Raw genomic sequence first — 57,671 nt, forward strand, 5'->3', positions numbered from 1 at the left:
ATCCGCGATCGGGCCCTAATACTGGCACTCCTTAGGACCGGCATGCGCATTGGCGAGCTGTTGAACACCCAGGTGGAGGATCTGAATCTGCGCGAGCAAAGGATCCAGATCATCGAGGCTCAGAAGAATCGGGTGGGCCGAGTGGTCTATCTCAGCACCGATGCCGTGGATGCTCTGGGAAAATGGATGCAAACAAGAACATATCCAAGCGAGTTTATCTTCTATGGCCGGGACATCCTATGTCATGGCCGGGGTACCCAAGCTAAGAACCCTGCCGGGGGTGGGGGGGTACGCCCCCCCTTCTCGATTTTCATCATAGGGTTCCGATGCGGTACAAGCTGCATAGCCGTTTGAGACGGCGGACTGGGGTTAGTGCGCTGGGTCCTTAAGAGGCTATATCCCCATCAAAAATTGTTTAGCCTGATATTCAAATTCCCTTGTTTCAACATCTACCATCCTGTTTTTTTCTTCATCATTAATGTAGATCGTTACATAACCGCCGTACCCTTCAAATGTTATGCGGCATGGAAAGCATGAATGCTGTTCATTTTCCTCCAAGTCCTGACCACCTTTGCCGAAGAAGATTGAGGCCTGACTCATGACTTCTTCAGGAGCCAACTTCGTTTGCTTGCCGATTGTTAACATAATTTTCCACCTCCTTTCCCAGTGGGTATTTTAACTGTAATCATTAAGCTGTCGGTATCGAGTGGCGGGTTTTGCCTGCTCCAACTAACGCCTCTTGAGAAAGGCGCAGAAACACCTCTATGGCTTCCGGAAAGCCCCGTGGTGAAGAGATTAGTTCAAAGGCTACCATGGGTAGCCATCTAATTTGACTCTAAGCCCCTACTTTCAGATATCCTGATCACATTTGCGTTATTATTTCTTTATTTGGGGTGCTGAATGTACGCGATATAACATCCCACCGGCTGTCAACGGGAAAAGATTGACGACGGAGTCAGATTGCCACCGGCGGCAGTCAGGCTGTCTCCCACTTCAAACATGGTCGGTCTCGCCGATCGCCAGATCGGTTTTGGGCGAAACGGCATAAAACAGTTGATTCAGCTTTTCGACCGTGGGGATCGATTGGCCCTGTTCATAACCTCCCAGATGTCGTGGGCTCAGAAAAAGCGTGGGACCTATAACCTTAGCTCGTATTTTTTGACATAATCGACCGGATGGTAGGAAAGTTTGGCTTTGCGCAATCCGTCATTGTCCAGATCCTGCTCGCGGTTGACCAGACCGGCTCCCGGGGTGAGGTTCTCCAGGAACAATTGATTGATTGCCTGATAGCTGCCCTTGAATGCGGGATTGCCTTTTTCAAAGTGGATAACCACGGTCTGGTCGGGCATCCTTTCGGCAATGGTGTAGGCCACCAGAATGTCGTCTACGCGAAGGGCGCCGCCGGTGAGACCCGTAAGGTGGCGCCATTGGTCGAGAATCCGGGCAATGGCGTTATTTTCCGCGGCCAGGGTTTCGTGGCTTTCGCAGTCACGCCAGGTACACCAGTCTTCCTGCATCGCCAGCGCCTGGCTGACCATCTCCGGTCCGAACGCCAAGTAGTCGAATGAATAGCTTTTCTTGAACTGGTTGACCAGGTTTTTCTTCTTGTGAAAACGGTTGCCTTTCAACTGCGCCAGGTCTTCGATGCGGTACAAATAATCCCACTGGCCGCGGGAATCCAGGAACTGGCACCCGTCGGACAGCGTTTTTTGCCAGATGTGGCGCAGCGCCTCCGGTATGCGGATGACGCGATCCGCCAGGGCGGTGACGGCTGAGATCCTGGAAGGCCAATTCACAGCCTCCCAGTCACCCACCGGCGCCCACAGCGCCGGGAAGGGGATGGCTTGCCGAATCCAGACCAGGTCATCGTGCCAGGCCCATTCCAGGCCGTATTCCGGCCCCCAGCCGAACAGGTTGGTGAAGCTGTAGTCCGATGCAATCTGGCGGCACTGGGCCAGTTTAAAGCGGTAATCATCTTGTTGTTCCATGCGGATGGGTTCGAAGGTCAGTTGCATGGCATTTCCTTTTTCATCCATGTAGGCTAATTATCTTTGGTTGCCAGCCGTTGCCGCTTCCATAATATTTTGAATTTTCAGGGAAAGCTTTGAAATATCAAACGGCTTTTGAATGAAACCATTGCAACCCCTTTGCAAAATTTCTACAGACTGTCCATCGACGGCATACCCGCTGGAAAGCAACACCGGCATCTGCGGATGTATTGCACGGATGCGATCGAAGGTTATTATGCCGTCCATCCCGGGCATGATCACGTCGAGGATCACCAAGTCAATTCCGGACCCCATCCGGAGAACAACTTCGGTGGCTTCTTCGCCACTTTTCGCTGCAATGACCTGGTAGCCCAATTTTTCCAATAAGGCCTGGCTGACATTAATAATCATCTCTTCATCATCAACCAGAAGGATGGTTCCCGACCCTTTAACCACTGCCTCGGCCGTGGCTATCTCCGGATGAATCTCTTTTTCCGATATTTTCAAGTAGATGTTGAACGTCGTTCCATGATTCCTTTTGCTGTTGACGGTAATTATGCCACCATGGTTCTTGATGATTCCATATGCTGAAGCCAGTCCCAGTCCGGTACCGCGGCGCTTTTCTTTGGTTGTGAAAAATGGGTCGAAAATTCGACGGCATGTGTTCTCATCCATGCCGATTCCGGTATCCGTGATTGACACGTTGGCATAACGTCCAGGCTTGGCATCGAATGGTTTACAGTCATTATCGTCCAGGGAAACGGCACTTGTTTCCAAATAAAGTTCTCCACCACCGGGCATGGCCTGCCATGCATTGATATACAAATTCAGAAGCACCTGCTCGATTTGACCTCGATCAGCGTCAACAAGTAATTGTGCCTGCGGCATTTTAGTATGAACGTTGATTTCTTTTCGGGTGCGGCTGAACATGGTTGCGCTGTTGAGCACCAGCGCATTGATGTTGATGGCCTTTACCTCATATTTGCCTCCACGAGCGAAACCCAAAAGCTGTTTTGTCAGGCCTGTCGCACTTTGGATACACGCATCAATGGATTTGATATGCTCCAAATTGGGGTGGGAAGGCATCAATTCCAACGACATCAGTGAAGTCCGGCCCTGAATTCCCATCAGTATATTATTGAAATTGTGGGCGATGCCACCAGCCAAGGTACCAATTGCTTCGAATTTCTGGGCCTGCAGAAGTTGCTGTTCCAACATTGATTTTTCAGTGATGTCCTCGTAGCTTACAAACTGGTCATGGTTTTCCATGGTAACCGGTCTGAAGTGAATTTTCTTTTGTTCTCCGTCTTTACAGGTCACAGTAAAAACTCTCGGCCTTGCTTGTCCAACGTTGATTTGTTTTTTATCTTCGACCCACTTTGTAATTGCCTTTTGTCGGTACGCCTTATCCGGAAAAGATTTTTTGAACCAAGCGTTTCCCGTGGGGATATCTTCAAGCGTATATCCAAAAATATTGGTAAATTGCGGGTTGATATATTTGTATGCGCCATCATCGGCTATCAAAGATATTCCCAGCGGAGATTTTTCCACAAGTGCCCGAAACCTTTCCTCGCTTTCTCTTAGGGCCGACTCCGCCCGCTTGCGATCCGTGACGTTTCGCACGAATTCAACGGCTCCGATTGAATTGCCGGAGTCATCAAGCATGGGAAAAGCGAACAGCTCCAATATTCCCATTTCTCTTTCTTGTACTTTAAGCGGGACTTCACTCATTTCAAGCTTGCCTGAACTGAGTGACCGGATGGTAGGGCAGACACTGCATGGTTTAGACCTGCCATGATATGCTTCATAGCATTTTTTACCCTCCAGAGGCTGCTCGTGTGCGTACAAATCTCTCATGGTTTGATTTACGCGGACGACATTCAACTGGGCATCAAGAACACTGATGCCATCTTGGATGGAATCGAAAATGGTGGAGAGAAATCGCTCGCTTGCATTCAAAGTCGCCTCTAACTGATTCCGTTCTGTAAGGTCAATCCCGAGACAGGTTACGTCCAGTATGTTTCCCTGTGCATCTTTGGTGAGTACATTGGACCAGGCCACATCGCGCAAACCACTGCACCTTGTTACGATCTGGTTTTCGTAGGTGGAAAAGCCAAGGGTATCCTGCTGGCTCATTACTGTGCTGAAAACGTTTCGAACCGCCTCCCTGACATTAACAGGGATAAACAAGTCGAACCAATCCTGGTCGATAACCTCGTTCGCTTTCCAGCCTGTAAGTTTCAAAAAGTGGTCATTGGCAAATATAATTCTTGCCTGAGGGTCTAAAGCGATTCCGATTTGGGGTATGTTTACCAGGATATCCCGCCATTTCTGCTCGGACGCGATCAGGGCCTTTTCAGTTTGTTCTAATCGCTTTATGCGCTTTTCAAGCGCTTCATAGGTTGGTTTTTCAGGCATGATGGTTACCTATCCTTTAGGCATATGCATGGCAATGGATCAGGTCCGCCAGGTTTTATACATAACCACTATGCGATTACCACAGAACGCACCCATTGCAAATCGATTCTCCGGCTTAGTGATCACATCGGTGTGGTATGTGTTGTGAACAGGCCGTTGAGTGGTTACTTATCTGATTGCGGGTTGAGGGCGATTCAATTTTTTATGGAGGCATGCATTGAAAACGGAGAACAACATGGACAGACCCAACCCGGCTTATGTGAATCAATTAATCAACGTGGTCAATACCAGTCCCTTTCCCGCGCACATGTTGATGGCGCTTAAAGCGATCGAATTCGACCATGCGCGGGTCGTTTTGAAATGTGACACCTGCCATCTTCAGCCATATGGTATTGTCCACGGTGGTGTGCTGGCGACACTCATTGATACAGCCACCTTCTGGGCCGCTTTTCTAAGACTGCCCGAACATGACGGCCTGGTGAATGTTGACCTGAAGCTCAATTACCTGATGCCCGTGTCGGCCGGAACACTTACCGCCAGCGGGCGTTGCATCCGAGCCGGACAATCAATCAGCTACGCCGAAGCAGGGGTGACCAATGCCGACGGGCAGCTGGTGGCCCATGGCACCTCAACACTGATGGCACTGCCCGGAAAAGGATTGGCTTTGGGGTTGAGCAAATTCCTTGAAGATTAATTTTTCGGCCAGACCCCATACAGGGCAATGGCGGCCTCGCCTTGACGCCGGAGAAGCCCCCGAAGCGTTAAAAAGACTTGATTGTTGGCGATTTTTGAGTTGAAATAGGCAGGTTTAGCAGACACTTGGAAAACCTGTTGATCCCTTGCGGGGGGCTAAGACCAGCATTTACGGATTGTCGGTTATGATCGTTTATTGTGAAGAGTGCGGATTTAAAAACATAATCGATGAGACCGTCATCAAAGGCCCGCGGCCTCAGATACCCTGCCAGAAGTGCGGGGATTTTCTGCGTTTTTACGGGCGCAAGGCAATCGTGCTGCAAACACCCCCGCCGGAGAAAATAGAGGCGCCGCGGTCCTCCCTGATACTGAAATACGGTAAGGTGGTGGTAATTGTTAACGCAACGAATGCCCGCGTGGAAATCGGGCGCCAGAAGAGCAATGACATCCAGGTGATCAATAACCGGGTTTCACGGACGCACGCAATAATCGAATACAAAAACGGGAAATACTATCTCTCCGACCAAAGCTCCAATGGCACCTATCTTCTCATGGAGGGTCGCCAAGGCGTCACGGTCAAAAAAAAAGACGTCCTGTTGACCGCCAAAGGCGTCATTGGTCCGGGGTACAAGGTCGACTTCAAATCCCCCGATGCCATTCACATCCTATTCGATCAGAACCCTTGACCCGCGCAATCCGATGCCTTGGATGCCGCCCCGTCAGCGCCGCGAAAATCCTGAAGGTGCAAAGGGCAATCTTATAAAGATGGATTCGGGGAAGTGGGTCGATCACCTATCTTTAAAAGGCTGTTCCAACGGTCTTGCTGGACACCCCGTTGGATTTTCCAGTCGGATGAGCTTTCGTTTGACCTCAAGTCCGCCGCCGAAACCGGTGAGATGGCCATGTTTGCCGATGACCCGGTGGCAGGGGATGATGATGGCAATGGGGTTGCGGCCGTTGGCTGTGCCCACGGCCCGTGCCGCTTCGGGGCTGCCAATTCGCCGGGCGACCCACTGGTAGGAGACCACCGTGCCGTAGGGAATCGTTAACAGTATCGACCACACCTTCATCTGAAATGGGGATCCCTGCGCAAATAGATTGACATCGAAGGTTTTGCGTTTTCCTGCAAAGTATTCAGACAGTTGGTTCTTTACCATCGTGAAACGGTCCGGGTCCCGCCGCCACGTGTTTTCGACGGTCAACGGGTGTTTCCCATCCAAGAAATTCAGGTGCCGCAAACCCTCTGCGTCTGCGGCCATGACCAATATACCGGCCAAATCGGTTTCAAGCGTGTCGTAAATCATTTCGCCTCCTCCACCAGCCACAGATAGACAGCTGCATATGCCCGCCAAGGGCGCCAGGCCTCGGCGCGCAGCCTCACCTGGTTGACCGTCGGCCGGGCACCTCCCTTTTGGAGTGCTTTCATGATGCCCAGATCCGATGCCGGGAAGGCGTCGGGCTCGCCAAGGGCGCGCATGGCCACATAGTGTGCCGTCCAGTCACCTATGCCTGCGATGGTTTTCAGGGTATCGACAAACTGGGACAATTGCCCGATTCCATCCAATTGCAGCACGCCCTTGACGATTAACTGTGCAATCTGGCGCAGGGTCTCCTTTCTTTTGCGGGGCATGCCGATCTCCGCCATATTGGCTGCCAAGAACTCATCGGCGCTGGGAAAAAACCGGTTCAAATGGATTTCGCCGTCCCCGTCATGGACCCGGCCAACCAGACCGGCAATGCGACCCAGTTGCGTGACGGCCCCCTTTACTGAAATCTGCTGACCCACTACTGCCCGTACGGTTGTTTCGAAGGGATCCCAGGATCCGGGCAGACGCAGTCCCGGTGCCTTGCGGATCCGTTCGGCCAGCAAGGGGTCCTGGATCAGGGTCTGTTGAATGGCCTGTGGATTGGCATCCAGGTCGAACATGCGCCGAACGCGTTCGACGACCGGCAGCAGCTCCCGACTGTCCGTCATGCATACATCGAGTTCAAGGGCATATCCCCTTTGCGCGTGACGTACAGCCAGGGTGCCGCGGGTGGCCGACAGGCGGATGGTCCGCCGATAGGTCCCGCCAGCCGCCCATTCGACACCGGGGATGGCCCTTTCCTGGAAAAAGGCCAGCATCCGGTCCCAATCGTATGGCGGCCGGTAAGATAACGTCAGGGTGCACCGGAACCCTGAATCGGATCGGGGACGTGTCTGCGGGCGCCTTCTGCGAAGCTGAGACGGGGTGCAGCCGACGTACCTGCGAAAGGCGGCATTACAGCGCCGCAGGCTGCCGTATCCGGCGGCAAGGGCCGCCTGGGTGATGGGCATGTCCGTCTCCACCATCAGCCGTTTGGCAAACAGCAGGCGGTGGTTGTCTGCAAGGGCCTTGGGCGTGGCTCCGATGTGCTGCCGAAACAGACGGCGCAAGTGCCGGGTTCCGACACCCAGTCGTGCGGCCAGATCGTTTACCGAACCGTCGTCAAGGGCTCCCTGGCGAATCAGAAACAAGGCCCTGGAGACGGTGGCAGACGTACCGTTCCAGGCGGGTGTACCCGGTGCTGTTTCGGGCCGGCAGCGCATGCATGGACGCAGGCCGGCCGCTGCGGCTGCGGCTGCCGAGGGATAGTAAACGATGTTTTCCGGCCGGGGTGACGGGGCCGGGCAGATGGGGCGGCAATAGATGCCCGTGGTTTTTACACCGATGAAAAATAGGCCGTCAAAGCGCGGGTCCCGGGCCAGTCGGGCGCGGTCGCAGACGTCACGGTCCATGAGCGTATTCATATTCAGCCTTTAGCCATGATGGCGGTCATCCAGCATTGTCATTGAAACGGTTTGCCTTTATGCGCTGCTCCATATTAGATGGTTTTTATCGGCTGACAAGTCGTTTTCGGACATGCTTAGTAAAGAAACGACTACTAAATTTACAAACCGTATGATTTGCGCTACACTTTTAGCATCTGCCGCAAAAATGGGTCGTTTGGACCCGTATTTTTAACGCCTCCACCGGAGTCATGCACCCTACCCGTTCATAGGATCACCAATGTCCCGATTCACCAGAAAGTCATCAAAGAAAGCCGGCAGCTCCCCCGGAACCCTGGTCCACGTGGGAGAGAGAAAAACGGATGATGTCCACTTGGCTTTGTTGCACTATGATGCAGAAACGGTCATAGAGCGGCCGTTGGCGCTTGTTGAAGAGGCCTTGCCGCTGCTAAAATCCAGCGCTACCACCTGGCTCAATATCGACGGTATTCACGACATCTCGCTGATGGAACACATCGGCAGACATTACGGCGTTCATCCGCTGACCCTGGAAGACGTGTTAAACACCACCCAGCGGCCAAAAACAGAGGCTTTCGACGATTACCTTTATGTCGTGGTGAAAATGCTTCATTATGATACCGAAAAGAACAGGATCTCTTCGGAGCAGGTCAGCCTGATACTGGGAAAAACGTTTCTCCTCACCTTTCAAGAGGATGTCGGCGATGTTTTTACGCCGGTGCGAGAGCGTATCCGCAAAGGCAAGGGACGGATCCGCACCGGTGGCTGCGACTACCTGGCATACGCGCTTATCGACGCCATTGTGGACAACTATTTCGTGATTCTAGAAAAGGTGGGTCAGCGGCTGGAAACCTTAGAAGAGACCATTGATGAAAATCCGGATGCCGGCATGCTGGAAGCGATTCATGCCATCCGTCGTGAGTTGATTTTCTTGAGAAAACAGGTCTGGCCCCTGCGGGAAGTCATCGCCCATCTACAAAAAGACGGCACCCCTATGGTTGGTGAGGCTGTCGGTCCGTTTTTGCGCGATGTATACGACCACACGATCCAGACTATCGATACCATCGAGTCCTTCCGGGATATCCTGTCCAGCATGCAGGATCTTTACCTGTCCATCCTCAGCAACCGTATGAACGAGGTCATGAAGGTCCTGACCATCATTGCCACTATCTTTATCCCCATCACCTTTGTCGCCGGCATTTATGGCATGAATTTTAGCAGCATGCCTGAACTGACCTGGCGCTGGGGCTATCTGTTTGTGTGGATGATCATCTTATCCGTTGTCTCGAGCATGCTTGTTTTTTTCAGACGCAAACGGTGGATTTGAAGCGGGGCGATGCGTTGCCGCACCGATGATGAGAATTCACAAAGCCGGGTCGGGTGGATTGCGGTCAGATAAAAAAAAGGGCATTCCGTCAATCTGGAATGCCCTTTTCAAAGCCAAAAACGAAGCCTTAGACCACGGTCACGTTGGCCGCGGCAGGACCCTTGGGACCCTGCTCAATCTCAAAACTGACCCGGTCCCCTTCGCTGAGAGATCTGAACCCACTGGAATTGATTGCCGAATGATGAACGAAGACATCCGGACCGTCTTCCTGCTCGATAAAACCAAACCCCTTGCTGTCATTAAACCATTTTACAATACCATTTGCCATGCTAACTTCCTCCTACAGAATAAAAAAAATTAAATCATTGCTTCAAACTTCAGGCGCCACTTTGACAAGACAAATGGATCGATCCCTTAGCAAGAAACCGGACTGCCAACACCGGCAATCCTTTATGACCTGTCTGCCATATCACATATATAAATAAATGCAAGTCAATTTATTTTTTGGTTCGTTTAGGCCGGTAATAATGCGTGGCTGTACCGTGAAAAATGTCGGCGGCCTCTTTGAATGTCTCGGACAGGGTCGGATGAGGATGGATGGTCAAAGCCACATCGGTGGCATTGGCCCCCATCTCCAGGGCCAGGGTGGCTTCGCTGATCAACTCCCCGGCGCCCGGTCCAACGATGCCCACACCCAGCAGGCGTTCGGAATCCGGATCGATGATAAGTTTGGTGAGACCGTCACTGCGGCCCAGGGTGACGGCGCGGCCTGACGCCGCCCAGGGAAACCGGGTCACTTCGACGGTGATGCCTTTTTCTTTGGCAGCGCTTTCAGTGAGGCCGGTCCAGGCAATCTCCGGGTCGGTGAAGACCACTGCCGGGATGGCCGCGGGATCGGCGATCACCTCTTTTCCGGCGATGTTTTCAACGGCGATGCGTGCTTCGTAGGCCGCCTTGTGGGCCAGCATGGGATGGCCGGCCACGTCGCCGATGGCGTAGATGCCTCCGGCCGTTGTCCGGCAGTGGGCATCGATTTGGATAAAACCCTCTCCATTCAGGGTTACACCGATCTTCGACAGGCCCAGACCATCCGTGGCGGGCCGGCGGCCGACGGCGACGAGGATCTGCTGGAACACCCGGGTCTGCGGTTTTTCATCCTGCTCCCGGAAGGTGACCTTGACACCGTTTTTCTGGATCTTGGCCTCCGTCAGGGTGGTGTTCAACAGGATCGATTCGAAGCGTTCCGCCAGGCCTTTGTGGAGAAAACGGACCAGGTCGCGGTCCACCCCGGTCAACAGGTGAGGCAGCTTCTCCACCACAGTCACTTTCGATCCGATGGCTGCATAGACACTGCCCAGCTCAAGACCGATATAGCCGCCGCCCACCACCAGCAGCGTCTTGGGAACGGTTTTCAGATCAAGGGCTTTTTGTGAATTCCAGATACGGTCCGAGTCGGGCGGAAACATCGGTATTTTTGAAGCCCGGGAGCCGGTGGCCACAATCGCGTGTTCGAATTTAAGGGTACTTTTTTTTCCCTCATTGTCGGTCAGCGTCACTGACCGGTCGTCCAGAAATTCGGCTGTGGCCCTGACGTGGTCGATCTTTCGCTGGGTCACCAGACGCCCCAGTCCGCTGGTGAGCGCACCGACCACGTCCGATTTCCAACGCCGCATCTTGCCGATGTCGATTTTGGGTTTACCGAAGGAGACGCCCCAGGCATCTGCGCCGGCGGCTTCCGTGATCAGCCGGGAAACATGCAGCAGGGCCTTGGAGGGAATGCAGCCGCGGTAAAGGCAAACACCGCCGGGGTTCTGCTCCGGATCGATGAGGGTGACGGCCATGCCCAAATCGGCCGCCAGAAAGGCAGCCGCGTAGCCGCCGGGACCTGCCCCGATGACAGCGACTTGTGTTTTCTTATCAGTCATGGAGGACACTTTCTATTCAGAGGGTTTAATATGTCGGCGGATTCATTTTCCGGCCGATCGGCGATTGTGGCAGACCATTCGAACACCTGCCGTTCAATCCAGGAAAAGGGTCAGGGGCTGTTCCAGACCCTCGCCGATCCAGCGCAGGAACCGCGCCGCATCGGCCCCATCGATAAGGCGATGGTCATAGGAGAGTGCAAGGGGCAGAATGGTTCGCGGTTCAAAGCTGCCGCGGACATAAACCGGTTTGACGGCGGATCGACTCACCCCGAGGATGGCCACCTGGGGCCACATTACAATCGGGGTGAAGCCCACCCCGCCGATGCCTCCCTGGTTGGAGATGGTGAACGTACCGCCCTCGAGTTCATCGGGTTTGATTTTTTTGCTGCGGGAGCGCTCGGCCAGGTCCCCAATGGCTTTGGCCAGGTCGACGATGTTTTTTTGATCTGCGTCGCGCAGCACTGGAACCAGGAGACCCCGGGAGGTGTCAACGGCAATGCCGATATGCACGTATCGTTTGAAGACGATGCGATTGGCGGCGACATCGATGCTGGCGTTGAACTGCCGAAAGCGCTTTAACGCGTGGGCACATATGTGTGTGATAATGGCCGTGATGGTGAGTTTGGCGCCGGCTTTTTCCACTTTTGGGCCATTTTTTTCGATGAATGCCGTCATCGTGGTGATGTCGGCCTCATCGAATTGGGTGACGTGGGGAATGGCCTCCCAGGAGGCTGCCGTGCTCCGGGCTGTCAGGCGTCGAACGGTTTGCATAGCTTCGGTTTCGACCGTTCCCCAGCGGCTGAAATCGGGAAGTTCGGTCGGATGGGGTGTCTGGTTGTCGCCCATGGCTCCTTCAGCAGCCGTGAGTTGTTTTCTTACCGCAGCCTTGACGTCAGCTTCGCTGATCCGGCCGCCGGGGCCGCTTCCGCCGACCGCGTTTATAGCCACCCCGAGTTCTCTGGCCAGCCTGCGGATGGAAGGGGCTGCAGGTGCGGTCGGTCGATCAGAATCCTTTTCATCAGGGGGTGATTGTTGATCAACCCGGTTTTCCCGGTCCGGCAATCCAGAGGCCTGATCATCCTTCTTTTCCGCGGTGGATGCCGATTCTTTGGAACCGTTATCGGCTGCCTTCTGCCCATCCTTTTCATGCCCTTTTGCGGCGTCCGCCTCCTTCTGCTTTTTGGGGGCGCTGGACGCGCCTTCGCCGCGTGCTTCGGCGGGCGCCGACCGATCCGATGATTCCGCATCTGCGTCCCCGGCTTCGGTCTCCACCCGGGCGATCACGTCGCCGACCTTGATCTGATCCCCCTCCTTGGCCAGAACTTCCTCGACCCGGCCTTCGAACGGGGATGGAATTTCCACCAGGGCTTTGTCCGTCTCAAGCTCCATTACGGTGTCGTCCACCGCCACCATGTCTCCGGCCGCGATGTGGACGGAGACGACGACACCCGATTCCACGTTCTCACCAATTTCCGGAACTTTGATCTCTTGTATCATAATGTCTCCTGCTTCTATGCGAACAAGGGGTTTGTGCGATCCGGGTCGATCTTGAATGCCTTGCGGGCCTTTTTCACCATTGCAACGGGTATTTTCTTCTCCCGGGCCAGGGCTGCCAGGGCGGCAAAGGCAATGTGCCGGGAATCCACCTCGAAAAAGTCCCTCAATGCAGAGCGGGTGTCGCTGCGCCCGTAGCCGTCCGTTCCCAGTACAACCACCGGTCCGGGCAGACGGCGGGCAATAATCTCCGGCAGGGCCTTGAGGTAGTCGCTGGCCGCAACGAACACACCGGACTCGCCGGCGGTCTGCTGCTCCAGAAAGGAGAGGCGGGATTTTTTTTCCGGGTTGAGGCGGTTGCTGCGCTCGGTCTCCTGTGCATCCCAGTATAGATTCTTGTAGCTGGTCACGCTCCAGACATCGGCGGCGACGCCATAGTCCGATTCCAGTATGTCCCGGGCCTTGAGACATTCGGTGAGAATGGCGCCGCTGCCCAGCAGGTGCGCCCTGGCCTTGGGCTTTTTGAGCAGGGAAGACCGAAACCGGTAGATGCCTTTGAGAATGCCTTCCTCCACCCCTTCCGGCATCTCGGGCATGGGGTAGAATTCGTTGGTGATGGTGAGATAATAAACCAGGTTTTCGCCCTCCTCCAGCATGCGGCGGAGTCCCTCGCGCACAATCACGGCGATCTCGAAGGCGAAGGCCGGATCGTAGGCCAGGATCGAAGGATTGGGCAGGGCCAGGATGTGGCTGTGGCCGTCCTGGTGCTGAAGCCCCTCTCCGGCCAGGGTGGTGCGTCCGGCTGTGGCCCCCAGCAAAAAGCCCCGGGCCTGGATGTCGCCGGCGGCCCAGATCAGGTCGCCGATGCGCTGGAAGCCGAACATGGAGTAGAAGAAGAAGAAAGGCACCATGTTGATGTCCAAGGTGGAGTAGGCCGTGCCGGCGCTGATGAACGACGCCATGGACCCGGCTTCGGTGATGCCCTCTTCCAAGAGCTGACCGTCAGTGGCCTCATTGTAATAGAGCAGGCTGCTCTTGTCCACCGGATCATAGTTCTGGCCGAGGTGGGAGTAGATGCCGATTTTGCGGAACAGGCTCTCCATACCGAAGGTGCGGGCTTCGTCGGGAACGATGGGTACGATGTAGCGGCCGATCTTCTCGTCACCCAGCAATTTGCCCAGCAAGGTTACCATGACCATGGTGGTGGCCACCTCGCGGTCTCCGGAGCCTTTCAGGAAGTCGGCATACAGGGTTTTGTCCGGTGGCCGGAATATGGGCACCGACACGCTGCGCGATGGCAGATATCCGCCCAATTTTCTACGCCGTTCCTTGAGATAACGCAGCTCTTCACTCTCCTCGTCGGGCCGGTAAAAGGGTGCGTCCTGGATTTGGTCGTCGGGGATGGGGATGCCGAAACGGCTTCTGAAATGGCGCAACTCCTGTTCGTTGAGTTTTTTCTGCTGATGGGTGACATTGCGGCCTTCGCCCGCTTCCCCCAGTCCGTAGCCTTTTATGGTTTTGGCCAGGATTACCGTGGGCGACCCCTTGTGCTCGACCGCCGCCTGGTAGGCCGCGTAAACCTTCTGGGGGTCATGGCCACCCCGACGCAGCTTCTGGAGCTGCTCGTCGGAGTAATTTTCGACCATTTTGGCAAGCTCCGGGTAGCGGCCGAAGAAATCCTTGCGAATGTAGTCCCCGCCGGCCACCGAGTATTTCTGGTACTGGCCGTCGGGCACCTCCTCCATGCGCCTGGTCAGAAGGCCATGCTCATCCTGGGCCAGAAGCGGGTCCCAGTCGTCTCCCCAGATTACCTTGATGGCATTCCAGCCGGCCCCGCGGAAGGCGGCTTCCAGTTCCTGGATGATCTTGCCGTTGCCCCGCACCGGTCCGTCCAGGCGCTGAAGGTTGCAGTTGATGACGAAAATCAGGTTGTCCAGCTGTTCCCGGGCCGCCAGGGTGATGGCTCCCAGGGATTCCGGTTCGTCGGTTTCCCCATCGCCGATAAAGGCCCACACCCGCCGGTCGTCGGGTGGTTTGATGCCCCGGTCCTCCATGTAGCGGTTAAAGCGGGCCTGATAGATGGCCATGATCGGTGACAGGCCCATGGATACGGTGGGGAACTGCCAGAATTCGGGCATGAGATACGGATGGGGGTACGAACTCAGTCCGCCGCCCTCGGCCAGTTCCCGACGGAAATTTTCCATCCGTGTCTCGCTGATCCGACCCTCCAAAAAGGCCCGGGCGTAGATGCCCGGAGCCGCGTGACCCTGGAAGTAGACGATGTCCCCGGGGTGACCGGCACTTTTGGCCCGGAAAAAATGGTTGAATCCGACTTCGTAGAGGGTGGCGCTGGAGGCGAAAGTGGAGATATGCCCGCCAATGCCGGAATTCTGGCGGTTGGCCCGCACCACCATGGCCATGGCGTTCCAGCGGATGATGCTTTTGATGCGGCGTTCAATTTCCCGGCTGCCGGGAAACACCGGCTGGCGGTGGGTCGGGATGGTGTTGATGTAGGGTGTGTTGGCGGAGAAATGAACCTGCACACCGCGTTGCTGGGCCCGCACCTGCAGGAGGCGCAAAAGCGCCAATACGCGCTGGGGGCCCTGGTTTTCGTAAACATAGTCCAGGCTCTCGATCCACTCCCGGTTCTCCAAGGCGATCTCTCGGGCCATGGCGTCGGCTTCTTTTTCGGGCATGGGCAACTATCCTTTCCCTGGCTGTGAATGAACCGCGATAGCGAGCGCATTCCCCTCGCTGGCGGCGGGGAATCTTCACGCTGGAGGGTGGCCACACGGCCGTTGTCCATCCATCCGGCAAGAAACCGCCGGCAGGACGGCATCAATACACGTATTGCAGTTGACCGATTTCGGACGTCTGGGGTGTCTGTTATTATTGGGTCAATACCAAACACCTGTCAATAGTCATGACGTGTAAATTCCAAGTCTACAACATTTGGATGCATCTCTTATCTTGCTTGCTTGCGCGGTTGTTGTTACTACTTTTCCAATTGCAGGGTATAATGACTCCTCACGGAGATCGATTATGGAACTCAAATCCGCACCCACCCGGGGTCGAACGTTGGATCATGCCGCGTTTGTCTATGATACGCTTGAACCGCTGCTGCTTCTGGGGAAACAGGCCGAATACGATCGGCATCTGCTTGCCCTGCTGAATCTCGGCGATTCGGATCGTGTTCTCGACCTTGGCTGTGGCACCGGCGTGCTCACACGGATGATCGGGGATCGCTTGGACGCTGCGGCGGGAGGAGAGAGCGTGGGCATCGATGCGGCGGCCAAGATGATCGCTGTGGCCCGGAAAAAACGGGCTTCGGGCAACTGCCGATTCGAGGTGATGGCGGCTGAAAGCCTTGCCTTCGAGGATGCCAGCTTCGATGCCGTGGTCTCGAGTCTCTTTTTTCACCATGTCCAGATGGACCTCAAGGAAAAATCCCTCGCGGAAGCCTTCCGGGTATTAAAGCCGGGAGGTCGGCTGGTCGTCGCGGACATGCACGTCCCTTCCACCTGGATGGGCGCCCTGGTGTCGCATATATCCCGTTGGTTCTTCATGCAGCCCCAGATTGGAGAAAACATCCGTGGGGTCTTGCCCGATGTTATCGAAGGCGCCGGATTCCCGCGCCCTGAGATTGTGGCCACCTATTTCGGATACGTGGCGTTGTTCAACACCCATAAAGCGGAAGCGTGAACATGGGCATCGACGACAACCTGTCCGACCCCATTGCCCAGATGGAACAGGTACCTCACTTGCAAAAATTGATGGCGGAGCTGAACTCCGGGCTTTCCCTATACTGGGAGGCCGCGGACCGGATCCTGCGTCAATGCGGCGTTACCCTCAAACCACCTGAGCAAGCCACATTTTCATTGCGGATGAACTTTTTTTCTCTGCTGTTTCTTTACTCCTATCAACGGGCGGGAATCCCCCGTTACCGCCGCATCCTTTATGCTGCCACGCTGCAGTGCTTAAGGGGAATGGTCACCGGCTGCGATAACTTGTTGGATGACGAATACAAACAGACCCTCGACACCGATATTCCCGCCGCGGGTCACCGTTTCCGCTCGGTCGTGGACATCATGGTTTCCGACCGCGTGCTTTTCCAGATACTCATGGATGCCGCCTCTAGACATGAACTGGCCCTGGACCAGGTTCTGAACGCTTCGGCCGCTTCCATGAAGACGATGACCCGCAGCGGCATTCAGGAAGCGGCCGAAGAGAAGGGCATCACGGCCATCTTGAAGCCGAAGGAGATCCTTCAATCGATCCATCACTTTAAAACCGGCATTCTTTTCCAATGCCCCTGGGACATTCCCCTGACCATCGAAAAAGTGCCCGAAAAAAAACGGGTGCGGCTGCTGGAGGGGCTTTATCGAATCGGCCTTGGCTGCCAGATCATGGACGACATGGTGGACATGGCCGGCGATATCCAGTCAAGGAAACACAACTACCTGGTCTCTCTGATCCGCCACGGGGCAAACCCGGTTGAAAAAGAACGGCTTGAAAAATCGATGAAGCCTTCCAGCCGGACCGACGCCGCGGCTATTCGCTGCGACCGGTATCCGGAGGCCCTCGGACAGGCATCGGGAACATCCCACCAGCTGCTTGACGACGGTCTCCACGCACTCTTTGCGGTGGAACACCGGTTTTTGGTGACACCCGCCATCCGTTTTCTGGAAAACAGAATCGGGGTTCTTCACCTTGTCAGGCAGGCGGGATCATGAAACCCGGTGATTCCGGGATTTGGATTCGGATCGCTTTTCTATTTCTCGTCCGGTCCGGCCGTGCCACGGCGGCACTGTCCGTCATGGTGGTCACTGCAGTGGCGGCGCTGATTTTCCTCTCCGCCCTGGCCGTGGGCGTCAAGGACGCCATGCTGCGCAATACCGTGGCCTTGTTCACCGGGCACGTCACAGGCCGTGACCTGCCGCAATCATTTCAACCGCAAGATCTGATTGGCGAGGGGGTCGACGCCGTCTTGAAGCGGGTCTTCCTGCCGGGGGTGCTATCCGGGGGTGGACCCTCCCAGCCACTGGTGCTTTGCGGGATCGACCCTGTCCAGGAAGCCCGTCACACGACCCTGAAAATGAAAATCAGCCAGGGGCGGTATCCCCTGACAGGTCAAAGAGAGATCTTGATCAACCGTGATATGGCACAGACCCTCAACGTCCGGACAGGAGATGTTGTGCGCTTCTCGCAGCAGCCTTCCGACAGTCCCACTGCTTATATCGTGTCGGGGATTTACCAGACCGGCCTGGATGCGCTGGACCGCGGTATTGCCTTGAGTCCACTGGAGATGTTGCCTTCAAAAAAAGGTTCCTGGTCGGCGGCCGTTTTCCTGAAACCCGGTGTTGCGTCCGGCACGATCATGGACACCTACCGGCAGCGCTTCCCTGAACCGGTCCGCTTCGAATCCTGGGAGACCCAGATGCCGGACCTGCGACAGCTTATCGATCTGGAGGCCATCTCCATGGCGATCGTGATCCTCCTGGTTTTTTTCGTGGTTGCCATTGGCATCGCCTGCTCCTTCGTGATCTTTATTATCCGCAATCTTCGAGAATACGGAATATTGAAGGCCATGGGGGTGACCGCCACCGAAATGTTTACGCTCATCGTGGCCAAGGTGGTCCTGATGAATGCGATCGCCTGTGGCGCGGGTCTTTGTATCGGGGTCATTGTCGTGGCTGCCGTCGCGCATACAGGTGGCATCGATATCAGTGCATGGACTTCCCACAACCGATATTTTTCCGTTTCCGGAGTGATCTATCCGCGCTTGACGGCGTTTTCGCTGTGGGCGCCGCCACTTACGTCGCTGCTGTTCGGCCTGGTTGCGGCCGTCTGGCCGGCGGCACTGGTCGCACGGAAAAAACCCGCCCGCATTCTGAGACTGGTTTAATTCCATGATTGAGCTATCCCACGTCAAAAAAACCTTTCAATCCGGGCGCGGCCAGGTGAACGCCATTGCCGACGTCTCCCTGTCGGTATCGGGGGGCTGCTTTGCGGCAATCATCGGCAAATCCGGCTCCGGAAAGTCGACGCTGCTCAACTGCATGGGCGGGCTCGAATCGGTGGACCGGGGGGAGATAGTCTGTTTTGGCATGCCGATTCACCGGCTCGCGGCCAGCGCGCTGAGCCGGTTCCAGCGCAGCCGCCTGGGGTTTGTCTTCCAGCGGGGAAACCTGCTCTCATACCTCACGGTGGCCGAAAATATTGGCTTGCCGTTGACCCTGAACGGCATTGTGGGTCAGATCCGCACCAAAAGAATCGAGGCCCTGCTGGCGGACATCGATCTCCAATCCGCGGCAAAGGCCCTTCCCCATGAACTGTCCGGCGGTGAAACCCAACGGGTTAGCGTGGCCCGGGCCATTGCCCATCGGCCGATGCTCCTGCTGGCTGATGAGCCCACCGCCAGCCTGGATACGGTTACCGGGCAGCGGATCGTTCAGCTTATGCGGGATCTGGGAAAAGAACACGGCTGCACCATTATCATGGCGACTCACGACAGGGAAATCACCGCCAGCGCGGACCCGGTTATCGGTTTAAAAGACGGAAAGGTTGTCAGGGAGGAAAAATGAAGACAGTCAAACGAACGCTAATTTACAGCCTGGTGCCGGCAGTGTTGGTCGGCTGCGCTTATGGACACTATGTGGGTCTGCACGGCCCTACCATCCGCAACTATCCGGACATCCACGAAGGGGTGGTCGAAGATGCCCAATGTCTTGCTTGCCACCATCCGGACCTGAAGCCTACGGGGCCGCCCACATCGCATCCGCAATTTACCGGTTGCCTGAAATGTCACAATGACCCACTGAAATAGACCCGCCTAGCAGAAACAGGGTGGCAAAAGAACCGTAAAGGCAGCGGAACTTTACACCAGAACGGCGGACACCGCCGCTTCCACTAAAACCGCAGATAGAAAAATTCGTATTCGCCGTTGTTGATATCGATTTTAAGGTTGTATCCTCTGGCTTCGGCAAAGACGATCCAGGGCGGCCGCCCGCTTCCGCCACATGCATCGCTGGGCCAGGATTCGCCGGTTTTCCCACTGTGGTAGGACAGCATCATGGCATTGCCGTCCATGTCGCGTGCCCTTGCCTTGGCCAAGGTTCTGGCTGCGGCCAGATCCAGATCAGGGTTGTCAACCTGCATCGATACCGTATCAAGGGTATATTCCGTTGATGCGCCTCGAAGTTCAGCCATTGATGCCTCCTTTTGTGCAAATCAGACGATGCTGTCAAAATAAGAAGCTTTCCACAATTGTAAAACAAAGTCGGTACGGTTGTCAGGAGAGTTTCTTTTTTCAGTGAATCGGCGTATGGTCAGCCGATAGACCAACTCAAATTGGCTTTCTATCATTCCCCTGACTGACCCAAATTTTGGGAAGGAAAACATGAGCAAGATAATGGATACAGCCAACCTGGCCGTGTTCTGCGACTTCGAAAATGTCGCTCTCGGGGTTCGAGATGCCCGATTCTCCCAGTTCGACATCAGCAAGGTGCTTGAGCGGCTGCTGCTCAAGGGCAGTATCGTGGTCAAGAAAGCGTATTGCGACTGGGAGCGCTATAAGGAGTTCAAGGCGGCCATGCACGAAGCGGCCTTCGAATTGATCGAAATACCCCACCTGCGCCAGTCGGGGAAGAACTCGGCCGACATCCGCATGGTCGTCGACGCGCTGGACCTTTGTTATACCAAAGCACACGTGGACACCTTCGTGATCATCAGCGGGGATTCTGACTTTTCGCCATTGGTCAGCAAACTGCGTGAAAACAACAAGGATGTCATCGGTGTGGGGGTAAAAAACTCCAGTTCCGACCTGCTGATTGCCAACTGCGATGAGTTCATCTATTACGACGATCTGGTCAGAACCAAGAAAAAAGCTAAAAAATCAGCCCGCAAATCACAACCCAAAGAGACTAAAACGCCGCTTGCGGAGGCCAGGAAGGAGGAGTCGGAAAACCTGACCCAGGAGGCCCTGGATCTGGTCATGGAAACCTTGGAGGCACTGGCGGAAGAACGCGGGTCGGAAGACAAAATCTGGGGTTCCATGGTCAAGCAGACCCTCAAGCGCCGCCGCCCGGGATTCAACGAGTCGTACTACGGGTTCCGCTCCTTCAAGCGACTTTTGGACGAAGCCGCCAGCCGCGGTCTAATGGAACTGGAGTCGGATGAAAAATCCGGCGGCTACATCATCCGCCGCTTCCATTCCGAGGAATAACCCGTCATCGGGCAAGGACCGGTGCGTTGCTACGCATTGATATTGAGAAGTGCCAGCAATCCTGCCTTTGAGCAGGCCTCTACAACCAGCTTGGCTTTTCTCTCGCGCGGACGGTGGAAGGCCCTTTCCTTAATTGGCGCGCGTTGAGGGGTTCATCTCATTGCTGGTCTATGGACGATCATACTTCCACTTCCGGTTGACTATATCCGTCAAGGCTTTTTTGCCCGCGTCCGACAGTCCCAGGCTGTCGATCTCATTTTCAAACTGATTTTTGCTGCCGTGCCCGCTCGCGTATCCGTTGAGGCGCGCCACGGCGGTGGAATCGACGAAATCCCGGTGAAGCGGATAGATGCGCGCCATTTCAGCGTTCAATTCGTAATGCTGTTTGATAATATACTTCTGGTGGTAGTCCTCGGCCATGGTAAAGGTGCGCAGCGGAACCACCTCGGTTTTGACCCGCTGGCCGATCTTTTTCTCCACGGCCGCCTTGGAGCCCATGGCCAGCTGCCGTTGACGGTCGTCGTGGTAGAACACCGCGTTCATGTACTGCCGGGACCATGACCGCCCTGTGGGTTTGTGGCTTTGCCAGAAAATATCCAGCAGTTCGTTGTAGGTGATGCGCTGCGGATCATAATCCACCTGCACGGTTTCCGTGTGATCACCGATATGGCCGTAATCCGGATTGGCCTGCCGGCCGCCGGCGTAGCCCACACGGGTGCGAATCACGCCTTCGATCATCCCGAACCGGGATTCGATTCCCCAGAATCAGCCCAGGCCGAAGGACGCGGTCTCGAAAACCGCCGGCGCCGCCGCATCGATGGGCGGAATTGCCAGTGAATCGGTTTCGGTTTTCAATGCCAGGTTCATGGCCGCCTCCTTGGTTGTCGATCCTTGACCTGCCTGTGCGCCCACCGCCGAGGAGCCGGCCCACAGCAGGGAGACCATACCCATTAATAATAAACACCCTTTGCCGGTTGCGCAGCATCTTTTTATCATCGCGGGGCGCCTCTCTTTCTGGCTATGCGTATTTACCCTTGAACAGGGTGAGTCCCGTCGGTTCGACACCGATACAGCCAAACAATAACCACGAACGCGCAGGCCTGCTGTAAAGATTCGGTAAAGATTGCCGAGCCGGGGCCTGCACTGCGATGCGGCTGCACGCAATCCGAAAACCCGCGCGCGCCTTGCCTTGTCGTCTGGCGGTTTGTTGTCTGGCGGGCGGATAGGCTCAAAAGCCACATTTGTGCTCGATGACCCTGATGATCCGCAGCATGGTTGCGTTGACGGGTGTGGGCGTATGATATGCTTCCCCAAGGGACACCACCTTGCCGGCAAAAATCTCCACCTCGGTTTTTCTTCCGGCTTCCACATCCTGGAGCATGGAGGTTTTGCCTGTCGACGAAAGCGAGTTCATGATGATGTCCCATTCATCGATGTCCGCTTCGGTCAGACCGATGCCGGCTTTCTCGGCCAGGACGACCACCTCCGCCATCAGCGACCGGATCAACGCCCGGGCGTCGGGCGACGATTGAAAGAGGCCATACGGCGCGCGAAGCACGGCCGAGGCCTGGTTGATGCCCACATTGATCATGAACTTCCACCACATGGCCCGCCGGATGTCCGTCGGCATTTCATTGGCAATGCCGGCCCGGTTCAATGCCTCCTGAATACGCGTCAGCCGGGGGCCGCGGCCGTTATCCGTTGTCGGTCCAAAAATAATCCTACCGGGGTTGGCAAAGGAGTACCGTCCGCTTTCGTGTATGGCATCGATTCCAACTGCGATGGCATAGACCAGTTTTTCCATGCCGCAGACCGCCCCGATGGTCTCCTCACTCTCCAGGCCGTTCATCACCGAAAGGATGGTCGTGTCCTTGTCCGCCAGTGCGGCGATGTCGGCAACGGCGCCGGCCAGGTGGTGGTGTTTCAAGGCCACAAGGACAAGGTCTGCTGGTTCAACGACCTGGTCCGGGTGTATGACTGCAATCTTATACAACCGATTGTTTACGTTGAAGATTTTGTTTTTCAAGCGCGCATGTCGCTCACCCCGTGCCACGAAGGATACGGAGAATCCGAGGGCATCGCTGAACATGGCTGCATAGGCCGCGCCCATGGCACCGGCCCCCACAATGGATATCTTTCGAATTACTGTCATGGTCTATGCTCCTTAAACCGCCATGGTGATTGCGGCGATGTCGTCGGCCGGAAAGGCGGCGTTTACATTAAGGGCCACTGATTATCCCATGGCCGGATCTTCTCATAGGCCCTGGCTGCCTGCAGGACCCGGTCGTCCCGGTGCCTGGGACCAATGATCTGAAGGCCGGCCGGCAATCCGCCTTGTGTCAGCCCGGCCGGCACCGATGCTGCCGGATGCCCCGAGAGGTTGAAGGGATAGGTAAAGGCAACGGCCCCCAATAGGGGAATGGGTTGACCGTCAATCTCATCAGGCGGCGGCCCGCCGGCGGCAAACGCCTCGGTGGGCATGGTGGGGGTGAGCAGAAGGTCGAATGCTTCGAAAAGCTCAGCCAGGTGGAGATTCAGTTGCGCCCTCAACTGCTGGATGGCGGTGAGGTTGGCAACCGTAAGACCCCGGGTCTGATCCACCGCTGCTGCCAGGGTTCTTCCGATCTCATCGCGGTTTTTCTCCAGCACATCGCTCAGCTGGGCATAAATATCCGTGCATATCAGCGGGGTCCAGACATCACCCGTATACGGCAGCTGTCCGGTCCACAGGTCTACCGCATGGCCCATTTCCTTGAAGGCATTTACCGCCTGCTCAACGCACGCCATCACATCCTTTTGAACCCGGGCATATCCAAGATCCGGGCTGAAGGCGATCTTCAGCCGCTCGGGAAGGTCATCAATCGAGGACAGGTAGGATCTTGGCGGTGCGGGCAGGGAATAGGGGTCTGCCGGATGGTACCCCGCCGTACAGTCCATATACAAGGCGGCATCCCGAACTGTCCGCGTCAGGGGCCCCATCACGATCATGGAACTGTAGCTTAAAAAGGGCGACGGCCCCACCGGAATCCGGCCGAAGGATGGCTTGAGCCCGAAGCAACCCGAATAGGATGCGGGGATGCGAATGGACCCCCCGGCATCGGAGCCTGTGCACAGTGGCACCAACCCGCCGGCAACGGCCGCTGCCGAACCGCCGCTGGAGCCGCCCGGGGTTCGCTCCGGATTCCACGGATTCCGGGAAGTGCCGTGGAGCCTGTTTTTGGTGAAGCCGGTAAATCCGAACTCCGGCGTATTGGTTTTGCCCACCACAATGGCCCCTGCTGCTTTGAGCCGGGCCACCTGAATCGAATCCGCATGGACCAAATTATCTCTGAAAGGAATGGATCCATAGCTGGTCACCATGCCGGCTGTGTCCTCGAGATCCTTGACCCCCAGGGGAAGCCCAGCTAAAGGCCCGATAATTTTTCCTGCTGCCAATTCCTCGGTCATCGTCCTCGCTTCGGCAATAGCAGCTTCTGGCCGCAGGGATACAAAGGCTTTAAGGACAGGATTGACGCTATCCATTCGATCGAGGGTTTCGCGCATCAATTCCAGCGGGGTAGTTTCCGCGCTAGCGATGAGTGCTGCCAGTTCCCAGGCCGGTTTGTGACTGAATCTCTCCATAAACACTCCTTTTGCAATATTGATGCTTAAATCACTTACCACGCACGTTTAAGAAACCGCTTAAACATGAAACTGAGAAAACAGGGGCAAAACCCCATGGCCCAATGCAATACAGGATCCGGTCTTGCCCGTCAATTAGCCCCCCGCACCATTAGGTGATGAAGACGCTTTCCAACGTGTCGATCTGTTTGTCCATCATCGCCGTTACCTGCTTGATTTGAAAATCCAGTGAGATGCATTATGTTTGCCTATATTTTGTCAAACGTCCTTCTAGGGTGCATTTGTTAAGGGCGATGATCCGCCCTGTGATTACGTATAAGCCCGATGCGCACCTTCACGGGCTTTTCAAATCTTGAAAGACACAACCGCCATGGCTCTGCTGGAAGCGCGACACATCACCAAATCGTACAGGGTGGATCACCGCGACATCACCGTATTGGAAAATATATCCTTTAGCGTCGAGCGCGGAGAGTTCATTGTCATCGCCGGCAGCAGCGGAAGCGGTAAAACCACCCTGCTTACGCTGCTTTCAGGGCTGGATCATCCCACATCGGGCCAGGTGTTCATCGATGACCGCGATATCACCGGTGCTTCCGAGGAGGAGCTGGCGCCGCTGCGCAATCGGACCATTGGTTTCGTGTTTCAATCCTTCCATTTGGTGCCGTTCATGACCGCCAAGGAAAATATTATGTTCCCGGCTGAACTCAGGGGCGATATGGATGCGGATTTGCGCGCCGGGCAGCTGCTTGCGCGCGTGGGCCTGTCTGCCCGGGCGGACAACCGTCCCAGCCAGCTCTCCGGGGGTGAAAAGCAGCGCGTTGCCCTGTGCCGGGCCCTGATCAATCGCCCCAAACTGCTTTTTGCCGACGAGCCGACCGGCAACCTGGATTCGGAGAACGGTAAAATGGTGCTGACCCAGCTCATCGAGCTGAAAAACGAACAGGACGCCACCCTCGTGCTGGTGACCCACAACCCGGAAATCGCCCGGGCTGCCGACCGAGTGCTTACCCTTAAAGACGGACTCCTGGAAGGCTAGCTGCCCATGCGTCATATGCCAACCATCCTTCGCCAGGTGCGGCGCTCATCCAGTCAGTCCGCCCTTTTTGTTCTTTGCGTAGCCCTGTCTCTGACGACCCTGACAGCCTTTTCCGGATTTGCCAGAAGTGTGGGTCGTGCCCTGATCGATGACGCCCGGAGCCTGCATGCAGCCGACATTATTATAAAATCCTATGACCCTATTTCCGCTCCACTGACCCGGGCCATCGGGCGGTTGGTGGATCAGGGGCGCATCGAGGGTGCCAACGTTCACGAATTCTACAGCGTGGTGCGGGCAGCCGACCATGACGCTTCGGTGCTGTCCAGGCTGAAAGTGGTGCAACCGAACTATCCCTTTTACGGCCAGGTCACCTTGAAGTCGGGTCGCCCTTTCCAGCAGGTGCTGGTACCCGGCGCCTGCATCGTGGAGCAGAGCCTGCTGGATCGCACCGGCCTTGCGGTGGGATCATCCATGCAGGTGGGTTACGCTACCTTGTCGATTGCCGACGTGGTCACGGCAGAACCGGACCGGCCTTTGGACCTGTTCACCCTGGGTCCACGCGTGTTCATCCACGATTCAGATCTTGATGCATTGGGCCTGATGGGAACCGGCAGCCGTATCCGGCGGATTGTGCTGCTCAAGGTACTGGACCCGCTTCAGGTGGACGCCATTGCCGACCAGTTGAAGCAAGCATCCCGATTCGACGGGGAACAAATTGACACCCACCTTACCGCCGGATCGGCCGTTAAACGGTTTTTGAACAATTTCCTGTTTTTTTTGAAACTGGTGGGGCTTTTCATTCTGATCGTATCCGGGCTGGGTATTCAGAGCACCCTCACGGCCCTGTTCAACGAAAAACAGCGCACCATCGCTGTCATGAAAGCTGTGGGGGCCACGGGCCGATTCATCAACACGCATTTCATGCGGCTGGTTATGTTTCTGGGCGCCATGGGAACCGGTGTGGGCATCCTGGCCGGATTGGCGCTTCAAGGGATCCTGGCCTGGATGCTGTCACCGTTTCTGCCGGACTATCTGGGCCTGACCATCGCCTGGTCCGGGGTGGTGGAAGCCATTGTACTGGGGGCTTTCGTGGTGGCCCTGTTTTCTTTCCTGCCGCTCTACCGGTTGAGGGAGATGCGTCCGGTGGTGATTTTTAACCGCCTGCCGTCCTCCGGGGCAACGCGCTGGCCCTATTATCTTTCCGCGATCCTGAGCCTGATTTTTTTCCTTGCCCTGGTGCTGTGGCACATGCGCGACATTGGTTTTGGGTTTTATTTTGTCGGTGCCATCACCGCACTGATCCTGGCTGCGGGCATCCTATCCCAGCTGGCGCTGTGGCTGATCAAGCGCCTGCCGGTTCGTCATCTGGCCCTGCGCCAGTCCATCAAGGGTCTGTTTCGCAGGGGCAATGCCACCCGGTCGGTCATGATAACGCTAACCGTTTCCCTGGCCGTGATTTTCGGCAACCATCTCATCGAAAAGAACCTGACGGCCACGTTTGTTCAATCCTTCCCCGCCGATTCGGCCAATGTTTTTTTCGTGGACATCCAGCCCGGTCAGACCGAGGCATTTAAATCCGCCGTTAACCGTCCGGTTCAATTTTATCCCATTATTCGCGCCCGGATCACGGCAATCAACGCCAAAGCCATCGACCGCGATCGGGAGGGTCAAAAACAACGCGACAACCTGTCGCGGGTCTTCAACCTGACCTATCGGGAATTCCTGCTGGACGATGAAACCTTGATCGCAGGCGATTCGCTTTTTCGAAGCGACTGGGTTGAGCCCCAGGTCTCGGTCATGGATACGGTCATTGAGATGCGTGAGATGAAAATCGGCGATCGTATCAGCTTCAAGATCCAGGGAGTACCCTTGACCGCACGCATTTCCAGCATCCGCACACGTGACAACCGATCCTTAAGCCCCTTTTTTTACTTCGTTTTTCCGAACGCGGTGCTGGCCCAGGCGCCGCAGACGCTGTTTGCCTCCCTGCGGGTGGCTCCCGGCCAGATGGGGTCGCTGCAAACCCAAATTGTTTCCCGGTTTCCCAACATCAGTGTCATCGACATGACCCAGACCATCGGGGTCTTTGCCCGGATGATGGCGCGCCTGTCGCGGATCGTGCGCCTCTTCAGTTTATTCAGTATTGCGGCCGGGATCCTGATCCTGGTGAGCGCGATATTCGCCACCCGGGCCGAGCGGGTGGTGGAGTCGGTCTATTACAAGATCCTGGGCGCCGGCAGGCATTTTGTCCGGACTGTCTTTGCTCTGGAAAACGTGATGATCGGTCTGCTCAGCAGTGTCATGGCCCTGCTGATGGCTCAGGCAGGTGCCTATTGGGTCTGCAGGATAAAATTCGATATCGGCTATCAGCCCTTTTTCGCCACATCGCTGGCCATGGTGGGTTTGACCGTCTTGCTGGTGGTGGGGGTGGGTATGACCGCCTCGCGGTCGATCATGGCCAAAAAACCGGTTACTTACCTGAGGGAGCAACAAAATGGATAGACGCCTGCTGAAAATGTCGACCTTGCTGCTGATCGTCATGGGTTTGTCCCTGACCGGATGCAGTCAGGAGCAGCCGGCAGAAAAGGCCGTCACAACACCCCAACTGTCTGTGTCGCCATTCGCGGGGACCATCGTAGCTGTTGGAGACAGCCTGACCGCCGGGCTGGGCCTTGCCGAGGACCAGGCTTATCCGGCCCAGTTGGCTCGCCGGTTGCGGGCCAAAGGGTATAACTACCAGGTGATCAACGCCGGGGTGAGCGGCGAGACCAGCAGCGGCGCCCTTGCGCGCATCGGATGGGTGATCGCCAACCTGGCACCGGACATCGTCATTTTGGAAACCGGTGCCAATGATGGCCTGCGGGGCCTGGACACCGATCTGCTGAAAGCCAATCTGGATCGGCTGGTCGGCACGTTAACCGACCAAAACATCCAGGTCATCCTGGCCGGCATGCATATGCTGCCCAACCTAGGCCCGGACTATACCCGGGAGTTTTCAAAGATTTATCCGCAGATTGCCGAAAAACATGAAGTTCCCTTCATCCCTTTTTTCCTGGAAGGTGTGGCCGGCATGCCCAGCCTCAATCAATCGGACAAAATGCACCCCACGGCAGAGGGTTATGCCCGCATCGTGGAGACGGTCTTGCCGTATGTCATTACGGCCATCGAGCGGCACGAGGCCATGTGAACCGCGACAGCGAGCGCAGTCCCCGCTGCTTCCCGTGGGGAGGATTCAATCTGCCATTTCCACCAAGCGGATGCATCGTGTCGTCGGCAGGGTCGATCTGGGAATCCGGGCTTTTCCAGGCAGATGAAAGGTTATTCATCTGCCTCGGGATATGATACAGAATTCATCATGGTTCACCGGGTACCCTCACAAAGGAGGTCTATCACCCGTGGCATGGCATACCATCAGATCCTTCGGGGCAACCGACTACCAAGCGGTCATGCGCCATCGGGATGCGCTCACGCAATCATTCCGCTTCCGGGTGTCGACGAGCTGTGCGATAACCGCGGAGATGCGCAAAAAAGACAAGTGGTATGTTGGCGGTTGGAAACTTCATCTGTCCATCTATCCCGGCGACTACTCCAAAACCCTGCCCGCCCTCCGACTGTTTGAAGAACGCATGGCCCCTTCAGGCCTGGTGTACAAGTATGCGGCGTCGAAACGATTATATGAAAGCTTTGTGGGTGAGGTGAAGGGCAAATTCGCAACGATTTATTGCAAATCGCCGATGGATATAACCCCCATCGTCTATCTGGTGAACCAGTTGTTCACCCAGGAAGGCATCACACCCGTCAGCAGGCATAGAATCGGTCAACTGGACGGGCTCAAGCACGAACTGCCTTTGCTTGGAGGATACGGTTTTGTCAGATACGGGGCTTTTTGTTTCACCAAGGGTATTCTGGATCTAACCGATGCGCAGCGCAGCCCCATGCCGGATAGCCGGCAGCGCCCTTTTCCCAGTTTCAAGGATCCAGCCAGACTGGAAGGCGAGATGGCCGCCTTCAAGGAGCTTATTGTGCGCTGACCCCGGTCGGCACCGGCACACAACGACGGTTTAGCCAGCCAGGGGGTCATGTGCGTGTTGTCGAAAACGGGAATTGACTTCCAACCGTTCCAGGGAGAGTGCGAGCACATCTTTCAATCGGGGGTTTTTGCGTTTTAAGTGTCTGCAGAAAGCGCTGGTGCGATCCGGGTCATGCAGGCCGGGACCGGGTACGAAAGCGGCTACCACCCGTTCGAATAATAGGGTATGCATGTGCTCAAGGTGCTGGAAATTGGTCTCAAACCAGGGCCAGAGGCGATCTGTCGCGGCCGGATTGCCGGCGGCCGATACCAGCGGCACAAAGCGGATCCGGTCAGGCATCTTTTCCAGGGTGAAGCTCAGGGCTTCTTCCAGCAGGGGCCATTGGCTGAAACAGCCCAACGCTGCGGCAAGTGTCATGCGTTCATGCTCGGCCCGACTCGATTCGAAACGCTGAAGCATGGCTTTTAATGCCGGCCGGCCAGCCAAAATCGCACCGGCGGTCATTACACCCCTGAAAACATCGGGGGGGATTGTGGCACCCTTCAAGAATGCATTGAATTGATCGGTCAGTGAATCGAGAACCTTTGGGTTGCCGATCAAGGCACCGTGGACAAGAATCTGGTCGCGCAGCATCGCCGTGGTCTGCGATTCCCCCGGACCAGGCAGACAACCGATGGCGTCCAGTGCCGTGTTCATAAGGGTTTCGGCCGTCTGGGCGGTCCGGCTCCGAAGGGTTCCCCGCAACACCAGAAACGCTTCAAATAGATGGTTGTCAAGGCTGGAAAGGGGCAGGTAGGCCGGATCGCCGCGAAAGCTTTCGGCCATGTCCAGAAAGGCGCCCATGGGGGCGTGTCCGGCTTTGACCAGCGCAAACAGATCGTTCTGCAGGCCCCATCGATCCACGGGCGGCAATTGGCGGCTGTTGGCCATGGCGAAGAGCCGCTGTAGATTGTCCTCATCCTTGTAGCAGACGTGGTAAAATCCGGTTTGATCGGGATTGAGCTTATAAGCCATGGTGTCCGGCGGCAGGGAAACCTGGATCTGCTGGCTTTCAAGCAGCACCGTCTGGCGATGCGCCGACCCATCCCGGGAGTAGGTGGAAATCGTTATCGGAACCAGCCATGTCTGCACTGCATCATTGGGTAGGCAGGTAAAACGAGCCTGGGTCAAGGTAAGCGTGTTGTCTATCCGCGCGGCGGTAATCATGGGAAAGCCCGGCTGGGTGACCCAGTTGCGCATCAGTCCGTCCACCGGCATGCCGGATGCGGCTGTCAGCGATTCCCACAAGTGGTTGCTTGCAGCGACGCCATAAGCGAAGTCCGTCAGATATCGCCTCAGCCCCGCTTTGAAATGGTCGGGCCCGATCCATGCCTCCAGCTGTCGCAGGATGCTGCCCCCTTTGCTGTAGATGATCGGCGCCGTGCTGGTGGTGATGGCTACCTGCGCGTCACCGGGCATTTCGATGGCAAAGGTTTCGTTCAAGGCGTCCCGGGCCAGGGCCGTCTCGGTCTGGCTTCTGATAAACTGATGCCAGACCTCCCACTCGGGATAGTGGTGGTCGACCATGTGGTAACCGAAGTAGGTGGCAAAACTTTCGTTCAACCAGAGATATTTCCACGCTTCAGGGGTCACCAGATTGCCGAACCATTGATGGGTGATCTCATGGGCAATGACTTCGCAGATTCGGCCCAGGGCTTCCCTTGAAGTCGTGCCGGACACATTCAACAGCAGGTTTTCCCGGAAGGTGATCGCCCCCCAGTTTTCCATGGCACCGAAGGCAAAATCGGGCACAGCGATCAGGTCCATCTTGGTCAAGGGATAGGCAATGGCATAGTAGGCTTCACCGTAAGCCAGCGCTTTGCGTGCGAATTCACGGCCGAAGGCGGTCTGGCTTCCCATTCCCGGCAGGCAGACGGCGCGTACACGTTTGTCGACGGTATCCACGTGGATTTCAAAAGGGCCGACCCCGAAAAAAAGCAGGTAGGTGGACATTTTTGGGGTCGGGTTGAAGGTGACCTGCTGGCGACCATCCGCGCGTTCGGTGATTTCCTGGATGTCGGTATTGGAGATGGCGGTCAGATGGTTGACGATGACCATCGCGACCCTGAAAATCGCTTTTTGCGAGGGATGATCCAAACAGGGAAATGCCCTTCGGGCATCGCTTTCCTGAAACTGAGTGACGGCAATATGATCAGGGGGCTGATCCGCGTTGATTCGGCTGCGGTAGAAACCGGTCATGTGGTCGTTGATTTTGCCGCTATAGTCGACGATCAATTGAAAGGGTCCGGAAAGGGTTTCGGGCAGATGGATGATCAGGCTCTCGCTGGCTTGATCCTGGGAAAACGGACAATCAATGTGGTTTTCATCGGGGTCATTCCCTTGAAGCCGGCATTGGCGGATGGCCAGTTCCACACAATCGAGAGTGACGGTGAGGATGGGTTCACGGGCATTGGCGGCAAGGGTCATCCGGCCCATAAAGGTAAAACGTTCCAGATCCGGCTCGATGGTGAGCCTATATTCAATCGGTGTAATGGGAGCGTGCATGCGGATCTCCAGATATTTTTGTTAAGCGCTGCGGGAAAGGGTTTAGCCTATGTGGGGTAGAATCCAACGACCAAGCGCGTATACGACGCCGGTGGAGATGAATATCCCCGCGGATATGCTGTGGAACCAGAATACCCTGCCGATCCGGCCAGTCTCTTTTTTTGTGTGCGCAAGATAGGTTCTGTACAGAACCATGATGTTCGGTGCCAGTGCGTTCGGATCCGCTAGCCCGCGGTCGAACAGGTAGCGGGCGATGATTGCAAAGGAGCCGGCGGCGATGACCGCTGCGATGGCCATAACAATCAGTATCGTAAAATCTGCGGCAATCAAGATGGCACCTGCCCGGGAAAACCCCGGTTTAGGGTTGATCGATCAGCACGGTTTAATCCCTTCCTACCACGCCGCACAACCCGGCGCAACTGCAGGCGGACCATTCAAGTTGTCAACTCCCGCCAATCAAATCCGGTTCAGGGCCGTTTGCCGCTTTTGTGGAACGCCTCCAGGCTGCTCCGGTCAATCATCACTTTGCCATTCTCACGCACGGCGCGAATTTCATCAAATTCAATCAGCTGGTAGACCACTTTTTTGCCCACGCCGATAAATCGGGCCGCTTCACTCACCGTCATTACCGGTACTTGTATATGGTTACGGTTGTCGGCTGTCATTTCAGCATCCTATACAGGTGTTTGGTTTTGTTGGCATGGTAAGCATCATCCCGGAAGTTGCAAGCAGATCGGCATGCCATTGCCTGCGGTCTCTGCGGGTGGACGCTTCAACCCGATACCGTGTGCCGCGACAGCGGGCGCAGTCTCCGCTGCATGCGGCGGGGTTGGCCGACAAACTGGAAGTCGAATATCATCCCTGCGCTGCTGCGCAGCACGGCCTGCAGGTTGTAAATCAAAATCGTATTCTTATTTTCAGAATTCAAATACCCGTACGCAAAGGAGGATGAAATGCAACCCACATGGACCTACAAAAACTTTCAGATCCAAGAAGGCTTGAAGCCTGGAAGTAAAACACTGCGCTATTTTTTCAAGGTTGTTGAAGGTCACGAGAAAAAATGCAACTATTGCGTCTGGATCGTGGATGATGCCCTGGCCCGGTTCGATCCATCCGAGGATTTCAATGCAATTGTCGCCTCCCGCAAAGAGACCTGGCATCGATGGGTCAAGGCCAAAATTGACGCCGGCGATTTCCGGAACCGGGCGTTGAAAATTGAAAAAACGGGTGAACACGAGATTAATCTGTCGGAACTTTCCGAAAAGGAAACGTTGTCTTGATCCGGGAGCCCTTATGAATCGCACCGCATTGTTCGTAGTTATGGTGATTCTTCTCCATCCCGTGGCCTGTCCGGCAACTGCCGGCATGACCCTTATCACCGAAGAATTCCCTCCGTTCAATTACAGCGACGGTGGGTCGCTGACGGGCGTTACCACCCAGGTGGTACGGGAAATCACCCGACGGTTGCATATGGCAGATGACATTGCCGTTATGCCGTGGGGCCGGGGGTACAAGCGACTGCTTGGCGAACCCAATGTGGTGTTATTCACCACCGCCCGTACACAGGAAAGAGAGTCCTTGTTTCATTGGGTTGGGCCGCTTTATACCGTTCGGCTGGGATTCTATGCCCGGAAAAGCGACCCGCGCCGCATCGCTTCCCTGGAAGCGGCGAAACAGGTGGACACCATTGCCACCTATAAGGACGATTTCAGGGAACAACTCCTCAAATCTTTAGGTTTTAATAACCTGGACAGTTCAAACAGCCCACAGAGCGATATCCTCAAGTTGGTATCAGGACGAGTTGATTTATGGTTTTTCGACAATATCGGCGCTCCCAACGTGGCCCGCAAAGCCGGAATTGACCCGCAGGAAATCAAAGAAGTTTTCACATACCAGCAGCACGTTTCCTATATTGCCATATCCAAACAAACGTCACCGGCCATCGTAAAGCAGTGGCAGGCAACCCTGGATGAGATGAAAGCTGACGGTACCTTTTGGTGGTTGACCCGTAAATGGCTTCCGTCGGAAGCCATTTTGATGTCCGACGGCCAAAACCGCCCCATCATACCATACCCCCTCGAGTTATATACGGAGGATTCCCCACCCTCCTCCTATGAAGAAAATGGACGGATCAGGGGATTGTCCGCCGATGTTGTCCAGGAAATCCTTCGACGGATCGGCCAGACTCAACCAGTATCACTGGTGCCATGGGCCAGGGGCTTCAAAGTGGCTCAATCCAATGCCGGTGCAGCCATTTTTTCAACGACCCGACTGCCCCAGCGTGAACCCCATTTCCACTGGGTGGGGCCGCTTTATCTGCAGCGCTGGGGGTTTTACCGATGGAAAGGCTCCGGTATCGCGGTCGCGGATCTCGAAGCGGCCAAAAAGGTTGGGCGCATCGGCACTTACCACCAGGATGCCAAGATGCAATATCTGAAGGTATCCGGATTCAAGAACCTGGTCTCCACCAATAAAAACATAACCAACCTGATGCATCTCCAGCGGGGCGATATCGATCTGTGGGTCAGTTCGGATTTTAACATTCCCCACCTGGCCCATCAGGCCGGTGTCTCTCCAGACCAGCTGGAGCTGGCCTACGCCTTTCATACGGTGGGCAATTATATCGCATTTTCAAAAACAACCCCTCTCCATGTCATCCGGCTGTGGCAGGCAGTTTTGTCTGAAATGAAGGCAGACGGCAGCTACCAGGGGATCTGCCGGACATACAACTATGATCCGGATTAACAGCCTGTTCACAGGGGGCCGCGCTTGAGTCCAGAAAGAAACCCTTCCCTCAAATCCCTGCTAGCGGGTTTCAATCACCGAGGGATTGGACCGCTGAATCATCGCTCCATCTCCATTGAACTGGCTATCAGCCTGGTGATGCTGGTGCTGCTGGTGGAGGGGGTTCTGCTCTTTTTGATATACAACCGGCAGGCAGACTATTTGTACCGCCAGCTGCAGGCCAAGGCGGATGAGTATGCCGTCAACCTGTCTGAAACGCTGGCGGTCCCGATCTGGGATTTTGATGATGAACAGATTAAACGGATCGGAGAGGGATTTGCCCGCAACGATCTGGTCACATCCATTATCATCCATGACGTGGAGGGGACCGCCCACTATGAATTCAGTCGCAACGCATCCGCAAACCAGATCGTCCGGACGGTGCCGGTGGTTCACACTGGAAGACAGATCGGCGAGGCCCGGTTCTCACTCTCCCTGGACGCCCATCGCAGGGACCTGACATGGCTGCGCAACGCAGCCGTCATGGTTCTGGCGGTATCCCTGGTGGTTATTGTCATTGCCACGGGAATCGTATTGCGCGTGCTCATGCGCAAGCCGCTGGCGATCCTTCGTCAGGGGATGGACCGGGTGGCCCGGGGAGACTATGACTACGGATTCGATGAGGTTCGCCACGACGAGCTGGCCGATATCGCCCGACGGTTCAGCAAGATGGCCGACGAGATCCGTGCGCGCGAGCGATCGTTGCAAAAAGAGGTGGCCGAACGCAAACGCGGCGAGGAAAAAATCAGAGAGAGTCAAGCCCGCACCCGGGCAATCCTCGATGCGATTCCCGATATCATGTTCCAGTTCGATCGCGACGGCCGGTTCATCGACGTGCGTGGAGAAGTGGAAGACCTGACCCTAACCGCCGAAAAATGTATCGGACGAAAAATTGAGCAGGTCCTTCCGGGCCATATTGCCCGGATTTTCCGTAAGCAGCTTACCCGAACCTTCAAGAACATGGCCGTGCGCGTGTTCGAGTATGACCTTCGGGTCAATGATGAGATCGGTTACTATGAATGCCGGCTTGTGGCTGTATCGGACGACCTGGCCCTGGCCATGGTGAGGAACATCACGGAGCAGATGACGGCGGCGGCGGAAAAGAGGCGCCTCCTGGACCAGCTCCAGCGGGCTCAGAAAATGGAAGCCATCGGCATGCTGGCCGGAGGTGTGGCCCACGATCTGAACAACGTCCTGTCAGGCCTGGTCAGCTACCCGGAGCTGATCCTCATGGACCTGCCGGAAGAGAGCCCACTGCAAAAACCCATCCGCACCATCCAACAGTCCGGCGAACGTGCCGCCAACATTGTCCAGGATTTGTTGACCCTGGCGCGCCGGGGGGTGTCGGTCGAAGAGCTTGTCGACCTGAACCACGTGGTCCGTGAATACCTGAAAAGCCCTGAATATGAAATGCTGCGGGTTCATCACCCGAGGTTTCGAATGGAGCTGGACCTGGCCGACGACCTTTTCGACATTTCCGGCTCTCCGTTGCACCTGACCAAAACCGTGATGAACCTGATTTCAAACGCCGCAGAAGCGACGATGGATGAAGGCGTCATCCGTGTCGAAACCCAGAATCGTTACATCGACACACCCATTAAAGGCTACGATGATGCCGAAGAGGGGGATTATGTGGTCCTGCAAGTCAGCGACACCGGCATCGGTATTTCAGACGGGGACATCAACCGGATTTTCGAGCCGTTCTATACCAGAAAAGTGATGGGACGCAGCGGCACCGGCCTGGGTATGGCTGTGGTGTGGGGCACGGTCAAGGATCACCACGGTTATATCGATATCCAGAGCACACCGGCGCAAGGTACCGCGGTCACCATTTACCTGCCATCCACAAAAGAGCACCGCATTCAGGCCAGTGAACCGGAAACTGTTGAGACGCTGCAAGGCGCAGGTGAGCGGATTCTGGTTGTGGATGATGTCGAGGAACAGCGGGAGGTCGCCACGGTCATGCTCACCCGGTTGGGCTATGATGTGACCAGTGTTTCCAGTGGCGAAGCCGCTGTTGATTATGTCAAGGAGCACGGGGTCGACCTGCTGGTGCTGGACATGATCATGGACCCCGGCATCGATGGCCTGGAAACCTATCGGCGCATTATCCGCATCCATCCCGGCCAGCGAGCCGTGATTACCAGTGGATTCTCAGAATCGGACCGGGTGCAGGGGGCTCGGAAACTGGGTGCCGCCGCCTATGTGAAAAAGCCCTATCGGCTGGACACCATTGCCAGGGCGGTGAGAGATGCGTTGAAAGCATGATGACCTTTTCCCAAGCGGTTTTCAAGCCGCACGCCGGTCATGCCTGCTCTGGGGTTTCTTGTATTCGGCATCGCGGACCTGGACCCGGCGGCCATCGAACTGCACGTCTTTGAGTTTATGCCTGACTTTGTCGGCGGCACCCTGGACAACTTCGAAAAACGAGAATTCGCGTTTGAGTTCAATCCGGCCGATTTGATGGGAATGGATACCGGAATGGTCGCAAACCAGGCGAACGATGGCGCCTGCATTGATTTTATCCAGGTGTCCAACGTTGATGAAAAAGCGTCGGGCACCCCCAGCGCTTGCACGTTCTTTGCGGCAAACGCCGGACGGCCTGCCGGCTGGCAGCTGCACCATTGCATCAATGCCCTTGCCTTCGCGGTTGTCTTCCAGGAATCGCTTGAAGCCGACGGCCATGAAACGCAGGATCAATTCTTCCCGGTCGTAAGCCGCCAGCGCCTTGCTGACGGAGGGCAGAAAATCGGCAAAAGCCTCCCGGTCCACCGGTGTGTCAATGATTCGGTCGGCAAAATCTTCGAGCTGCTTTGCACAGACAGCCCGACTGTCCGGAAATTTCCGGAATTCGAATCGCATGGCGTTGGCGCGTTCAATCGCCCGCAGACGGACAACCTCGCGGGGGGTGGCCAGGGCGATGGAGATGCCTGAACGACCGGCCCGTGCGGTTCTACCGCTGCGGTGGGTGTAAGTTTCCGGACCATCGGGCAGATTGTAGTGGATGATATGGGAGATCGCGTCCACATCCAGACCGCGGGCGGCCACGTCGGTGGCCACCAGGATCCGGATGGATTGCTGGCGGAATTTGCGCATGACCAGGTCACGCTGGGCCTGGCTCAAGTCCCCGTGCAGGGCATCGGCCCGGTAGCCCTCCTGTATCAGGGAATCGGCTACGGTTTGGGTCTCCTTGCGGGTGCGGCAGAAAATCAGGCCGAAAATTCCGGGTGTGAAGTCGATAATTCGTTTCAGCCCCTGATAGCGGTGCCTCTCGTTCATCACGCAGCAGCTGTGGGTGATGTTCGGGGCACTGTGGTTGGGGCCGCCCAGCGAAACCGTGTGCGGGTTGTCGAGGTAATCCCGGGCAATGGCCGCCACGCCTGGCGGCATGGTTGCCGAGAACAGCCAGGTTTGACGGTCGGCCGGCATCCGTTCGAGAATTCGGTCGATATCCTCCTGAAAACCCATGTTCAGCATTTCGTCGGCCTCATCCAAGACACAGTAGGCAATGTGCGACAGATTGACCGCCCGGCGCTGTATCAGATCGATCAGACGGCCGGGTGTGGCGACGACGATTTGGGCGCCGCCGCGCAGCTGGTGAATCTGTTGGGCGATGCTGGCTCCGCCATAGACGGCTGCCACGCGGATTCCGGGCAGGTAGCGGGAATAGCGCTTCAGGTCATCGGTAATCTGCAGGCACAACTCGCGGGTGGGGCAAAGCACCACGGCCTGGGAACGCTTCTGGGTGGTATCGACCCGCTGTAGCAAGGGCAGGCCGAACGCGGCGGTTTTGCCGGTGCCGGTTTGGGCAAGGCCGATAAAGTCCCGACTTCCATTCAGCAGCTCGGGCAGGGCCGCTGCCTGAATCGGCATCGCCTTTTTAAACCCCAACGCCTCAAGGGCCTGCAGCAGTTCGACCCGGATACCTATTGTTTTGAAATCCATCTGATGTCTTCCTTATATGCAGCATAAAAATAGCCGCCCAGCTCAATCCGGGCGGCTATTTCGCTTTGAAATTGATACCGATTGCCGGTCGAAACCGATGGGAGACCGACGTGCGGCGGCGTTACCATTGAGGCGGCTTATAGTCTTGTCAACTGGTTTTAGCAATCATTATTTGACTGGTGGAATATTGTTCGTTTTTATGTTAACCGGTAACCCCAACGCAAACCATAAAAGGGTCAATCATATGATAAACCGGATCGTCGCGACCGCTGTTTTCTGCTGCCTGTCGATGGGATGTGCGACCATCTCGGAACAGGCCAAAATGGAGGCATACGGCCGAACCATGGATGCCTATGAAACCGCCATGCGTCTGTCGGATTACAACGCCGCCTGCCAGCATGTCGATCCGTCCATCATGCTGCGTAAAGCGTGTTTAGGCCAATATGAGAATATAAAGCTGGTCAGCTATGATGTTCTCGGGGTCAACGTGGCGGATGACAAGCGCGAAGTCGCCCAGACGGTTGAAGTGGCCTACTATTTTCTCGACCGGTATGTGGTCAAGAAAATGCAGTATAATCAGTTGTGGCGCTACCAGGAAGGTCAGGAAAAATGGGTGCTCCAGACCGGACCGCCGGAATTCGAATAGAAGGCTTTTATTGTTGCCGGTTTTCAGGTCCAGCAAAAGATCGCTGACACCGGGCTAACTTTTTGTCGCATGCGCATTCGGATATATCGGCCACCTCTGTTTCAGATTTTTCAGGATGCTGCGCACAGCATGTCCGTGCATGGCCAGAAAGAGGGTCAGCTCTTCAAGATCGTCCTCGTCGATCGCGATTCCGCTGGATTCGATCAGGCCGGACAGTTCCGCGGCGGCATCAAGCACGCGGTCCCATGCATCGGCTTCTTTTTTGGAAATGACGGCCATGGAAAGCGGTTATTTGCCTTTGGGTTTCGCCTTGGCTGCGGGCGTTGGCTTGTCCTCGCCAGATGTGGCTTTGGCCGTCGGCGCAACCGGTTTCAGGCCTTTGAGAATACGGGTGACCTCCGGGCCGTTTTTGGCCAGAAAAACCGAAATGGCGTCGATGGTCCCAGCGTCTAAATCGATATCCAGCCCGGCATCCCGGATATAGGCGGACAGGTTCTCTGCGGCGTCCAGCATCTGGTCATAGGCCTCGGCCTCTTTTTTGATCCGGAACTCCTTATCCAGTTCCACTCCCTTTCGGACCACCACATACTTGGTTATAACAGCCATGGTTGACACTCCTTTGGTTTGTCGATTTTCCTCATCAATGCTGTGGGTCTGGCCGCCACACTTTTTTAACGGCGGTGGTTCCGAATCATATCCTTGTCTGGTTCAACACAAAGCTTGACGGACGATGGCGATGCAGCGCCCCGGCAATTGGTCGCTGGGCCTAGCGGATGGGAATTTACTTCCGGTGCTGGAGATACCAGCGCTGAAGGTCATAGATCACCTGCGTGAGTTTATTTTGCTCCTCTTTTTCCATTTGCTTGAATTCGAATGCATAGCGGTAATATCCCCGCTCTTTGTCGTGTTCGACCCGCTTGACCTCGGCCTTCTTTACGTAAACGGTGTCGCCGGGTCTGTTTGGATAGCCCGGGAATACCAGGCTGACATCGTAGACCTGCTGGTCCATTTTCAGCACCGGTCCGCGCATGAATTTGAAATTGTGTTTGGTCAGGACGCCGTAGACCCCTCCGAGGCCGACATTGATCAGGTCGATGATGCCCTGGATCTTCTTCAATTGGAAATGCATGCGGGTCCCGGTCAACGCATTGACGCGAAAATTACGGCGGCGCTGCAGCCGTTCCACATGTTCGGGAAAGGGAATTTTCAGTCCATAACTGTCAAATTCACCGCCCTGTGTGCTGAAAATGTACTCCAGCTTATCCGTTCCGTTGAAGTTGAACCGCAGGTGCCACAGATCCTTGCTTTCGGCAGCTTCCCGGAAATCCTCGGGGGGGTCGACAATCAGGTAATTGCCGTCGGGGCCTTCCAGCAATCCGGTGATGCAGGTGAGCCTGTCGAACCCGGCACCGACCACATTCATGGAAATGATGACCTTTTTTTCAATCAGTTCATTGAACAGGACAACCAGTTTCTTGCCCTGCACCTTTACGGCGTCCCCCATGTTCAACGGCCCTTTTTCTGCGAACCCGTCGTTTTCAACTTAATTTAACAGCCCTTTTTTTATCTTCGGCCATCACTGCAGATTCTTTAACACAGACATAGGCGCATGGGGCAGTGGTTTTTTTGTCGGTTTTGGCATGCCATCGAAGCGGTTTATTCATCGTCGGGATTATCGTTCAACTGGCGATATTTTTCTGTTTGCCGCGTCTGAACCGCGTTGAGATCCGTTTTCATCTGTTTGTAGCGTTCCAGGTCGTTTTTTCCGGCCATTTCCGCAACGCCGTCATCCACCTGGTTCCGGGTGTCCGTCCCTTCGCACCCGCCGGCCAACAGCGGCGCGCAGACAGCGAAAACGAGCACGGAAATTCTCAAAATCCTGCTGGCCCATCTCTTCATGGCGACTCCTTATTGAAACTGGTTGCGAAAGGATTCAAAAGCGGCCTTGAGGTCCGCCACTTCGCCGCTCAGGGCCTGGACTGCGGATTCCAATCGCTCCAGCCGATCCAGATCAGCAAAGACCGGACACGGATCTGTCGATACAGGTGTATTGGTTGCCTCATCCGGCTCACCGGAAAGCAGATGCATGTATCGGGACTCCTTGTGGCCGGGCAGCCGCATCAGCCGGCGGACCTGGCCCCATTCGCCCATTCGGTTCAGCGTTTCCTGCAATGCCTCCAGGCTGTCGAAGGCATGCAGGCGGTCACAGCGGCTGCGGATTGCACCCGGCGTCTGGGGGCCGCGGAGCAGCAGCACGCAGAGCACGGCGGATTCGGATGCCACCATATTGTACTTTCGGGTGAAGGTCTCCTCATACTTGGGCACCCGGCCAACCATGCTGCAGTTGACCAGGCCTTTTTTTTCCAGGTCGTCCAGCGCATCCTGAACGATCGTTTCGTCCCAATCCACCACTGGATGCCGATTGGACTTCTGGTTGCAGGCATTGGCCAGGGCGTTGAGAGACAGGGGGTAGTAATCCGGGGTGGTCATGGCTTTTTCCATGAGGCAGCCCAGCACCCGGGCTTCCCGATCGTTGAGCACGCCTTCCATTCCAGGGTTCCTTTCGGGTTTGTTTTTCAGTCCGTGTTCAAGGACGCTGTCAAACTGCCATAATGCATCCATTTCAAAAAAGGATCAAAGGGTTTTTCGCATCGGAACGGTTTGCCGGGCAGGCGGCGATGATTTTCGTTTGTTTTTTTTATTGACTTTTTATGACTGTTTATGATTGTTTTCACGAAAAACTTTTCAATCCACGGATTTCTATCAATGACGGTTGCGCAAGAGAGATCAGACATCATTCCCGCCCAACGCCGCAACCTGATCCTCGAGCTGATCCGACAAAAGGGAGTCATTTCCGTTCATGAGCTATCCGACATCACAAGCGTTTCATTGCCGACGATTCGTCGCGACCTGGACTGGCTTTCCAAAACCGGCGCTGTTCAGCGCAGTCACGGTGGCGCCACAATAAAGACAACACCCGGCACGACTTTCGAACCGGACCATCACATTGCTTCCAGAATTGCCCGAGACGAAAAAACGACCATCGGCAGAATGGCCGCCGAAAAGCTGCAGGACAACCAGAGCGTCATTTTCGATTCCAGTTCTACGGTATATGAAGCCGCACATCAGGTTGTCGAAAAAGGGTTGAAACTCACCGCGGTCACCAACGATATTCGAATCGGTGAACTGCTTGCCGGAAACCCATCGATTCATCTGCTGGTCACCGGGGGGTCTCTCCGCCCGGGATCCTTCACCCTGATCGGTGAACCGGGAACGAGTTTTCTGCGAAACCTGCACGTGGATGTGGCATTGATGGGAATTCATGCCATCAACGGGTCGTCGTGTTGCGACACCTCATTGGACGTCGCGTATGCCAAACGCTACATGGCAGCGGCCGCCAAACAGGTATTCGTACTGGCCCATGCCGCCAAATTCGGACATGTCGCCTTCTTTGAGGCGTTTGACGTCAATGATAAATTTGAAATCATCACGGATCGCGCCCTGCCCGCCTGGATCTACAGAAAACTGGAAGAAAAGGGCGCCAAAGTCACCCTCGCATAAGATAAAGATGGACAACGCAACCGATGGATTGCCGTCGACTGTGGATGTGTTTCAACCAGACAAAAAAATATAATCACCAACGGAGGGCAATCAGATTGAAAAAGAAACTGACACGCTTCGATCTTCAGAAAATGAAATCGGAAGGCCAAAAAGCGGTCTGGGTGACCGCTTACGACTATGTCACCGCCCAGCTGGCTGAAGAGGCGGGTATGGACATGCTGCTGGTTGGGGACAGCCTGGGCATGGCTGTTTACGGGTATTCGGGGACCGTTCCCGTCACCATGGACCAATGCATCTACCACACCGAAGCCGTGCGCCGCGCCGCGCCCAACACGTTCGTCATCGGGGACATGCCTTTCGGCGCGTATCAGGTCGGTGTTGAAGATGCCTGCCGCAATGCTGTCCGGTTTCACAAGGAAGCCGGCGTTGACTGCATCAAGCTGGAAGGCGGCACGCGTGTGGCATCAGTCATCCGAGCCATCTGCGACGGCGGCATGCTGGTTATGGGGCATGTCGGGCTCACGCCCCAAAGTTCCGGTGCCATGGGTGGCTTCCGGGCACAGGGACGCACCGCCGAAAGCGCCAAGGCAATTGTCGAGGATGCCAGGGCGGTTTATGAATCGGGTGCGTTTGCCGTTCTCGTGGAGGGGGTTCCACCCGAGGTCACCCAGGTCATCTGCACCCAGCTGCCCATTCCGGTCTACGGTATCGGTGCCGGCGACTGCGACGGGCAGGTGATGATCTGTTCAGACATACTGGGGCTGTTCCAGGCGTTCACACCCAAATTCGTCAAGCGCTACGGGAATGTCGCCGAAGAATACCGAAAGGTTTTCGCCGCCTACATTGATGATGTTCGCAAGGGAACCTTCCCGGGCGATGAGCATGTCTACCGGATGATGGATGGAGAAGCCGCCAAGCTGGAAGCGGATTGGTCCAAATGAAACACCTGCAGAATCGATAAAAAATGAAAAAAATAGATTTTACCCTGAAAATAGGCAAAGGGACGACGACATTCTCCATTCCAAAAGCGCAGCTGCTTTACGAGCTCGTGGGGCGAAATCGCCAACCGCCTGAAAACCTGGCTGTCGCCTATCGAAACGCGCTGGATCATCCCATCGACAGCCCCCCGCTTCGCGAAATTGCCAAACCGGGCGAGACCGTGGCCATCACGGTCAGCGACATCACCCGGGGCTGGCAGCGCAATGATCTCACGCTGCCGATCCTGATCGACTACCTGAATGAAGCCGGCATCTCGGATGAGGCCATTACGGTCATCATCGCCGTTGGCGCCCACCGCCAGAACACAGTCGAGGAGTTTGCCGAGCTGTGCAGCGAATCGGTCTGCCATCGCGTCCGGGTGGTCAACAACAACGCGTGGGACAGTGAAAACATGGTCTACTACGGCAAGACCAGCCGGGGAACGGAGGTGTCCTTGAACCGCGTGGTGGCTGAGGCCGACCGCGTGATTCTTACCGGCGGCGTTATCTACCATTACATGGTTGGGTACGGGGGCGGGCGCAAAAGCGTCCTGCCGGGTGTTTCTTCTTTGAAGACCATTCAGCAAAGCCACATGTGGGCCATGGCGAAGACTGTCGGCAAAGGATCCAACCCCCTGGCTGCCAACATGAAGACCACCGGCAATCCGGCCCACGAGGACATGGTGGAAGCGGCCGCATTTCTCAAGCCCGACTTTATCGTCAACGTGGTGCCCAATCTGGATGGCGACATTACCGGCATTTTTGCAGGCAATTGGATTTCGGCCTGGCAGGCGGCTACCCGGCTGGTGGATGACATTTTCGGGGTGACAATTCAGGAGCAGGCCGATATTGTCATCGCCTCGGCAGGCGGCTACCCCAAGGATATCAACCTCTACCAATCCCAAAAGACCATCGATAATGCGGTCTACGCCATGAAGCCGGGCGGCACGGTCATCCTCCTGGCGGAGTGTCCGGATATCAAGGAACCCAGCGAGTTTTTCGACTGGTTCAATCACCCCACATTTCTGGAATTGGAGAAGGCGGTGCGGGCCAACTTTCTGATCTCGGGCTGGGTGGCAGTGCGGCAGCTGGAGTATGCCCAGCAGGGGGATATTGTCATGGTGACCCGGAAGGAAAATATCGAACTGGCGCGCAAGGCCGGGGTCCAAGGGGTGGCGACCATCGAGGAGGCCCTTGAAATTGCATACAAGAAGTGTGGCAGCAGCGTGCCAAAGATAACGGTCATGCCACAAGGTGCCAATACCTTTCCGATCCTCGGAAAATGATGCCCGGAGGATGAGCGGCCGCGGCGATTAAACACGTATTTTCACATCAAGGAGGTAGTCATGCGCAAGAAACGGTTGATGGTTGTCCTGTTTGCACTGTTTTTCATCCTGGCGGTTTCTCCGGCGAGTTACGCCAAAATCGTCCTCAAATGCGGTACTTCGACTCAGCCGACCCATATTTATAACCTGGCGGCCGAGCATTTTGGAAAGATCGTTGCGGAAAAGAGCGCCGGTGAAATCGAAGTCCAGGTGTTTCCGGCCTCCCAGCTGGGGTCTGAACGCGACATGGTGGAGGGCCTGCAGCTCGGATCCCTGGAAATGACCCTGACCTCAACCGGCCCCATGGGCAACTTCGTTCCTCAGGTCAAGCTGTTCAACCTGCCGTTTCTCTTCAAGGACCGTGAATCCTGCTACCGCGTCCTGGATGGTGAAATCGGCACCCAGATCGCCGACCGTTTTGTCAAGGTAGGCATCCGCTCCCTGGGGTGGTATGAAAACGGTTTTCGCAACATCACCAACTCCAAAGTGGCCGTCAACAGTCCTGAAGACATGAAAGGCATTAAGATCCGGGTCATGGAGGACGACGTCTTCATTCTGACCATGAAGGCTTTGGGCGCCAGCCCGCTGCCCATGGCGTTCGGCGAACTATACACCGCACTGGAGCAGAAAACCGTTGACGCCCAGGAAAACCCCCTGGCCGTGATCCACTCGTCACGGTTTTTCGAAGTTCAGAAGTACCTCGCCATGACCGGCCATTTTTACTCTCCGGCGGTGCTGCTGATCAGCGAGATGACCTGGCAGAAGCTGACCCCCGAACAGCAGAAAATCGTCTCCGATGCGGCTGTTCAGGCCCGCGATTTTGAACGTCAGCTGTCTCTCAAGGCTGATCAAGAGCTGGAAGCCGCATGTAAAAAAGAGGGTATGACGGTCACCCATCCGGACAAGGCGCCGTTTGCCAAGGCCGTCGCCTCCGTCTACAGCAATCCGTCGGTCATCAAAGCCATCGGGGGCGGCAACGCCGAAGAGGGTCAAAAACTGATTGATGCAGCCATTGCTGCAGCCCAATAATAAGCCGGAAGAAAAATCAACAAGGCGGCCCGGCGCGGACCGGCCGGGCCGGGCCGCCTTGATACCCTGGTTGGGCAAAAACCTCGCGTAAAGGGTGACAGTCGTGTTTTTGAAAACATTTTTCGACATCATGGACCGTTGCATCAACTGGTTTCTGGCCCTGTTGATGGCCGGGATGGTTGTCATCATTTCGGCCCAGGTCTGGTATCGTTTTATTCTGAACGATCCCCTCTCCTGGTCCGAGGAAGCCGGGCGCTACCTGTTTGTCTGGATCTCCTTTTTAGGTGCCGCCGCCGGGGTTCGTTACCAGGTTCACCTGGGTATCGATCTGATGGACAAGCTCCTGCCTCCCGAAGTCTACCGGTGGGTGATTGTGCTGGTCAATCTGATCATACAGATTTTTCTTGTCATGATTATCTATTGGGGTTTCAAGATATTAGGGATCATCCAGTTTCAAGAATCCCCCTCCATGCACATCTCCATGCGCTACCCTTACATGGCGGTGCCGGTGGGCGGGATTTTCATGTTGATCAACTCGTTGCGCATCATGGTGGCCGCCCTCCAAAACCGGTCCCTGGACCGGGAGGTGCGCATATGACCGCCATATTGTTCGTTTCCCTGCTGATCTGTTTCGGGCTGGGTGTGCCGATCGCCTTTTCTTTAGGGGTGGCATCGGTGGCAACCCTGCAGTTCGCCTCCAGCCTGCCCCTGACCTTGGCTGCACAGCGGCTGTTTACCGGTGCCGATTCCTTTCCTTTGATGGCCATCCCCTTTTTCATGCTGGCCGGCGAGTTGATGGAGTCGGGCGGGATTTCGAGGCGCCTGTTTGATTTCGCCCATGCGCTGGTGGGATTCGTCTCCGGTGGCCTGGCCATGGTCGCCGTGGTGGCAGCCATGTTTTTCGCCGGTATTTCGGGTGCTGCCGCCGCGGATACGGCCGCGGTGGGAGCGGTGTCCATCCCGGCCATGATCCGCAAAGGGTATCACAAAGGTTTTGCCGCCGCTGTCCAGGCTGCCGGTGGATCCATCGGCGTCATCATCCCGCCTTCCATCCCCATGATCATTTTTGGTGTCGTGGGCGGCGTATCGATCGGCAAAATGTTTCTGGGTGGATTTATCCCCGGTGCATTGATCGGCGGCAGCCTGATGGCGGTCAGTTATTTTCTGGCCAGGCGCGCCGGGTACGAACGGGAAAACTTTCTGGGGTTTAAGGCCATCGGGAAAACCTTCTTCGGGGCCTTCTGGGCACTGCTGATGCCGATGATTATCTTAGGCGGCATTCTGGGCGGCATCTTCACTCCCACCGAAGCGGCCGTGGTGGCCGCCGTTTACGGTGCGGTGATCGGTTTCGGGGTCTACCGTGAACTCAGGATCCGCGACCTGCCCAAAATTTTCGCCAAAGCCGCCATCTCCACTTCAACGGTGATGCTGCTCATCGCCACGGCGAATATTTTCGGATGGATCCTGACGGCCGAGCGGGTGCCGCAGAATGTGGCCGCCTATCTGGTCAGCCTGACGACTTCGCCGGCGGTGCTCTATGCGCTTATTCTTGCCTGCCTGCTGGTGGTAGGGACATTCATGGAGACATCGGCGTCGCTGATCATTCTGACGCCGGTCTTTTTACCGGTTATCGAGCAGTTCGGTATTGACCCCGTGCATTTCGGCGTCATCATGGTTACCGCGCTGGCCATCGGCATGCTCACGCCGCCGCTGGGAATCTGCCTGTTTATCTCGTGCAACATCGCCCAGATTCAGCTGACTGAGATTATCAGGTACATCGCGCCCTTTCTGGCGGTTATGATCGGGGTTCTGCTGCTGATGACCTATGTGCCCGACATCGTCATGTTTGTCCCGAACCTCTATGGAGATTGACGCCCATGGCCACTGTGACCATCCCCTTTGACGGCAAACCGGCAACCTTCGGCGTACCCGATCGCAACCTGGCTGAGATATTGAGTCCCAGGCCGTCGGTGCCCCTGAGCGATCTGGAATGCGCGATCAAGGCCGCCCTGAATGCGCCGATCGACCAGGAACCGCTGGAAAAGTGGGTCCAACCGGACGACCGGGTCATCATTGTCAGCGACGACAATACCCGCCTGACGCCGGCAGACCGAATTATGCCGCCGCTGCTCGAGCGGCTGAATGCAGCCGGCATCCCGGACGACCGGATCAATTGTATCATGGCGCTGGGAACCCACCGCTATATGACCGACGCCGAGATGGAAGCCAAGGTAGGTGAACGCGTTTTCCGGCGGATCCGGGTCTTCAATCACGAATGGCGGGATCCCGATGCGCTGGTGGACCTGGGCACCTCCAGCCAGGGAACCCCGCTTTTGGTCAACCGTGCCGTGGCCGAAGCGGATGTCGTGATCGGCCTCGGATCCATCGTCCCCCATCACATTCCGGGATTCTCGGGCTCCTCAAAGATCATCCAGCCGGGGGTCTGCGGTGCCCGTACAACGGCGGAAACCCATATGCTCTCCTGCAGCGGCGGCGGGGACTCCTTGCTGGGCATTGCCGCCAACCCGGTGCGCAGGGATATGGACGATATGGCTGACCGGGTGGGCATGCGCACCATTTTCAACGTCGTCATGGACAGCCAGGGTGGTGTTGTTGGTGTTTATTTCGGCGACATGCGCGCGGCTTTCAGGGCCGGTGTGGAGTTGGCAAAAAAGATATACGGGGTGGCCTACCACGAAACGCCGGACATCGTTCTGGCCAATTCCTATCCCTGTGATCTGGATTTCTGGCAGTCCCACAAATCCCAGTATCCCGCCCAGCGGATGGTTCGCCCCGGCGGGACCATTATTGTCTGCACACCGGCCCCTGAAGGGGTCAGCCCGGTGCACACCGACCTGCTTGATTTCACTGCCTGGCCCTCTGAGGAAATCAAGTCCGCCTATCGTGAAGGCAGGATCACAAATGGCGTCGCGGCTGCGCTGGCCACCGCCTGGGCCATGGTGAGGGAGAAGGCCTCGGTGATCATGTTTTCTCCCGGCATTCCCGCTGCCGACAAGGTCCGCCTGGGGCACACCCACGCAGCGAGCATCGACGCGGCGGTCGCCGAAGCCTTGCGACGCCAGGGTCCTGATGCACGATTGAGCGTGTTGACCCACGCACCGGACATGCTGCCTATCCCGGCCTTCGAGTCCCTCGGATAATCATGCACAGCGGCCTTTACATCGCCGTCATTGCCGATGACATCACCGGTGCCGCCGATACCGGGGTTCAGTTCTGCCCGACAGTAGGCCCGGTTCTTCTAGTCGGGGTCCTTGATGGAGAACTGACTGCCAGCCCTATTCACAACGCAGGGGTGGCCGTTTTTACCAATACACGCCATGCCGAACCGGGGGCGGCGGCCGAAATCGTCCGCCGGGCAGCCGGAAAGATCCGCGGCCTGAAACCAGGCGTGGTGTATAAAAAAATTGACTCCTGCCTGCGGGGAAACCTGGGCGCGGAAATCGATGCCCTTGTCCAGGAAACAGGTGCAGCCGGCAGCTTTGTGGCTCCAGCTTTGCCCCAGCAGGGGCGCACCACTGTCAACGACTTTCATCTAATCAACCGGGTGCCGGTCGCCGCAAGCGAAATCGGACGCGATCCCCTGTGTCCGGTCAGAGAATCGCGACTATCGGTCCTTTTGTCCGCCCAAAGCCGCATGGCGGTGGGGCATGTCGATCTGGCCTGCATCAAACGGGGGGCGGCTGCGCTGGTGGAACGTGTCCGGCGACTATTGCGCCGAGGCTGCCGGCACATTACCTTCGATGCCGAGTATACGGTGCACCTGGATGCGGTCGCCAGCCTTGCCCGCGACCACTTTGCAGATATGCTTCTGGTTGGATCCGCCGGTCTGGCCGGAAGCCTGTCCCGGGTGATGGCACCGGAACTGCCTTGCCTAGTACCAGCGGACCGGCCAAGGATCAAAAAATGGTTGTTTGTCTGCGGCTCGGCATCACGGGTGCTGGCGGAACAAGTCGCGATGCTGGCCCGTTCTACTGGCTGGGTTCACCTGTCGATGGACCCGCTGGACTTGATCTCCCCTGGGGGGTCAACCTTGCGGGATGCACAGGTTTTCCGGAGGGTGGACGCCGGGGGCCTGATTCTGGGTATCAAACCGATCCTTGAGACCGGACCGACCGAAAATCCCGACCGGGTGGTCCGGGGATTGGCAAAGTTGGCCGCTGACCTGCTGTCCGCCATGGCTGTGGATGGGGTTTTCCTGTGTGGTGGTGATACGGCCGAGGTCTTCTGGAAGCAGATCGGCGCTTGCGCCTTGCGGGTCCGGGAAGAGATCCTGCCGGGGTTGATGTGTGGCGAGTTTGTCGGCGGGCCGCACAACGGACTTCACGTGGTCACCAAGGCCGGCGCATTCGGGCATGCCGACACCCTGAATCAACTGGTTAATTCTCTTGAATAGAGGGCTCTTGATCATGAAACAGACATTCAATCTGCCCCTGCTGGGCATTACCATGGGCGATCCCGGGGGTATCGGCCCTGAGATCTGCGCCAAGGCGCTCAGCGATCCGGGGATCTTCAGCGTTTGTCGGCCGATTGTTGTCGGCGATGCTGCCGTTATGGCCAATGCTGTCGACTTTTCAAAACTTGATCTGGCGCTCAACCCCTGTCAACTGGTGACGGATGGTCGGTTCACCCCCGGAACGCTTGACGTGCTGGACCTGGGGAACATGCCCATGGCCGAACTGCGGCACAAAACGGTCACCGCCCTTCAGGGCCGGGCTTCATTCGCCTACATCCAACGGGTCATCGAACTGGCCCTGGCCGGGACGATCGACGCCACGGTGACCGGCCCGATCAATAAGGCCGCCATCAACACGGCCGGCTTTCACTATGCCGGCCACACCGAAATCTACGCTGAAAAAACCGGGACGATCGATTATGCCATGATGCTGGCCGATGGGAACTTTCGTGTGACCCATGTCTCCACCCATGTATCGCTGCGGGAAGCCTGCGATCGCGTCAAAAAGGCGCGGGTGCAGACAGTGATTCAACTCACCGACGCAACCCTGAAGGGGCTGGATATCGACGCTCCCCGGATTGCCGTTGCCGGCTTGAACCCCCACTGCGGTGAAGGCGGCCTGTTCGGTGACGAAGACGACACCGAAATTGCGCCGGCGGTGAAAGCCTGCCAATCTGCCGGGCTCCGGGTGGAGGGACCGCTGCCGGCGGACACGGTTTTTTCCAAGATGCAAGGCGGCATGTACGATGCCGTGGTGGTCATGTACCACGACCAAGGCCATATTCCCGCTAAACTGGTCGGTTTTCAATATGACGACGGCACCGGTAAATGGAATCAAATGGCTGGCGTCAATATAACCATTGGACTGCCCATCGTCCGTACATCCGTAGATCATGGCACCGCCTTCGACAAGGCGGGGGAAGGCCTTGCCAACCCCCAATCCATGATTGAAGCCATCAAGCTGGCTGCCAAACTTTCACGGTGACACGAACCGCCTGTTTTGAACCATTCACCATCCATTGACGGGACTTGATAAGCATGAAACTGAGGAGCCAGAAGATTCTTGAACGGCCGGAGTGGAGCATCAACCGTGCCTACTACAAATCCATGGGATACTCCGACAGCGATCTTGAAAAACCCATGATCGGGATCGCCAACGCCTGGAGCACCACGGTCCCCGGCCATTTCAACCTTCGCCAGGTATCGGATTCGGTCAGGGAAGGTATTCGCGCGGCCGGCGGAACCCCGGTGGAATTCGGTGTCATCGGCGCCTGCGACGGCATTGCTGAGGGCCACGCGGGCATGCGCTATATCCTGCCGACCCGAGACATCATTGCCCACAGCATCGAACTGATGGTACAGGCACATTGCTACGACGGGCTGGTGCTGCTGGGATCTTGCGATAAAATCGTTCCCGGCATGCTCATGGCGGCCGCCCGCCTGGATCTGCCCGCCATCCTGGTCAACGGTGGTCCCATGATGGGTGGTCCACAGATGCATGGCCGCAAAGCCGACACCACCTCAATCATTGAAGGTGTGGGCCGGTTGAAGAAAGGTGAGATCTCGGAGGAAGAACTGATCCGCATGGAGGACGCGTGTGCCCCTACCTGTGGCTCCTGCTCTTTTCTGGGGACCGCCAATACCATGTGCTGCATTGCGGAAGCCATCGGCATGTCCCTGACGGGCAGTGCCATGATTCCGGCCACCCATGCCGGTCGGCTGCACACCGCCCAGGACGCCGGTCGGGCGGTTGTCGCCCTGGTTCGCAACGGTGTCACCGCCCGGCGGATTATCACCCGCGCCTCTCTGGAAAACGCCGTCCGTCTGACATCCGCCATCGGCGGGTCCACCAACGCGGCCCTTCATATCCCCGCCATCGCCTATGAGGCCGGCGTGGCGTTCGATATCCGGCTGTTCGACGACATCAGCCGCAGCACCCCGCTGATTGCCAAGATGAATCCGGCCGCAGCCTGCAATGTGATCGATTTTTTTGAGTCCGGCGGTGTTCCCGTGGTGATGAATGCGATCGCCTCTCTGCTGCATCAAGAGGCCATGACCGTCACCGGTCGGACCATCGGTGAAAATATTCGCGGTCATGTTTCACCCGACAATGATGTGATAAAGACCTTTGCGAGACCCTTCAGCGCCAGCGGCGGTTTAGCGGTGCTGCATGGCAACCTGGCCCCGAATTCGGCGGTGACCAAACCGGCCGCCATCCGCAGCGACATGCTTACCTTCAGCGGTCCGGCGCGCGTTTTTGATTCCGAGGCCGAGGCCAACTCCGCCATCATGGCTGATGCGGTGCGGCCCGGGGAAGTCGTGGTGATCCGCTATGAGGGCCCAAAAGGCGGACCGGGGATGCCCGAGATGTTCAAGGCCATGAAACTGCTCCACGGACTTGGCCTCAGTGACAAGGTCGCCCTGGTGACCGACGGGCGCTTTTCCGGCACCAACAATGGCTGCTTTATCGGGCATATCTCCCCCGAAGCCATGGAAGGTGGCCCTATCGCCCTGGTTTCGGACGGCGATGTCATCGCCATCGATATTCCCGGCAAAAGTCTGGAGCTGAAAGTACCGCAGGGTGAACTCGACCGTCGGCGCACACAATGGCAGCCGCCGCCGCCGCGGGTCACCTCGGGATATCTCCATCTTTACAGCCGGCTGGCTGAATCTGCAGATAAAGGCGCCATCATCCGGACCCGCGCAGATTGATCGACGGTCCACAATCCCGGCAGCGGTGCGTGATGAGGTCAATGAAACCCATTTTCAACGCCGCTGCCCCCATTCAGCCAGCAGGCCACCTGCTGATTTCCCCCCACCTCGATCAGCGGCGGCCGTTCAATTACGCAGGGCTCAAAGGCGTGAGGACACCGCGGGTGATAGGGGCACCCCGGCGGCAGCGCGGCGGGGTCCGGGGGTTCGCCTTCTACCGGCACCGGCGGCAGGTTCACACGTGGGTCCGGTCGGGGAACGGCGGCCACCAGGGCCCGGGTATAGGGGTGGCGGCAGTTGCTGTGAAATCCTTTGGCAACGGCGACCTCCACCAGGTTGCCGGCGTACATGACGGCGACCCGGTCGCAGAAATACTCGACCACGCTGATATCGTGGGAAATAAAGAAATAGGCCAGGCCGGACTGCTGCTGAATGTCCTTCATCAGGTTGAGGATCTGGGCCTGGATGGAGACGTCCAGGGCACTGACCGGTTCGTCGGCGACCACCAGTTCAGGCCGCACACAAAGGGCCCTGGCGATGCCGATGCGCTGGCGCTGACCGCCGGAGAACTCGTGGGGATAGCGGTCCAGGTCGCCGGCCCGAAGACCCACGGTGGCGAGCAGTTCGACTGCCAACGCGCGCTGTTCGCGCCGGGAAAGCGTGCCTCTGTTGAGCAGCGGTTCGGTGACGCTGGCGGCCACAGTCATGCGCGGATCCAGACTGGCATAGGGATCCTGGAAGATGACCTGCATCCGTTTTCTCAAAGGCCTCATGGCCCGCCGATCGAGGCTGCTGATCTCGCGGCCGTCGAACCGGATGGAGCCGGCGGTGGGCGTCAGCAGCCGCACCACCAGCCGGGCCAGGGTGCTTTTTCCGCAGCCCGATTCGCCCACCAGCCCCAGGCTTTCCCCACGGCTGATGGAGAAGTTGACGCCGTTGACGGCTTTGACCCATCCCGTGGGGCCTGAAAAAATTCCCCCGCCGGCAGGAAAGTGTTTGATCAGGTCCGTGACCTCAAGCAGGGACGCATGGTCCATCAGCTGGCCTCTTGTCTCCACGATTAACAATCGTATCGATGCTCGTGTACCGGCATTCTTGAATTCCTGAACGCCCCTATCGGTTAACGGACATATAACCAGCAGCTGACCTGCCGGCCCGGCCGGGCCGTTTGCAGCATCGGCGCCTCTTGCCGGCATCGGTCAAACGCAAACGGACAGCGTTCGGCAAAGGGGCAGCCGCTGATGGAACTCGTGGCGGCGGGCACGCTTCCGGGAATTTCATGCAGCCGTCCGCTGCCGGCGCCCAGCCGCGGCATGGACTGGAGCAGCCCTTGGGTGTAGGGGTGCAGCGGATCGGCAAACAGGGGCCCGACAGCGGCGGTCTCCGCCACCCGTCCCGCATACATCACCGCCACCCGACCGGCGGTCTGAGCCACCACGCCCAGGTCGTGGGTGATCAGCAGCATGGCCATGCCCATTTCACTTTGCAGACGGGCCATCAGCGACAGAATCTGGCGCTGGAGGGTGACGTCCAGAGCTGTGGTAGGCTCGTCGGCGATGATCAACCGCGGCCGGCAGATCATCGCCATGGCGATCATTACCCGCTGGCGCATGCCGCCGGAGAGCTCGTGGGGGTAGGCCCCCAGCCGCTTTGCCGCCGACGGGATACGGACCCGCTCCAGCCAGCGGGTCGCTTTTTTCAGGGCCGCGTCACGTGACAGCCCCGAATGTACCATCAGGGGTTCGGCCACCTGCCGGCCGATGGTGAGCACGGGGTTCAAGGCGGTCAGGGGCTCCTGAAAAATCATGCCGATTTCACGCCCCCGGATCCGGCGCAGTCTGTCAGGCTTGATTCGCAGCAGGTCTCGGCCCTGGAAACGAATTTCTCCCGCCACGATGCGGCCCGGCGGAGAAGGAATCAGACCTATCACCGCCAGGGCGGTGACACTTTTTCCGCAGCCCGATTCGCCCACCAGCCCCAGGGTTTCACCGGGGCCGATAGAGAGGCTCACCGACTCTACGGCCCGGCCAATCCCTTCGGGGGTGTGAAAGTGTACCGACAAGCCCCGGATGTCCAGCAATGCATCCCTCAACGGTCGGCACCCGGATAGAGGTAGTGCAGGGCGGTGAGTGCAAAGATGCGGGCCGTGTCCACCAGTTGGTCGAGATCCACCCATTCGTCAACCTGATGGGGCACGTGGCGATCCCCCGCCCCCATGGTGACGATGGGAATATGCTTCAGGGACCAGAGAAATGTGCCGTCGGTGGCACCGGGCACACCGGCATATTCGGGCTCCCTGCCGCTGATCCGTCGGCTGGCCCAGGCAGCGGAAACGACGACGGGTTCGTTGCCGTCAGTCTGGGTACAGGGCCGATCGGAAAGCACCTGCACCGTTACATCCACTCCCCAGGGCCGCTGGATGCCCAACTGGCGATCGGTTTCACGGTAACGTGCATTGACATCCGCGATGGTCTGTCGCGCCAGTGTCACCAATGCCTCGCGGATGCTGGCATGGTTTTGGTTGGGAAGTGTGCGTATGTCCACCAGGATCTTCGCTTCGCCGGGAACCACATTGAGCTGCGGTGCTCCCTGTGACGGCGCCTGGACGACCGTTGGCGTGAAGCTGGGCCAGCCCAGCAGGGTATCCTCTCCAAAGGTCTTCAGCGCTGCGCTTTCCAGTTGCGCCAACCCATCGATGATCCGGGCCACGGCCGGCGCCGGATTGATGCCGGACAGGGGCATGGCTCCGTGGCTCATGTGTCCATGCACCGTAAACCGGGCTCGCAGGGCGCCTTTCTGAGCGATGCAGATAAGCCCGTCCTGGGGTTCGCAGACAACCGCGGCGGTCACCGGATCGGCATGTCCCTGGGCGATGAAATGTTGTACCCCGGTCATCATGTCCTCTTCATCACATAACACACCGCCGATCACTGATCCGGCCAGGGGAATTCCCGATGCCTTCAGTGCCGCCATGGCCACCAGCATGGCGGCCAGATTCCCTTTGGTATCGTTGGTACCCCGGCCGAACATGCGCCCTTTTTCGATATGTGCACCGAAAGGGTCATGGCGCCAGCGGGATCGGTCGCCGGGCGTGACCACATCGGTGTGCCCCTCGAACATGAGGGTTCGCGGACCGGGACCAAATTTCCAGCGAACGATCACATTGGGGCGTTTCGGAAAAACGGCTTCCACGGCCACATCAAATCCCCTGTCCCGGGCCCATTGTGCAACCAGCGCCGCCGCCTCGGCTTCACTGGTGCCTGCCTGCGGGTCCCATACCGAGTTGCATCGCACCAGACGGGCTGTCAGGTCGATCAGCGTATCAGGATCAATCTGATCCATGACCGCGTGGACTAATTTTTCAGCAATCATCCTGGGTCCTAATCGTCTTGGGCCGGTCGGCCATATTTTTACCGCAGGCGCGGGTCCAGAATGTCACGCAACCCGTCACCCAAAAGGTTGAATCCAAGTACCGTCCAGGCGATGGCCAGACCGGGAAAGACTGCCATCCATGGAGCCAGTTCCATAAAGGTCTGCGCTTCGTTGAGCATCCGCCCCCAGGAGGGGTGCGGTGGCTGGGCACCCAGTCCCAGGTAGCTCAGGCCGGCTTCGGCCAGGATGGCGACGGCGAACTGGATCGTTGCCTGGATGATCAGCGGTGAGAGGATGTTGGGCAGTACATGACGCCGGATGATGGCCGTTTCCCCTTGTCCGGCCGCTCGTGCCGCGGCGATGTAGTCCAGCTCCTTGACCGCCAGCGCGGATGCCCGGGTGAGGCGGGCAAATACCGGAATATAGAAGATGCCAATGGCCAGCATGGCGTTGACCGCCGACGGTCCCATGACCGCTGTGATCAAAATCGCCGACAGCACTGCGGGAAAGCCGAAGAGCAGGTCTGCCAAACGCATGATGACTTCATCTATCAGCCGGCCTCCCCAGGCGCTGATCAGTCCCAGGGCGATTCCCGCTCCCATGCCGATGGCCACAGTCATCAAACCTACGATGATGGAATTCACCGCGCCCACCATCACCCGGGAGAGCAGGTCGCGGCCGTACTGGTCCGTGCCCAGGGGATGGGCCCAGGAAGGACTTTCCATGCGGTGGCCCCTGTCCATGGCGTTGGGGCTGTGAGGCGTCCAGAACAGACTGG

At 56.9% G+C, this 57,671-nt stretch carries 55 protein-coding genes (1 of these 55 running past the window's edge); 28 read left to right on the forward strand and 27 right to left on the reverse strand.

The features are described from left to right. Positions 1-354, forward strand: a 354-nt coding sequence (locus R6V78_RS00630; protein WP_410287380.1) for a tyrosine-type recombinase/integrase, incomplete at its 5' end; no start/stop codon positions are given. Positions 355-393: 39 nt separating this feature from the next. Here the strand turns inward: R6V78_RS00630 and R6V78_RS00635 are convergent. The 3 genes from R6V78_RS00635 to R6V78_RS00645 form a co-directional block, all read right to left on the reverse strand. Further along, positions 394-645 (reverse strand): hypothetical protein, encoded by a 252-nt coding sequence (locus tag R6V78_RS00635; protein ID WP_410287381.1) that lies wholly within the window; start codon positions 643-645, stop codon positions 394-396. Positions 646-1,136: 491 nt separating this feature from the next. Beyond that, positions 1,137-2,015: a DUF2156 domain-containing protein gene (locus R6V78_RS00640; RefSeq protein WP_410287382.1), complete on the reverse strand. Its 879-nt coding sequence runs from the start codon at positions 2,013-2,015 to the stop codon at positions 1,137-1,139. Positions 2,016-2,045: 30 nt separating this feature from the next. Next, positions 2,046-4,406 (reverse strand): PAS domain S-box protein, encoded by a 2,361-nt coding sequence (locus tag R6V78_RS00645; protein WP_410287383.1) that lies wholly within the window; start codon positions 4,404-4,406, stop codon positions 2,046-2,048. A gap of 235 nt (positions 4,407-4,641) precedes the next feature. Between R6V78_RS00645 and R6V78_RS00650 the strand changes: the two genes are divergently transcribed. Together R6V78_RS00650 and R6V78_RS00655 are read left to right on the forward strand one after the other, a co-directional pair. Next, positions 4,642-5,100 carry a PaaI family thioesterase gene (locus tag R6V78_RS00650; protein WP_410287384.1) on the forward strand — a complete coding sequence of 153 codons (459 nt, stop codon included), beginning with the start codon at positions 4,642-4,644 and terminating at the stop codon, positions 5,098-5,100. 184 nt (positions 5,101-5,284) lie between these two features. Then, entirely contained in the window at positions 5,285-5,785 is a 501-nt protein-coding gene (locus R6V78_RS00655; RefSeq protein WP_410287385.1) for an FHA domain-containing protein, read from the forward strand. A gap of 102 nt (positions 5,786-5,887) precedes the next feature. On the opposite strand, the gene R6V78_RS00660 is transcribed toward R6V78_RS00655, so the two are convergent. Both R6V78_RS00660 and R6V78_RS00665 read right to left on the reverse strand, forming a co-directional pair. Then, the gene (locus R6V78_RS00660) at positions 5,888-6,403 is read right to left on the reverse strand and encodes a methylated-DNA--[protein]-cysteine S-methyltransferase (RefSeq protein ID WP_410287386.1); all 516 of its coding nucleotides are present in this window, start codon (positions 6,401-6,403) and stop codon (positions 5,888-5,890) included. Beyond that, positions 6,400-7,857, reverse strand: a complete 1,458-nt coding sequence (locus R6V78_RS00665; RefSeq protein ID WP_410287387.1) for an AlkA N-terminal domain-containing protein — start codon at positions 7,855-7,857, stop codon at positions 6,400-6,402. Before R6V78_RS00665 ends, R6V78_RS00660 begins: the two co-directional genes overlap by 4 nt. Positions 7,858-8,128: 271 nt before the next feature. Between R6V78_RS00665 and corA the strand changes: the two genes are divergently transcribed. Further along, positions 8,129-9,193, forward strand: a complete 1,065-nt coding sequence (gene corA, locus R6V78_RS00670; RefSeq protein WP_410287388.1) for a magnesium/cobalt transporter CorA — start codon at positions 8,129-8,131, stop codon at positions 9,191-9,193. A gap of 127 nt (positions 9,194-9,320) precedes the next feature. Here the strand turns inward: corA and R6V78_RS00675 are convergent, their stop codons facing one another. The 4 genes from R6V78_RS00675 to aceE all read right to left on the reverse strand — a co-directional run bounded on the left by R6V78_RS00675 (position 9,321) and on the right by aceE (position 15,308). Next, a complete protein-coding gene (locus R6V78_RS00675) occupies positions 9,321-9,521 on the reverse strand; it encodes a cold-shock protein (RefSeq protein WP_410287389.1) in 201 nt (66 codons plus the stop codon). A 169-nt stretch (positions 9,522-9,690) separates the two neighbouring features. After that, positions 9,691-11,118: a dihydrolipoyl dehydrogenase gene (lpdA, locus tag R6V78_RS00680; protein WP_410287390.1), complete on the reverse strand. Its 1,428-nt coding sequence runs from the start codon at positions 11,116-11,118 to the stop codon at positions 9,691-9,693. Positions 11,119-11,211: 93 nt separating this feature from the next. Further along, entirely contained in the window at positions 11,212-12,615 is a 1,404-nt protein-coding gene (locus tag R6V78_RS00685; RefSeq protein WP_410287391.1) for a 2-oxo acid dehydrogenase subunit E2, read from the reverse strand. A gap of 14 nt (positions 12,616-12,629) precedes the next feature. Continuing rightward, the gene (gene aceE / locus R6V78_RS00690; RefSeq protein ID WP_410287392.1) at positions 12,630-15,308 is read right to left on the reverse strand and encodes a pyruvate dehydrogenase (acetyl-transferring), homodimeric type; all 2,679 of its coding nucleotides are present in this window, start codon (positions 15,306-15,308) and stop codon (positions 12,630-12,632) included. A 346-nt stretch (positions 15,309-15,654) separates the two neighbouring features. Here aceE and R6V78_RS00695 point away from each other — a divergent pair, with 346 nt between their 5' ends. The 5 genes from R6V78_RS00695 to R6V78_RS00715 are packed head-to-tail and all read left to right on the forward strand — an operon-like array spanning position 15,655 to position 19,438. Then, positions 15,655-16,314, forward strand: coding sequence for a class I SAM-dependent methyltransferase (locus tag R6V78_RS00695; RefSeq protein WP_410287393.1), 660 nt, complete (start codon positions 15,655-15,657; stop codon positions 16,312-16,314). A gap of 2 nt (positions 16,315-16,316) precedes the next feature. Further along, a complete protein-coding gene (locus R6V78_RS00700; protein WP_410287394.1) occupies positions 16,317-17,345 on the forward strand; it encodes a hypothetical protein in 1,029 nt (342 codons plus the stop codon). Beyond that, on the forward strand, positions 17,342-18,517 hold the full coding sequence (locus R6V78_RS00705; RefSeq protein ID WP_410287395.1) for an ABC transporter permease: 1,176 nt from the start codon (positions 17,342-17,344) through the stop codon (positions 18,515-18,517). Before R6V78_RS00700 ends, R6V78_RS00705 begins: the two co-directional genes overlap by 4 nt. A 4-nt stretch (positions 18,518-18,521) precedes the next feature. After that, a complete protein-coding gene (locus R6V78_RS00710) occupies positions 18,522-19,196 on the forward strand; it encodes an ABC transporter ATP-binding protein (RefSeq protein WP_410287396.1) in 675 nt (224 codons plus the stop codon). Continuing rightward, positions 19,193-19,438: a hypothetical protein gene (locus R6V78_RS00715; protein ID WP_410287397.1), complete on the forward strand. Its 246-nt coding sequence runs from the start codon at positions 19,193-19,195 to the stop codon at positions 19,436-19,438. Before R6V78_RS00710 ends, R6V78_RS00715 begins: the two co-directional genes overlap by 4 nt. An 83-nt stretch (positions 19,439-19,521) precedes the next feature. Here the strand turns inward: R6V78_RS00715 and R6V78_RS00720 are convergent, their stop codons facing one another. Then, positions 19,522-19,821, reverse strand: a complete 300-nt coding sequence (locus tag R6V78_RS00720; protein WP_410287398.1) for an AF1514 family protein — start codon at positions 19,819-19,821, stop codon at positions 19,522-19,524. A 190-nt stretch (positions 19,822-20,011) separates the two neighbouring features. On the opposite strand from R6V78_RS00720, the gene R6V78_RS00725 reads away from it, so the two are divergent. Next, the gene (locus R6V78_RS00725) at positions 20,012-20,836 is read left to right on the forward strand and encodes an NYN domain-containing protein (RefSeq protein ID WP_410287399.1); all 825 of its coding nucleotides are present in this window, start codon (positions 20,012-20,014) and stop codon (positions 20,834-20,836) included. A gap of 168 nt (positions 20,837-21,004) precedes the next feature. Here the strand turns inward: R6V78_RS00725 and R6V78_RS00730 are convergent, their stop codons facing one another. From R6V78_RS00730 to R6V78_RS00745, 4 genes are all read right to left on the reverse strand, one after another. Then, entirely contained in the window at positions 21,005-21,592 is a 588-nt protein-coding gene (locus R6V78_RS00730; protein WP_410287446.1) for a peptide-methionine (S)-S-oxide reductase MsrA, read from the reverse strand. Positions 21,593-21,601: 9 nt separating this feature from the next. Beyond that, positions 21,602-21,787: a hypothetical protein gene (locus R6V78_RS00735; RefSeq protein WP_410287400.1), complete on the reverse strand. Its 186-nt coding sequence runs from the start codon at positions 21,785-21,787 to the stop codon at positions 21,602-21,604. A gap of 277 nt (positions 21,788-22,064) precedes the next feature. After that, entirely contained in the window at positions 22,065-22,988 is a 924-nt protein-coding gene (locus tag R6V78_RS00740; protein ID WP_410287401.1) for a ketopantoate reductase family protein, read from the reverse strand. A gap of 62 nt (positions 22,989-23,050) precedes the next feature. Further along, on the reverse strand, positions 23,051-24,457 hold the full coding sequence (locus R6V78_RS00745; protein WP_410287402.1) for an amidase: 1,407 nt from the start codon (positions 24,455-24,457) through the stop codon (positions 23,051-23,053). 352 nt (positions 24,458-24,809) lie between these two features. On the opposite strand from R6V78_RS00745, the gene R6V78_RS00750 reads away from it, so the two are divergent. The 4 genes from R6V78_RS00750 to R6V78_RS00765 all read left to right on the forward strand — a co-directional run bounded on the left by R6V78_RS00750 (position 24,810) and on the right by R6V78_RS00765 (position 29,524). After that, positions 24,810-25,493, forward strand: a complete 684-nt coding sequence (locus R6V78_RS00750) for an ABC transporter ATP-binding protein (RefSeq protein WP_410287403.1) — start codon at positions 24,810-24,812, stop codon at positions 25,491-25,493. A 6-nt stretch (positions 25,494-25,499) separates the two neighbouring features. Then, positions 25,500-27,995, forward strand: coding sequence for an ABC transporter permease (locus R6V78_RS00755; protein ID WP_410287404.1), 2,496 nt, complete (start codon positions 25,500-25,502; stop codon positions 27,993-27,995). After that, positions 27,988-28,680 carry an arylesterase gene (locus R6V78_RS00760; RefSeq protein ID WP_410287405.1) on the forward strand — a complete coding sequence of 231 codons (693 nt, stop codon included), beginning with the start codon at positions 27,988-27,990 and terminating at the stop codon, positions 28,678-28,680. The genes R6V78_RS00755 and R6V78_RS00760 overlap by 8 nt, the downstream gene beginning before the upstream one ends. 208 nt (positions 28,681-28,888) lie before the next feature. Further along, entirely contained in the window at positions 28,889-29,524 is a 636-nt protein-coding gene (locus R6V78_RS00765; protein ID WP_410287406.1) for a hypothetical protein, read from the forward strand. A gap of 30 nt (positions 29,525-29,554) precedes the next feature. Here the strand turns inward: R6V78_RS00765 and R6V78_RS00770 are convergent, their stop codons facing one another. The 3 genes from R6V78_RS00770 to R6V78_RS00780 form a co-directional block, all read right to left on the reverse strand. After that, positions 29,555-32,068 carry a M1 family metallopeptidase gene (locus tag R6V78_RS00770; RefSeq protein ID WP_410287407.1) on the reverse strand — a complete coding sequence of 838 codons (2,514 nt, stop codon included), beginning with the start codon at positions 32,066-32,068 and terminating at the stop codon, positions 29,555-29,557. Positions 32,069-32,110: 42 nt separating this feature from the next. Next, positions 32,111-32,398, reverse strand: coding sequence for a hypothetical protein (locus tag R6V78_RS00775; RefSeq protein WP_410287408.1), 288 nt, complete (start codon positions 32,396-32,398; stop codon positions 32,111-32,113). A gap of 137 nt (positions 32,399-32,535) precedes the next feature. Then, entirely contained in the window at positions 32,536-32,733 is a 198-nt protein-coding gene (locus tag R6V78_RS00780) for a helix-turn-helix domain-containing protein (RefSeq protein WP_410287409.1), read from the reverse strand. Between the two features lie 288 nt (positions 32,734-33,021). Here R6V78_RS00780 and R6V78_RS00785 point away from each other — a divergent pair, with 288 nt between their 5' ends. The 3 genes from R6V78_RS00785 to R6V78_RS00795 are packed head-to-tail and all read left to right on the forward strand — an operon-like array spanning position 33,022 to position 37,120. Then, positions 33,022-33,348, forward strand: a complete 327-nt coding sequence (locus R6V78_RS00785) for a hypothetical protein (RefSeq protein WP_410287410.1) — start codon at positions 33,022-33,024, stop codon at positions 33,346-33,348. A gap of 13 nt (positions 33,349-33,361) precedes the next feature. Next, positions 33,362-34,813 carry a substrate-binding periplasmic protein gene (locus R6V78_RS00790; protein ID WP_410287411.1) on the forward strand — a complete coding sequence of 484 codons (1,452 nt, stop codon included), beginning with the start codon at positions 33,362-33,364 and terminating at the stop codon, positions 34,811-34,813. Between the two features lie 24 nt (positions 34,814-34,837). Then, positions 34,838-37,120 carry an ATP-binding protein gene (locus tag R6V78_RS00795; protein ID WP_410287412.1) on the forward strand — a complete coding sequence of 761 codons (2,283 nt, stop codon included), beginning with the start codon at positions 34,838-34,840 and terminating at the stop codon, positions 37,118-37,120. 21 nt (positions 37,121-37,141) lie between these two features. Here the strand turns inward: R6V78_RS00795 and R6V78_RS00800 are convergent, their stop codons facing one another. After that, entirely contained in the window at positions 37,142-38,797 is a 1,656-nt protein-coding gene (locus R6V78_RS00800) for a DEAD/DEAH box helicase (protein WP_410287413.1), read from the reverse strand. 244 nt (positions 38,798-39,041) lie between these two features. On the opposite strand from R6V78_RS00800, the gene R6V78_RS00805 reads away from it, so the two are divergent. Continuing rightward, the gene (locus R6V78_RS00805; protein WP_410287414.1) at positions 39,042-39,443 is read left to right on the forward strand and encodes a hypothetical protein; all 402 of its coding nucleotides are present in this window, start codon (positions 39,042-39,044) and stop codon (positions 39,441-39,443) included. Positions 39,444-39,497: 54 nt separating this feature from the next. Here R6V78_RS00805 and R6V78_RS00810 read toward each other — a convergent pair whose 3' ends face one another. The 5 genes from R6V78_RS00810 to R6V78_RS00830 form a co-directional block, all read right to left on the reverse strand. After that, a complete protein-coding gene (locus R6V78_RS00810; protein ID WP_410287415.1) occupies positions 39,498-39,722 on the reverse strand; it encodes a YebG family protein in 225 nt (74 codons plus the stop codon). A 9-nt stretch (positions 39,723-39,731) separates the two neighbouring features. Further along, entirely contained in the window at positions 39,732-40,049 is a 318-nt protein-coding gene (locus R6V78_RS00815; RefSeq protein ID WP_410287416.1) for a YebG family protein, read from the reverse strand. A gap of 175 nt (positions 40,050-40,224) precedes the next feature. Continuing rightward, positions 40,225-40,947, reverse strand: coding sequence for a flagellar brake protein (locus R6V78_RS00820; protein WP_410287417.1), 723 nt, complete (start codon positions 40,945-40,947; stop codon positions 40,225-40,227). A gap of 152 nt (positions 40,948-41,099) precedes the next feature. Continuing rightward, positions 41,100-41,342: a hypothetical protein gene (locus R6V78_RS00825; protein ID WP_410287418.1), complete on the reverse strand. Its 243-nt coding sequence runs from the start codon at positions 41,340-41,342 to the stop codon at positions 41,100-41,102. Between the two features lie 9 nt (positions 41,343-41,351). Then, positions 41,352-41,993, reverse strand: a complete 642-nt coding sequence (locus tag R6V78_RS00830; protein WP_410287419.1) for a YceH family protein — start codon at positions 41,991-41,993, stop codon at positions 41,352-41,354. Positions 41,994-42,209: 216 nt separating this feature from the next. On the opposite strand from R6V78_RS00830, the gene R6V78_RS00835 reads away from it, so the two are divergent. The 10 genes from R6V78_RS00835 (at position 42,210) to ilvD (ending at position 53,521) form a co-directional block, all read left to right on the forward strand. Continuing rightward, the gene (locus tag R6V78_RS00835) at positions 42,210-43,004 is read left to right on the forward strand and encodes a DeoR/GlpR family DNA-binding transcription regulator (RefSeq protein WP_410287420.1); all 795 of its coding nucleotides are present in this window, start codon (positions 42,210-42,212) and stop codon (positions 43,002-43,004) included. Positions 43,005-43,099: 95 nt separating this feature from the next. Beyond that, positions 43,100-43,945, forward strand: a complete 846-nt coding sequence (gene panB, locus R6V78_RS00840; RefSeq protein ID WP_410287421.1) for a 3-methyl-2-oxobutanoate hydroxymethyltransferase — start codon at positions 43,100-43,102, stop codon at positions 43,943-43,945. 23 nt (positions 43,946-43,968) lie between these two features. Continuing rightward, positions 43,969-45,267, forward strand: a complete 1,299-nt coding sequence (gene larA, locus R6V78_RS00845) for a nickel-dependent lactate racemase (RefSeq protein ID WP_410287422.1) — start codon at positions 43,969-43,971, stop codon at positions 45,265-45,267. 60 nt (positions 45,268-45,327) lie between these two features. After that, positions 45,328-46,335 carry a TRAP transporter substrate-binding protein gene (locus R6V78_RS00850; protein ID WP_410287423.1) on the forward strand — a complete coding sequence of 336 codons (1,008 nt, stop codon included), beginning with the start codon at positions 45,328-45,330 and terminating at the stop codon, positions 46,333-46,335. Between the two features lie 103 nt (positions 46,336-46,438). Beyond that, complete coding sequence (locus R6V78_RS00855; protein ID WP_410287424.1) at positions 46,439-46,933, forward strand: TRAP transporter small permease; 495 nt, start codon at positions 46,439-46,441, stop codon at positions 46,931-46,933. Then, positions 46,930-48,207: a TRAP transporter large permease gene (locus tag R6V78_RS00860; RefSeq protein ID WP_410287425.1), complete on the forward strand. Its 1,278-nt coding sequence runs from the start codon at positions 46,930-46,932 to the stop codon at positions 48,205-48,207. Before R6V78_RS00855 ends, R6V78_RS00860 begins: the two co-directional genes overlap by 4 nt. A gap of 5 nt (positions 48,208-48,212) precedes the next feature. After that, on the forward strand, positions 48,213-49,496 hold the full coding sequence (larA, locus tag R6V78_RS00865) for a nickel-dependent lactate racemase (protein WP_410287426.1): 1,284 nt from the start codon (positions 48,213-48,215) through the stop codon (positions 49,494-49,496). Between the two features lie 2 nt (positions 49,497-49,498). Continuing rightward, positions 49,499-50,749: a four-carbon acid sugar kinase family protein gene (locus R6V78_RS00870; protein WP_410287427.1), complete on the forward strand. Its 1,251-nt coding sequence runs from the start codon at positions 49,499-49,501 to the stop codon at positions 50,747-50,749. Between the two features lie 13 nt (positions 50,750-50,762). Beyond that, a complete protein-coding gene (pdxA, locus tag R6V78_RS00875; protein ID WP_410287428.1) occupies positions 50,763-51,794 on the forward strand; it encodes a 4-hydroxythreonine-4-phosphate dehydrogenase PdxA in 1,032 nt (343 codons plus the stop codon). A gap of 53 nt (positions 51,795-51,847) precedes the next feature. Further along, the gene (ilvD, locus tag R6V78_RS00880; RefSeq protein WP_410287429.1) at positions 51,848-53,521 is read left to right on the forward strand and encodes a dihydroxy-acid dehydratase; all 1,674 of its coding nucleotides are present in this window, start codon (positions 51,848-51,850) and stop codon (positions 53,519-53,521) included. Positions 53,522-53,559: 38 nt separating this feature from the next. Here ilvD and R6V78_RS00885 read toward each other — a convergent pair whose 3' ends face one another. The 4 genes from R6V78_RS00885 to R6V78_RS00900 all read right to left on the reverse strand — a co-directional run. Then, positions 53,560-54,558, reverse strand: a complete 999-nt coding sequence (locus R6V78_RS00885; RefSeq protein ID WP_410287430.1) for an ABC transporter ATP-binding protein — start codon at positions 54,556-54,558, stop codon at positions 53,560-53,562. A gap of 83 nt (positions 54,559-54,641) precedes the next feature. Next, entirely contained in the window at positions 54,642-55,613 is a 972-nt protein-coding gene (locus R6V78_RS00890) for an ABC transporter ATP-binding protein (RefSeq protein WP_410287431.1), read from the reverse strand. Further along, positions 55,610-56,893, reverse strand: coding sequence for a M20 family metallopeptidase (locus tag R6V78_RS00895; protein WP_410287432.1), 1,284 nt, complete (start codon positions 56,891-56,893; stop codon positions 55,610-55,612). The genes R6V78_RS00890 and R6V78_RS00895 overlap by 4 nt, the downstream gene beginning before the upstream one ends. A gap of 38 nt (positions 56,894-56,931) precedes the next feature. After that, a protein-coding gene (locus tag R6V78_RS00900; protein ID WP_410287433.1) for an ABC transporter permease crosses the window boundary here: on the reverse strand, positions 56,932-57,671 show its 3' portion. 76 nt of this gene lie beyond the right edge of the window; 740 of the gene's 816 nt are visible here — the last part of the coding sequence; its start codon lies off the right edge, out of view; it ends in the stop codon at positions 56,932-56,934.

The organism is Desulfosarcina sp. (genome assembly GCF_046496365.1).
GTDB lineage: Bacteria > Desulfobacterota > Desulfobacteria > Desulfobacterales > Desulfosarcinaceae > Desulfosarcina.

Bases quoted from the DNA above. Each gene is read 5' to 3' on its own strand.
- R6V78_RS00635 (WP_410287381.1), bottom strand. From the start codon at position 645: ATGTTAACAATCGGCAAGCAAACGAAGTTGGCTCCTGAAGAAGTCATG.
- R6V78_RS00640 (WP_410287382.1), bottom strand. From the start codon at position 2,015: ATGCAACTGACCTTCGAACCCATCCGCATGGAACAACAAGATGATTAC.
- R6V78_RS00645 (WP_410287383.1), bottom strand. From the start codon at position 4,406: ATGCCTGAAAAACCAACCTATGAAGCGCTTGAAAAGCGCATAAAGCGA.
- R6V78_RS00650 (WP_410287384.1), top strand. From the start codon at position 4,642: ATGGACAGACCCAACCCGGCTTATGTGAATCAATTAATCAACGTGGTC.
- R6V78_RS00655 (WP_410287385.1), top strand. From the start codon at position 5,285: ATGATCGTTTATTGTGAAGAGTGCGGATTTAAAAACATAATCGATGAG.
- R6V78_RS00660 (WP_410287386.1), bottom strand. From the start codon at position 6,403: ATGATTTACGACACGCTTGAAACCGATTTGGCCGGTATATTGGTCATG.
- R6V78_RS00665 (WP_410287387.1), bottom strand. From the start codon at position 7,857: ATGGACCGTGACGTCTGCGACCGCGCCCGACTGGCCCGGGACCCGCGC.
- corA (WP_410287388.1), top strand. From the start codon at position 8,129: ATGTCCCGATTCACCAGAAAGTCATCAAAGAAAGCCGGCAGCTCCCCC.
- R6V78_RS00675 (WP_410287389.1), bottom strand. From the start codon at position 9,521: ATGGCAAATGGTATTGTAAAATGGTTTAATGACAGCAAGGGGTTTGGT.
- lpdA (WP_410287390.1), bottom strand. From the start codon at position 11,118: ATGACTGATAAGAAAACACAAGTCGCTGTCATCGGGGCAGGTCCCGGC.
- R6V78_RS00685 (WP_410287391.1), bottom strand. From the start codon at position 12,615: ATGATACAAGAGATCAAAGTTCCGGAAATTGGTGAGAACGTGGAATCG.
- aceE (WP_410287392.1), bottom strand. From the start codon at position 15,308: ATGCCCGAAAAAGAAGCCGACGCCATGGCCCGAGAGATCGCCTTGGAG.
- R6V78_RS00695 (WP_410287393.1), top strand. From the start codon at position 15,655: ATGGAACTCAAATCCGCACCCACCCGGGGTCGAACGTTGGATCATGCC.
- R6V78_RS00700 (WP_410287394.1), top strand. From the start codon at position 16,317: ATGGGCATCGACGACAACCTGTCCGACCCCATTGCCCAGATGGAACAG.
- R6V78_RS00705 (WP_410287395.1), top strand. From the start codon at position 17,342: ATGAAACCCGGTGATTCCGGGATTTGGATTCGGATCGCTTTTCTATTT.
- R6V78_RS00710 (WP_410287396.1), top strand. From the start codon at position 18,522: ATGATTGAGCTATCCCACGTCAAAAAAACCTTTCAATCCGGGCGCGGC.
- R6V78_RS00715 (WP_410287397.1), top strand. From the start codon at position 19,193: ATGAAGACAGTCAAACGAACGCTAATTTACAGCCTGGTGCCGGCAGTG.
- R6V78_RS00720 (WP_410287398.1), bottom strand. From the start codon at position 19,821: ATGGCTGAACTTCGAGGCGCATCAACGGAATATACCCTTGATACGGTA.
- R6V78_RS00725 (WP_410287399.1), top strand. From the start codon at position 20,012: ATGAGCAAGATAATGGATACAGCCAACCTGGCCGTGTTCTGCGACTTC.
- R6V78_RS00735 (WP_410287400.1), bottom strand. From the start codon at position 21,787: ATGGGTATGGTCTCCCTGCTGTGGGCCGGCTCCTCGGCGGTGGGCGCA.
- R6V78_RS00740 (WP_410287401.1), bottom strand. From the start codon at position 22,988: ATGACAGTAATTCGAAAGATATCCATTGTGGGGGCCGGTGCCATGGGC.
- R6V78_RS00745 (WP_410287402.1), bottom strand. From the start codon at position 24,457: ATGGAGAGATTCAGTCACAAACCGGCCTGGGAACTGGCAGCACTCATC.
- R6V78_RS00755 (WP_410287404.1), top strand. From the start codon at position 25,500: ATGCGTCATATGCCAACCATCCTTCGCCAGGTGCGGCGCTCATCCAGT.
- R6V78_RS00760 (WP_410287405.1), top strand. From the start codon at position 27,988: ATGGATAGACGCCTGCTGAAAATGTCGACCTTGCTGCTGATCGTCATG.
- R6V78_RS00770 (WP_410287407.1), bottom strand. From the start codon at position 32,068: ATGCACGCTCCCATTACACCGATTGAATATAGGCTCACCATCGAGCCG.
- R6V78_RS00780 (WP_410287409.1), bottom strand. From the start codon at position 32,733: ATGACAGCCGACAACCGTAACCATATACAAGTACCGGTAATGACGGTG.
- R6V78_RS00785 (WP_410287410.1), top strand. From the start codon at position 33,022: ATGCAACCCACATGGACCTACAAAAACTTTCAGATCCAAGAAGGCTTG.
- R6V78_RS00790 (WP_410287411.1), top strand. From the start codon at position 33,362: ATGAATCGCACCGCATTGTTCGTAGTTATGGTGATTCTTCTCCATCCC.
- R6V78_RS00800 (WP_410287413.1), bottom strand. From the start codon at position 38,797: ATGGATTTCAAAACAATAGGTATCCGGGTCGAACTGCTGCAGGCCCTT.
- R6V78_RS00805 (WP_410287414.1), top strand. From the start codon at position 39,042: ATGATAAACCGGATCGTCGCGACCGCTGTTTTCTGCTGCCTGTCGATG.
- R6V78_RS00810 (WP_410287415.1), bottom strand. From the start codon at position 39,722: ATGGCCGTCATTTCCAAAAAAGAAGCCGATGCATGGGACCGCGTGCTT.
- R6V78_RS00815 (WP_410287416.1), bottom strand. From the start codon at position 40,049: ATGGCTGTTATAACCAAGTATGTGGTGGTCCGAAAGGGAGTGGAACTG.
- R6V78_RS00820 (WP_410287417.1), bottom strand. From the start codon at position 40,947: ATGGGGGACGCCGTAAAGGTGCAGGGCAAGAAACTGGTTGTCCTGTTC.
- R6V78_RS00825 (WP_410287418.1), bottom strand. From the start codon at position 41,342: ATGAAGAGATGGGCCAGCAGGATTTTGAGAATTTCCGTGCTCGTTTTC.
- R6V78_RS00830 (WP_410287419.1), bottom strand. From the start codon at position 41,993: ATGGAAGGCGTGCTCAACGATCGGGAAGCCCGGGTGCTGGGCTGCCTC.
- R6V78_RS00835 (WP_410287420.1), top strand. From the start codon at position 42,210: ATGACGGTTGCGCAAGAGAGATCAGACATCATTCCCGCCCAACGCCGC.
- larA (WP_410287422.1), top strand. From the start codon at position 43,969: ATGAAAAAAATAGATTTTACCCTGAAAATAGGCAAAGGGACGACGACA.
- R6V78_RS00850 (WP_410287423.1), top strand. From the start codon at position 45,328: ATGCGCAAGAAACGGTTGATGGTTGTCCTGTTTGCACTGTTTTTCATC.
- R6V78_RS00860 (WP_410287425.1), top strand. From the start codon at position 46,930: ATGACCGCCATATTGTTCGTTTCCCTGCTGATCTGTTTCGGGCTGGGT.
- larA (WP_410287426.1), top strand. From the start codon at position 48,213: ATGGCCACTGTGACCATCCCCTTTGACGGCAAACCGGCAACCTTCGGC.
- R6V78_RS00870 (WP_410287427.1), top strand. From the start codon at position 49,499: ATGCACAGCGGCCTTTACATCGCCGTCATTGCCGATGACATCACCGGT.
- pdxA (WP_410287428.1), top strand. From the start codon at position 50,763: ATGAAACAGACATTCAATCTGCCCCTGCTGGGCATTACCATGGGCGAT.
- ilvD (WP_410287429.1), top strand. From the start codon at position 51,848: ATGAAACTGAGGAGCCAGAAGATTCTTGAACGGCCGGAGTGGAGCATC.
- R6V78_RS00885 (WP_410287430.1), bottom strand. From the start codon at position 54,558: ATGGACCATGCGTCCCTGCTTGAGGTCACGGACCTGATCAAACACTTT.
- R6V78_RS00895 (WP_410287432.1), bottom strand. From the start codon at position 56,893: ATGATTGCTGAAAAATTAGTCCACGCGGTCATGGATCAGATTGATCCT.